The organism is Ningiella algicola (genome assembly GCF_028401415.2).
In the GTDB taxonomy this organism is placed as follows: domain Bacteria; phylum Pseudomonadota; class Gammaproteobacteria; order Enterobacterales; family Alteromonadaceae; genus Glaciecola.
Map to the genome: position 1 here is coordinate 4,355,515 of NZ_CP171821.2, position 57,671 is coordinate 4,413,185.

At 43.8% G+C, this 57,671-nt stretch carries 52 protein-coding genes (2 of these 52 only partly in view); 36 read left to right on the forward strand and 16 right to left on the reverse strand.

Annotated elements, in window-relative coordinates; translation table 11 throughout:
- Positions 1-1,672, reverse strand: partial view of a phosphoenolpyruvate carboxylase gene (gene ppc / locus PN836_RS19000; RefSeq protein ID WP_395341390.1) — the 5' portion only. The gene continues 977 nt to the left of window position 1, outside the view; only the first 1,672 of its 2,649 coding nucleotides appear in the window; its start codon is at positions 1,670-1,672; its stop codon lies off the left edge, out of view.
- Positions 1,673-2,000: 328 nt separating this feature from the next.
- Here ppc and PN836_RS19005 point away from each other — a divergent pair, with 328 nt between their 5' ends.
- From PN836_RS19005 to PN836_RS19075, 15 genes are all read left to right on the forward strand, one after another.
- Positions 2,001-2,624 (forward strand): FKBP-type peptidyl-prolyl cis-trans isomerase, encoded by a 624-nt coding sequence (locus PN836_RS19005; RefSeq protein WP_395341392.1) that lies wholly within the window; start codon positions 2,001-2,003, stop codon positions 2,622-2,624.
- A gap of 61 nt (positions 2,625-2,685) precedes the next feature.
- A complete protein-coding gene (locus PN836_RS19010) occupies positions 2,686-3,249 on the forward strand; it encodes a TRAP transporter small permease subunit (protein WP_395341394.1) in 564 nt (187 codons plus the stop codon).
- Between the two features lies 1 nt (position 3,250).
- On the forward strand, positions 3,251-4,618 hold the full coding sequence (locus PN836_RS19015; RefSeq protein WP_395341396.1) for a TRAP transporter large permease: 1,368 nt from the start codon (positions 3,251-3,253) through the stop codon (positions 4,616-4,618).
- A gap of 14 nt (positions 4,619-4,632) precedes the next feature.
- Positions 4,633-5,736: a TRAP transporter substrate-binding protein gene (locus PN836_RS19020; RefSeq protein WP_395341399.1), complete on the forward strand. Its 1,104-nt coding sequence runs from the start codon at positions 4,633-4,635 to the stop codon at positions 5,734-5,736.
- A gap of 139 nt (positions 5,737-5,875) precedes the next feature.
- Complete coding sequence (gene fabV / locus PN836_RS19025) at positions 5,876-7,057, forward strand: enoyl-ACP reductase FabV (RefSeq protein ID WP_395341401.1); 1,182 nt, start codon at positions 5,876-5,878, stop codon at positions 7,055-7,057.
- A gap of 527 nt (positions 7,058-7,584) precedes the next feature.
- Positions 7,585-8,925 (forward strand): Na(+)-translocating NADH-quinone reductase subunit A, encoded by a 1,341-nt coding sequence (locus PN836_RS19030; RefSeq protein ID WP_395341403.1) that lies wholly within the window; start codon positions 7,585-7,587, stop codon positions 8,923-8,925.
- Between the two features lie 3 nt (positions 8,926-8,928).
- Positions 8,929-10,140, forward strand: a complete 1,212-nt coding sequence (locus PN836_RS19035) for an NADH:ubiquinone reductase (Na(+)-transporting) subunit B (protein ID WP_395341405.1) — start codon at positions 8,929-8,931, stop codon at positions 10,138-10,140.
- Positions 10,130-10,894, forward strand: a complete 765-nt coding sequence (locus tag PN836_RS19040; RefSeq protein WP_395341408.1) for a Na(+)-translocating NADH-quinone reductase subunit C — start codon at positions 10,130-10,132, stop codon at positions 10,892-10,894. The genes PN836_RS19035 and PN836_RS19040 overlap by 11 nt, the downstream gene beginning before the upstream one ends.
- 9 nt (positions 10,895-10,903) lie before the next feature.
- Positions 10,904-11,536 carry an NADH:ubiquinone reductase (Na(+)-transporting) subunit D gene (locus PN836_RS19045; protein ID WP_395341410.1) on the forward strand — a complete coding sequence of 211 codons (633 nt, stop codon included), beginning with the start codon at positions 10,904-10,906 and terminating at the stop codon, positions 11,534-11,536.
- A gap of 4 nt (positions 11,537-11,540) precedes the next feature.
- Positions 11,541-12,149, forward strand: a complete 609-nt coding sequence (nqrE, locus tag PN836_RS19050) for an NADH:ubiquinone reductase (Na(+)-transporting) subunit E (RefSeq protein WP_395341412.1) — start codon at positions 11,541-11,543, stop codon at positions 12,147-12,149.
- 18 nt (positions 12,150-12,167) lie between these two features.
- The gene (gene nqrF, locus PN836_RS19055) at positions 12,168-13,400 is read left to right on the forward strand and encodes an NADH:ubiquinone reductase (Na(+)-transporting) subunit F (RefSeq protein ID WP_395341414.1); all 1,233 of its coding nucleotides are present in this window, start codon (positions 12,168-12,170) and stop codon (positions 13,398-13,400) included.
- 88 nt (positions 13,401-13,488) lie between these two features.
- Positions 13,489-14,457, forward strand: coding sequence for an FAD:protein FMN transferase (locus PN836_RS19060; RefSeq protein WP_395341417.1), 969 nt, complete (start codon positions 13,489-13,491; stop codon positions 14,455-14,457).
- A gap of 28 nt (positions 14,458-14,485) precedes the next feature.
- On the forward strand, positions 14,486-14,719 hold the full coding sequence (gene nqrM / locus PN836_RS19065; RefSeq protein ID WP_395341421.1) for a (Na+)-NQR maturation NqrM: 234 nt from the start codon (positions 14,486-14,488) through the stop codon (positions 14,717-14,719).
- A gap of 166 nt (positions 14,720-14,885) precedes the next feature.
- Complete coding sequence (gene dinB, locus PN836_RS19070; protein WP_395341423.1) at positions 14,886-15,965, forward strand: DNA polymerase IV; 1,080 nt, start codon at positions 14,886-14,888, stop codon at positions 15,963-15,965.
- Between the two features lie 545 nt (positions 15,966-16,510).
- Positions 16,511-18,715 carry a hypothetical protein gene (locus PN836_RS19075; RefSeq protein WP_395341425.1) on the forward strand — a complete coding sequence of 735 codons (2,205 nt, stop codon included), beginning with the start codon at positions 16,511-16,513 and terminating at the stop codon, positions 18,713-18,715.
- Positions 18,716-19,667: 952 nt separating this feature from the next.
- On the opposite strand, the gene PN836_RS19080 is transcribed toward PN836_RS19075, so the two are convergent.
- Entirely contained in the window at positions 19,668-20,366 is a 699-nt protein-coding gene (locus PN836_RS19080) for an aspartate/glutamate racemase family protein (RefSeq protein WP_395341426.1), read from the reverse strand.
- Between the two features lie 308 nt (positions 20,367-20,674).
- On the opposite strand from PN836_RS19080, the gene PN836_RS19085 reads away from it, so the two are divergent.
- The 5 genes from PN836_RS19085 (at position 20,675) to PN836_RS19105 (ending at position 25,678) form a co-directional block, all read left to right on the forward strand.
- Positions 20,675-21,139 carry a hypothetical protein gene (locus PN836_RS19085; protein ID WP_395341429.1) on the forward strand — a complete coding sequence of 155 codons (465 nt, stop codon included), beginning with the start codon at positions 20,675-20,677 and terminating at the stop codon, positions 21,137-21,139.
- A 146-nt stretch (positions 21,140-21,285) separates the two neighbouring features.
- The gene (locus PN836_RS19090; protein ID WP_395341431.1) at positions 21,286-22,695 is read left to right on the forward strand and encodes a sulfatase; all 1,410 of its coding nucleotides are present in this window, start codon (positions 21,286-21,288) and stop codon (positions 22,693-22,695) included.
- Between the two features lie 84 nt (positions 22,696-22,779).
- A complete protein-coding gene (locus PN836_RS19095) occupies positions 22,780-24,345 on the forward strand; it encodes a M17 family metallopeptidase (RefSeq protein WP_395341433.1) in 1,566 nt (521 codons plus the stop codon).
- 46 nt (positions 24,346-24,391) lie between these two features.
- Positions 24,392-24,676, forward strand: coding sequence for a DUF1653 domain-containing protein (locus PN836_RS19100; RefSeq protein WP_395341436.1), 285 nt, complete (start codon positions 24,392-24,394; stop codon positions 24,674-24,676).
- Between the two features lie 153 nt (positions 24,677-24,829).
- The gene (locus tag PN836_RS19105; protein WP_395341438.1) at positions 24,830-25,678 is read left to right on the forward strand and encodes an MBL fold metallo-hydrolase; all 849 of its coding nucleotides are present in this window, start codon (positions 24,830-24,832) and stop codon (positions 25,676-25,678) included.
- Between the two features lie 38 nt (positions 25,679-25,716).
- Here the strand turns inward: PN836_RS19105 and PN836_RS19110 are convergent, their stop codons facing one another.
- Together PN836_RS19110 and PN836_RS19115 are read right to left on the reverse strand one after the other, a co-directional pair.
- Complete coding sequence (locus PN836_RS19110) at positions 25,717-27,471, reverse strand: amidohydrolase (protein WP_395341441.1); 1,755 nt, start codon at positions 27,469-27,471, stop codon at positions 25,717-25,719.
- 59 nt (positions 27,472-27,530) lie between these two features.
- Complete coding sequence (locus PN836_RS19115) at positions 27,531-28,547, reverse strand: serine/threonine dehydratase (RefSeq protein WP_395341443.1); 1,017 nt, start codon at positions 28,545-28,547, stop codon at positions 27,531-27,533.
- Positions 28,548-28,682: 135 nt separating this feature from the next.
- On the opposite strand from PN836_RS19115, the gene PN836_RS19120 reads away from it, so the two are divergent.
- The 3 genes from PN836_RS19120 (at position 28,683) to PN836_RS19130 (ending at position 30,397) form a co-directional block, all read left to right on the forward strand.
- Entirely contained in the window at positions 28,683-29,312 is a 630-nt protein-coding gene (locus tag PN836_RS19120; protein WP_395341444.1) for an NAD-dependent epimerase/dehydratase family protein, read from the forward strand.
- A 136-nt stretch (positions 29,313-29,448) separates the two neighbouring features.
- The gene (locus PN836_RS19125; protein WP_395341446.1) at positions 29,449-29,820 is read left to right on the forward strand and encodes a hypothetical protein; all 372 of its coding nucleotides are present in this window, start codon (positions 29,449-29,451) and stop codon (positions 29,818-29,820) included.
- 58 nt (positions 29,821-29,878) lie between these two features.
- The gene (locus PN836_RS19130) at positions 29,879-30,397 is read left to right on the forward strand and encodes a YgjV family protein (protein WP_395341448.1); all 519 of its coding nucleotides are present in this window, start codon (positions 29,879-29,881) and stop codon (positions 30,395-30,397) included.
- Between the two features lie 133 nt (positions 30,398-30,530).
- On the opposite strand, the gene PN836_RS19135 is transcribed toward PN836_RS19130, so the two are convergent.
- The 3 genes from PN836_RS19135 to PN836_RS19145 all read right to left on the reverse strand — a co-directional run bounded on the left by PN836_RS19135 (position 30,531) and on the right by PN836_RS19145 (position 33,690).
- The gene (locus PN836_RS19135) at positions 30,531-30,935 is read right to left on the reverse strand and encodes an ExbD/TolR family protein (protein WP_395341451.1); all 405 of its coding nucleotides are present in this window, start codon (positions 30,933-30,935) and stop codon (positions 30,531-30,533) included.
- A gap of 202 nt (positions 30,936-31,137) precedes the next feature.
- Entirely contained in the window at positions 31,138-31,677 is a 540-nt protein-coding gene (gene fldB / locus PN836_RS19140) for a flavodoxin FldB (protein ID WP_395341453.1), read from the reverse strand.
- A gap of 75 nt (positions 31,678-31,752) precedes the next feature.
- Positions 31,753-33,690 carry an alkaline phosphatase D family protein gene (locus PN836_RS19145; RefSeq protein WP_395341456.1) on the reverse strand — a complete coding sequence of 646 codons (1,938 nt, stop codon included), beginning with the start codon at positions 33,688-33,690 and terminating at the stop codon, positions 31,753-31,755.
- A 231-nt stretch (positions 33,691-33,921) separates the two neighbouring features.
- Between PN836_RS19145 and PN836_RS19150 the strand changes: the two genes are divergently transcribed.
- Positions 33,922-35,181, forward strand: a complete 1,260-nt coding sequence (locus PN836_RS19150) for a hypothetical protein (protein ID WP_395341459.1) — start codon at positions 33,922-33,924, stop codon at positions 35,179-35,181.
- A 6-nt stretch (positions 35,182-35,187) separates the two neighbouring features.
- Here the strand turns inward: PN836_RS19150 and msrA are convergent, their stop codons facing one another.
- Positions 35,188-35,724 (reverse strand): peptide-methionine (S)-S-oxide reductase MsrA, encoded by a 537-nt coding sequence (gene msrA, locus PN836_RS19155; RefSeq protein ID WP_395341461.1) that lies wholly within the window; start codon positions 35,722-35,724, stop codon positions 35,188-35,190.
- A 132-nt stretch (positions 35,725-35,856) separates the two neighbouring features.
- Between msrA and PN836_RS19160 the strand changes: the two genes are divergently transcribed.
- From PN836_RS19160 to PN836_RS19170, 3 genes are all read left to right on the forward strand, one after another.
- Positions 35,857-36,246, forward strand: coding sequence for a thiol-disulfide oxidoreductase DCC family protein (locus PN836_RS19160; RefSeq protein WP_395341464.1), 390 nt, complete (start codon positions 35,857-35,859; stop codon positions 36,244-36,246).
- Between the two features lie 277 nt (positions 36,247-36,523).
- Complete coding sequence (locus tag PN836_RS19165; RefSeq protein WP_395341466.1) at positions 36,524-37,249, forward strand: SDR family NAD(P)-dependent oxidoreductase; 726 nt, start codon at positions 36,524-36,526, stop codon at positions 37,247-37,249.
- A gap of 146 nt (positions 37,250-37,395) precedes the next feature.
- A complete protein-coding gene (locus PN836_RS19170; RefSeq protein ID WP_395341468.1) occupies positions 37,396-38,820 on the forward strand; it encodes a sodium-dependent transporter in 1,425 nt (474 codons plus the stop codon).
- Positions 38,821-38,829: 9 nt separating this feature from the next.
- Here PN836_RS19170 and PN836_RS19175 read toward each other — a convergent pair whose 3' ends face one another.
- On the reverse strand, positions 38,830-39,717 hold the full coding sequence (locus PN836_RS19175) for an NAD-dependent epimerase/dehydratase family protein (protein ID WP_395341471.1): 888 nt from the start codon (positions 39,715-39,717) through the stop codon (positions 38,830-38,832).
- Positions 39,718-39,752: 35 nt separating this feature from the next.
- The gene (locus PN836_RS19180) at positions 39,753-40,595 is read right to left on the reverse strand and encodes a DUF2884 family protein (RefSeq protein ID WP_395341474.1); all 843 of its coding nucleotides are present in this window, start codon (positions 40,593-40,595) and stop codon (positions 39,753-39,755) included.
- 344 nt (positions 40,596-40,939) lie between these two features.
- Here PN836_RS19180 and PN836_RS19185 point away from each other — a divergent pair, with 344 nt between their 5' ends.
- The gene (locus PN836_RS19185; RefSeq protein ID WP_395341476.1) at positions 40,940-41,131 is read left to right on the forward strand and encodes a hypothetical protein; all 192 of its coding nucleotides are present in this window, start codon (positions 40,940-40,942) and stop codon (positions 41,129-41,131) included.
- A 68-nt stretch (positions 41,132-41,199) separates the two neighbouring features.
- Here the strand turns inward: PN836_RS19185 and PN836_RS19190 are convergent, their stop codons facing one another.
- The 5 genes from PN836_RS19190 to PN836_RS19210 all read right to left on the reverse strand — a co-directional run bounded on the left by PN836_RS19190 (position 41,200) and on the right by PN836_RS19210 (position 48,393).
- Positions 41,200-42,504 carry a mechanosensitive ion channel family protein gene (locus tag PN836_RS19190; RefSeq protein ID WP_395341479.1) on the reverse strand — a complete coding sequence of 435 codons (1,305 nt, stop codon included), beginning with the start codon at positions 42,502-42,504 and terminating at the stop codon, positions 41,200-41,202.
- Position 42,505: 1 nt separating this feature from the next.
- Positions 42,506-43,390 carry an acyltransferase gene (locus PN836_RS19195; RefSeq protein WP_395341481.1) on the reverse strand — a complete coding sequence of 295 codons (885 nt, stop codon included), beginning with the start codon at positions 43,388-43,390 and terminating at the stop codon, positions 42,506-42,508.
- A complete protein-coding gene (locus PN836_RS19200) occupies positions 43,390-44,295 on the reverse strand; it encodes an acyltransferase (RefSeq protein WP_395341483.1) in 906 nt (301 codons plus the stop codon). Before PN836_RS19200 ends, PN836_RS19195 begins: the two co-directional genes overlap by 1 nt.
- Before the next feature lie 9 nt (positions 44,296-44,304).
- Positions 44,305-46,470, reverse strand: coding sequence for a diguanylate cyclase (locus tag PN836_RS19205; protein WP_395341486.1), 2,166 nt, complete (start codon positions 46,468-46,470; stop codon positions 44,305-44,307).
- 99 nt (positions 46,471-46,569) lie between these two features.
- Complete coding sequence (locus PN836_RS19210; RefSeq protein WP_395341489.1) at positions 46,570-48,393, reverse strand: GGDEF domain-containing protein; 1,824 nt, start codon at positions 48,391-48,393, stop codon at positions 46,570-46,572.
- A 202-nt stretch (positions 48,394-48,595) separates the two neighbouring features.
- Between PN836_RS19210 and dusA the strand changes: the two genes are divergently transcribed.
- The 8 genes from dusA (at position 48,596) to PN836_RS19250 (ending at position 57,190) form a co-directional block, all read left to right on the forward strand.
- Positions 48,596-49,561, forward strand: coding sequence for a tRNA dihydrouridine(20/20a) synthase DusA (gene dusA, locus PN836_RS19215; protein WP_395345750.1), 966 nt, complete (start codon positions 48,596-48,598; stop codon positions 49,559-49,561).
- Positions 49,562-50,233: 672 nt separating this feature from the next.
- On the forward strand, positions 50,234-50,434 hold the full coding sequence (locus tag PN836_RS19220; RefSeq protein ID WP_395341490.1) for a PspC domain-containing protein: 201 nt from the start codon (positions 50,234-50,236) through the stop codon (positions 50,432-50,434).
- Positions 50,435-50,489: 55 nt separating this feature from the next.
- Entirely contained in the window at positions 50,490-51,476 is a 987-nt protein-coding gene (locus PN836_RS19225) for a DUF2333 family protein (protein WP_395341494.1), read from the forward strand.
- 3 nt (positions 51,477-51,479) lie between these two features.
- Complete coding sequence (locus PN836_RS19230) at positions 51,480-52,232, forward strand: TIGR04219 family outer membrane beta-barrel protein (RefSeq protein WP_395341496.1); 753 nt, start codon at positions 51,480-51,482, stop codon at positions 52,230-52,232.
- A 115-nt stretch (positions 52,233-52,347) separates the two neighbouring features.
- Positions 52,348-54,165, forward strand: a complete 1,818-nt coding sequence (locus tag PN836_RS19235; protein WP_395341497.1) for an assimilatory sulfite reductase (NADPH) flavoprotein subunit — start codon at positions 52,348-52,350, stop codon at positions 54,163-54,165.
- The gene (cysI, locus tag PN836_RS19240; protein WP_395341499.1) at positions 54,165-55,886 is read left to right on the forward strand and encodes an assimilatory sulfite reductase (NADPH) hemoprotein subunit; all 1,722 of its coding nucleotides are present in this window, start codon (positions 54,165-54,167) and stop codon (positions 55,884-55,886) included. The genes PN836_RS19235 and cysI overlap by 1 nt, the downstream gene beginning before the upstream one ends.
- Positions 55,870-56,610 carry a phosphoadenylyl-sulfate reductase gene (locus PN836_RS19245; protein ID WP_395341502.1) on the forward strand — a complete coding sequence of 247 codons (741 nt, stop codon included), beginning with the start codon at positions 55,870-55,872 and terminating at the stop codon, positions 56,608-56,610. The genes cysI and PN836_RS19245 overlap by 17 nt, the downstream gene beginning before the upstream one ends.
- 280 nt (positions 56,611-56,890) lie before the next feature.
- Positions 56,891-57,190 (forward strand): hypothetical protein, encoded by a 300-nt coding sequence (locus PN836_RS19250; RefSeq protein WP_395341505.1) that lies wholly within the window; start codon positions 56,891-56,893, stop codon positions 57,188-57,190.
- 75 nt (positions 57,191-57,265) lie between these two features.
- Here PN836_RS19250 and PN836_RS19255 read toward each other — a convergent pair whose 3' ends face one another.
- Positions 57,266-57,671 carry the final stretch of an acyl-CoA desaturase gene (locus PN836_RS19255; protein WP_395341506.1) on the reverse strand. The gene runs 731 nt beyond the window's last position, so the window shows 406 of its 1,137 coding nt (coding positions 732-1,137); the start codon falls outside the window, past its right edge; the stop codon is at positions 57,266-57,268.

The window sequence follows — 57,671 nt, forward strand, 5'->3', positions numbered from 1 at the left end:
CTTGCGAGCTGTACTGCGCCCATCCTGCCGCGAGTGAGCCTGCATCTTTGGCTGAGTCGGAGTAGCCAATCATCACGTATTGCTGACCGCTTATATATCCGCGATACCAGTCAATGTTTAACAAAGACTGCATTACCGCAGGTGAATGATTAAGGTCGTCCAAGGTTTCAAACAGGGGGGCAACGGGCATCGGCCAGTCAACACCGCTTTCTTTCAGTAGAAGCTGCACAGCCAAAACGTCTGAGGGCTCACTCGCCATTGATATAATGTAGATGCCGAAGCCTTCTTTGCCGTGATTTGAAATCACTTTGCAAGTATCTAGGACTTCTTGTACTTCCTCACTTGGTTGCCACTGCATCGGTATTAGCGGGCGCCGCGATGCTAACTCTCGAAGTAAAAAGGCTTGCTTATCTTTTTCTGACCATTGATTGTAATCACCTAAGCCTAAATAGCGAGTCAACTCACTAAACACATCCGCGTGTCTGCCTGAATCTTGCCTGATATCTAATTTGAGCAGGTGCATGCCAAAGACATGTGCGCGCCGGATAGTGTCAAGCAGAGCGCCATTTGCAATGACTTTCATACCGCACTCTATCAGCGACTCGTAACACAAAATAAGTGGACTGAGTAACTCATCATTCGTCTGCATCCACTGTTCTAGCGGTGCTCTGCCTTCGCGGGTGATTTCTAGTTTTTTAACCAGCGGCTTAAGCAGTTCGCGATAGGGTTCTTTGACATCTCCCACAGCCTCTCGCATAGGCCCATTGCAGTCATTCATCGACAGTTCGACGTATAGGTCATTCATATCGTTTAAAAAAAGCTTTGCGGCGCGGCGGCGGGCTCTGAGCAACACTTCTTCAGTGACGCTTGAAGTAACGAAAGGGTTGCCATCTCGATCACCGCCCATCCAAGAACTAAACTGCACAGGTTTCGCGTCGAGGGGTAGCTGGGTGTCGAACTTTGCATCTAGCAGGTCGTCAAGATCGCGTAAAAAGTCAGGCACAGCTTCCCATAATGAGCTTTCAATTACAGAGTATCCCCACCGGGCTTCATCTACTGGCGTAGGGCGCACAGAGCGAATTTCTTCTGTATGCCAGGCTTGGGCAATCAGGTCGGCAATTCTTGCTTTAGTCTTGCGTTGTTCAACTTCGGATATACCGGGGTTGTGTAACTTTTGAAGTTGAGAGGCTAGCGCGCGGTGTTTATGAATAAGCGTGCGTCTGGTCACTTCAGTCGGATGCGCAGTTAGCACTAAGTCAATATTTAGCTTGTTAATGGCCTGCAGAATTTGAGTTTTCTTTTCTGCATCCTTTGTCACTCCGTTGCTATCAAGCAGTTCGGAAAAGTAGCTTAATAAAGATTCGCCCTCAAGCGCTTTGCTATTGAACTCTTGCTCGGCAATATTGGCCAAATTGAGAAATTGCGCAAAGGCGCGACCCACCGTAAGCAATGATTGATTGTCCATTTGGGCAATTGTCTTAGCAAGGCGCTCGCTACTTTGCACCTCTCCTTGCGAGGAATGACGACCGTCGTGTCGTACTTGCTCGATGCGAGCCAGCCATTCGCTCCCCAGTTCGGCTTCAATGGTCTCACCAAGGGTTGCGCCTAAGTACTTGATTGTCTCTTTTAATTGCGAAGCAAGAGTTTCTTTAGCGTCATGCACGTTGCTCATGTAGGCATATTCCTCAATATATATCCATTATTATCTCGAACCACAACATACGCAGATGCACATGCGAAGTCTATGGTGCAAATTGAATTTGCTATTATAAATAATTATGAATCTCTTGTGGAAATTTATGCACCCACATGCATGCAGCATAGGATTAATGGCTCATGAAGCGACACTGACATGTATTAATTCGCACATTACTGTGATAGTTTTAGCGCCTCATTTTATTCATAAGCGAAGCAGTCGCTTAAGCGCCTTTTTATCCCAGTTTTGAATTCACATTCAAATGCTAATGTTGATTGAAAGGCTTCATTATTTTGGAGATGTTGTGTCAGATAAGATTACAGGTGTAGAACAGCAAGCAAGTTATGGTATTGGGTATCAGATGGGTGAGCAATTAGCGAGCAATCCTTTCGATGGACTATCGCTTGATATTGTTGCGCAGGGCATTAAAGATGGTTTTGATAAATCGGAACCGGCAGTGAGTAACGATGAACTTCGCGTCGCGTTTAACGAAATCCACCAGCGTCTGCAAGCGGCAAAGCAAGATAAGTTTGCAGAAGTGGTGGAGCAAGGAGAAGCGTTTTTAGCCGATAACGCCAAGCGTGATGAAGTAATAGTAACTGCATCGGGCTTGCAATATGAGGTGGTTAATAAAGGTGAATCTGATGTAACGCCAGATGCTTCATCTACTGTAAAAACCCATTATCACGGAACCTTGATTGACGGAACCGTATTCGACAGCAGCTATGAGCGCGGTCAACCGGCTGAGTTTCCAGTGGGCGGCGTAATAAAAGGTTGGACAGAAGCGCTTCAACTCATGAATGTTGGTGATAAATGGCGTTTGTTTATTCCACACGATTTAGCCTACGGTGAGCAAGGTGCAGGTGGTGCGATTGGCCCATTCTCAACCTTAGTATTTGATATAGAGCTGTTAGAAGTCGTCTCGTAAAGTCTGCTTTTAAAAACGTTTTTTATTAATAGCCTAATCAGCTCTTAGAATTCGAGTCGAAATGCAAAACGTACTAGCAACAGTAGCGAATATCATTAATCGAATCAATGCCGCGTTGGGTAAAGTAGTGAGTTACGCTACCATTGCAATGGCAATCGTAATGTTTGGGATCGTGGTACTTCGATACGGATTCAGTCTTGGGTGGATTGCCATGCAGGAATCGGTCATGTATTTGCATGCTGCCGTATTTTTGCTTGGCAGTGCTTTTACGTATCAACAAAACGCGCACGTGCGCGTTGATGTATTTTATAGGCAATATTCAAAGCGTAAACAAGCCATGGTCAATTTGCTTGGCAGCCTTGTATTCATGCTCCCGGTTTCTTTGTATATTGGAATAATTTGCTTTGACTATGTAATTGATTCTTGGTCATTGTTAGAGGGTAGCAGGGAGCCCGGGGGCTTACCGTTTGTCTATGTTTTAAAATCATTTTTGCTGATTTTTGCCATTTCCATGGTGTTGCAAGCCATCTCCGAAATCATTACAAATACCTTGAGACTCCTAGGGCACATTAGCTTCTCAGAAGATGAAAACGCTTTGAATGCCAAGCAGCAGGAGCATATTTAGCATGGAATGGCTTTCACTCGTTCTTTTTGCCGCAGTGTGCGGTGCCCTTTTATTTGGTTACCCTGTGGCGCTTACCCTAGCAGGTGTTTCTCTAATTTTTGCGGGTGTCGGCGCGCTCTTTGGTGTGTTTGATGCTAACTATTTACTCACCGCACCGTCTCGTTTATTCGGCATAATCAGCAACACGACCTTAATCGCAGTACCGCTGTTTGTATTTATGGGCGTTGTGCTAGAGCGTTCTAAAATCGCGGAAGATCTATTGGTTGCTATGTCGGCGGTGCTTGGCCGGTTTAAAAGCGGCTTGGGTGTATCGGTCATTTTAGTGGGTATGCTGCTTGCCGCCAGCACTGGCATTGTCGGTGCTACGGTAGTTACTATGGGACTGTTGAGCTTGCCGACCATGCTCAAACGTGGATATTCGCCTGCACTCGCAACGGGCACCATTTGCGCCACCGGTACCTTAGGGCAGATTATTCCTCCCTCCATCGCGTTAGTCTTATTGGGCGATGTATTATCGAGCGCCTACCAAAAGGCACAGCTCGACATGGGGATTTTCTCACCTGAAAGTGTATCAGTAGGTGATTTGTTTGTTGGTGCTCTGGTACCGGGTTTGTTATTAGTGGCGTGTTATCTTCTGTATATGTGGGGTGTGAGTCGATTCTCGCCATCGCAGGTGCCCGCAAAGGGGCAAGAAAATGAGCACGCTTCAGTAAGTGCGCTACTCGGCGCGTTACTGCCCCCTCTTATTTTGATTGTCGCTGTGTTGGGTTCAATATTATTTGGCTTTGCAACGCCTACCGAAGCTGCAGGTGTTGGCGCAGTTGGGGCGTTAATACTTGCAGCAATTAAGCGTCAACTGACTAAGCCTAACGTTACATACGTGGTCCAAGAAACCACCAAAGTCACCTGCATGGTTTTCCTTATTTTAATCGGCGCATCTATATTTTCCCTCGTGTTTAGAGGCTTTGGTGGTGAGATTTTGTTGAAAGAGTTTTTCACCAGTTTACCCGGTGGTGTATTCACTGCGATGCTGCTGGTGATGGTGGTTGTATTTTTACTTGGCTTTATTCTCGACTTTATTGAAATTACCTTTGTTGTGGTGCCCATTGTGGCGCCGATACTGATTATTATGGGCGTTGACCCGATATGGTTAGGGATAATGTTGGCGGTGAATCTTCAAACCTCATTTCTAACCCCGCCTTTCGGGTTTGCGCTGTTTTACCTTAGAGGGGTAGCAAGTGACCTGGTGCAGACTACCCAGATTTACAAAGGCGTGATACCTTTTATTGCAATACAAATATTGGTGTTGGTGATGATGTCGATTTGGCCTGAAATCGTCACTTGGCTCCCCGATACCGTTTATCAATAAGGATGATTACCGACATGCACATTCAAAAGCGCTTTATGACTTTGTTGATTGCTTTTGCCCTCACCCTGATTTTATTTGCTTGTGGCGAAGATACCGCGTCAAGCAATAAAGATGCTGTGAGCAGTTCTAGTGAAACGTTTAAATGGAAGTTAGTCACATCGTGGCCGAAGAACTTTCCCGGATTGGGCAAGGGTCCAGAAACCTTTGCGACATACGTTAATCAAATGTCTGGTGGCCGCCTAGAAGTTGCAGTGTACGGAGCGGGTGAGTTAGTGCCGGGGTTTGAGGTATTCAATGCAGTATCAGCTGGTAGCGCTCAAATGGGTCATTCAGGAGCGTATTATTGGAAGGGTAAAATTCCTGCAGCCCCCATTTTTTCAGCAATGCCCTTTGGTATGAATGCTGCTGAAACAAGCGCATGGTTGCACTACGGAGAGGGTATGAAGTTGTGGCGCGAGCTGTATGAGCCCTTTGGTGTAATTCCTTTTGCTGGCGGTAGCTCTGGCGTGCAGATGGCTGGCTGGTTTAAGAAAGAAATAAACTCCGTGGATGATTTACAAGGCTTGAAAATGCGTATTCCCGGCATTGGTGGAGAAGTGTTTAAAGAGGTTGGTGGCTTGCCCGTGACCTTAACAGGTGGTGAAATTTTTACCTCTCTACAAAGCGGTGCTATTGACGCTACTGAGTGGGTTGGGCCTTATAACGACCTAGCCTTTGGACTGCATAAAGCAGCTGATTATTATTATCATAGCGGCTGGCACGAACCAGGGACTACTCTTGAGTTTATTGTAAATGCAGAAGCCTTCAATGCCCTGCCTGCTGATTTACAGAAAATTGTCGAAGCTGCGACACGCTTAGTTCACTCCGACATGCTCGATGAATATACCGCACGCAATCATACCGCAATGGAGCAGCTCATAAACGAACACAATATTGATGTTCGCCCTCTTCCTGATGACGTTATCCAAGCATTAAAAATGGCCAACGCAAAAGTGGTGGCTCAAAAACGTGCCGAGAATGAAGATTTTGACAGAATCTATGCTTCTTACGAGCGCTTTTTTCAAAGTGCAAAACGCTATCATGCGCTATCTGAACAAGCTTATTACAACAATCGCTAGGGCGTGTTGATCTGGACTGATATGTTAGCGGCGCACTTCGTTTTAGAATGCGCGCCGAGTTAAATATCGCCGCCGCTCATCTTTAGACAATGCAGCATATTGCGGCAAACAGCCTTACCGAGCTTTTAAAGGAGCCCCCATGGTTATCAAACCAAAAGTTAGAGGATTTATTTGCACAAACGCTCACCCTGTTGGTTGCGCCAAGAGTGTTGAAAATCAAATTGCATATGTTGAGTCTCAATCGCTTGAGCAGACTGGCCCTAAAAATGTGTTGGTAATTGGTTGCTCAACAGGCTACGGGTTAGCGTCGCGAATTACTTCTGCTTTTGGCTATGGTGCAAATACCTTGGGTATATGCTTTGAAAAAGCGCCAAATGAGCGTAAAACTGGCACGGCTGGCTTTTATAATACCGCAGCATTTCATGAACAAGCGCAGGCAAAAGGCTTGTATGCAAAAAGCATAAATGGTGACGCGTTTTCTGATGAAATCAAGCAGCAAACCATAGACTTAATTAAGCAAGATCTCGGTCAAATAGATTTAGTTATTTACTCGCTCGCTTCGCCACGGCGCACCGATCCAGAGACTGGCGAAGTATACAAGTCAACGCTGAAGCCTGTTGGCAGCGCTTACACAACAAAAACCTACGATACCGACAAAGACATGGTACATGAGGTTAATCTGGAACCGGCAAATGAAGATGAGATAGCACAAACGGTCAAGGTAATGGGCGGAGAAGATTGGGAGCGCTGGATGTCGCAATTAGGTGCAGCAGGCGTTTTATCTGAAAATTGTAAAACAACTGCATATACCTATATTGGCAAAGAACTCACTTGGCCAATTTATGGGCAAGCTACCATAGGTAAAGCGAAAGAAGACTTAGACCGAGCTGCAAAGGCGATTATGTCAGAACTGTCTTCGCTCGCTGTGCAAGCAAATGTTTCTTCATTAAAGGCTTTGGTGACGCAAGCCAGCTCAGCTATTCCTGTGATGCCGCTATATATCTCGTTGATTTACAAAGTGATGAAACAAGAGGGAACTCATCAAGGTTGTATTGAGCAAATTGTGGGTTTGTTCGACCAGCGACTTTATGCAGCGTCCCCGCCAACCGACGATATGAATCGATATAGAATGGACGGCATTGAGACAAATGAAGCGACACAGGCAAAAATTAAAGTCTTGTGGGATAAGGTGTCGCAAGATAACTTCCATGAATTGTCAGACTACGCCGGATATCATTCAGACTTCCTAAATCTGTTTGGTTTTGCGTTTGAAGGTGTTGATTATGAAGTGGATGTAGACCCTATCGTCCATTGGTCGTAGTCAGTCTCTCGTCTATACTGAGCCCTGTATGTTTAATAAAACGTTAATCCTTTGTAAATAAAGGCTTGTGCGAGCGAGTGCGTGGAATTATTTGTTCACGATAGCTTTGGAATAAATACGCTTTTGGTATAATTCCGATGGCGTTTACAGGGCAGATAATGCTAAAATCGCGCCCATTCAGCATGGGCATGTCGCTAAATCGTCACATAGCTTGGCTGAATGAAGAAACTTTTTCTAAAAATCATAATAAAAACAATTGTATATTAGAGTTCGAGATAGCTAAATGTCGTTTGTGCTCAATAATACCTATGTATAGAAAAAGATACCCTAATCATTAGGAATCAATTGAAACAAGCTTGTTTCTTGCATAAAGCAGTCAAATTCCGAATGCAAGGCACAGAGGCACAGGGATTAAGTCTTTGTCAAAAAGGCCGATGTTCACTATGCGAATGCGTAAAGCGAACCATGGGCCTTGAAGAACTAGGCGGGTTTGAATTGGTTTTTAAATTAAGAGTAGTCAATAGCATATGATTAAGATTAAGAAAGGTCTAGACCTTCCCATACAGGGCGAACCTGAGCAGGCAATCGTTGACACGATTAAGCCGACTAAGGTTGCTGTGTTGGGAGAGGAATATATCGGTATGCGTCCTACTATGCATGTACAGGTAGGGGATACCGTTAAAAAGGGGCAACTGCTTTTTGAAGACAAGAAAAACCCAGGTGTGAAATTTGTTGCGCCAGCTGCGGGCGAAATTGTCGAAATTAATCGCGGAGCTAAGCGCGTACTGCAGTCAGTTGTTATTGGTGTTAGCGGTGATGAATCAGAAACTTTTACAAGCTTTGATGACTCAAGCTTAGCATCATCTGAAAGACAGTCAGTGGTTGATGTGCTGGTAGAAACTTCACTGTGGACGGGTTTACGAACCAGACCTTACAGTAAAGTTCCGGCCATTGACTCTACGCCCAATTCTATTTTTGTTACTGCGATTGACAGTAATCCACTTTCAGTTGACCCTCAAATTGTGATTGCTGAGCGCGAAGCAGACTTTGCTTTCGGCCTTAAAGTGTTAGCGAAACTCACTGAAGGCAAGATTTTCGTAAATAAGGCGCCGGGCGCAAATATTCCAGCATCGGGCGAGAGAGTAGAAGTCAATGAATTTGCAGGTCCCCATCCTGCGGGCTTGCCCGGTACTCACATTCATTATCTTGATCCAGTGGGTCCCACCAAGAAAGTTTGGTACATCAATTACCAAGACGTTATTGCGATTGGTGCATCATTGAAGGCAGGTCAATTAGACTTGAGCAAGGTTGTCTCCATTGCAGGTCCTATGGCCGCTTCGCCAAAAATTGTGCGCACACAAGTGGGTGCAAATGTGAACGAACTCATTGAAGGGCAAACTGGCGATGAGCCGATTCGCGTTGTGTCTGGTTCTGTATTAAACGGCACAAACGCGTCGGGTCCGCATGCTTATTTAGGTCGATATCACAACCAAGTGTCTCTTATAAAAGAAGATAAAGAGAAGAAATTGTTTGGTTGGATTACACCAGGTTCGGACAAACACTCTGTCACGCGCGCATACCTTGGGCATCTGGCGGGTAAAAAGAAATTTGCAATGACATCTACCACCAATGGCTCCGACCGCTCAATGGTGCCAATTGGCAACTACGAAAGAATTATGCCGCTCGATGTTATTCCAACGCTGCTATTGCGCGATATCATTTCAGGTGATACCGACGGTGCACAATCGCTTGGTGCATTGGAGTTGGATGAAGAAGATTTATCATTGTGTACGTACGTCTGTCCCGGCAAATATGACTACGGTCCTATTTTGCGCGACTGTCTAACCAAAATCGAAGCTGAGGGTTAAGTCATGGGTTTAAAAGCATATTTAGAGAAGATCGAACCTGATTTTGAAGCGGGTGGAAGATATGAAAAGTTCTACGCTTTGTATGAGGCGGCGGCGACTATTTTCTACACACCCGGAAAAGTCAACAAATCCAATACCCACGTAAAAGACAGCATCGACCTAAAACGCATTATGATCATGGTATGGATGGCAACGTTTCCAGCCATGTTTTATGGCATGTACAACGTTGGTCTGCAGGCTTCCTACGCTATTGAAGCTGGCGGAGCACTATACGATGGATGGCAGGCTGGCTTATTTACAGCCATAGGCGGAACGTTAACGGCCGACTCAGGTTGGTTTATGATGATGCTGTACGGCGCGTGTTTCTTTGTGCCTATTTACGCTACCACCTTTATTGTCGGCGGGTTTTGGGAAGTCTTGTTTGCTTCAGTGCGCAAACATGAGGTGAACGAAGGCTTCTTCGTTACCTCCGTCTTATTCTCGCTTACCTTACCGGCTACCATTCCACTTTGGCAGGTTGCACTTGGGATTACTTTCGGTGTGGTTATTGCCAAAGAAATATTTGGTGGAACGGGTCGAAATTTCTTGAATCCTGCGCTATCTGGCCGTGCATTCTTATATTTTGCATATCCTGCGCAAATCTCAGGTGACCAACCTTGGGTTGCAGCGTCAATGCCTGACGGCTACTCAGGTGCCACTTGGCTAAGTAATGCTGCTAATGGTCAAATGGACTATTCTGACATGACTTTGTTCATGAATTCGTTCTTGGGAAATATTCCAGGCTCAGTAGGTGAAGTATCTACCCTGATGATTATGTTAGGTGGTTTGTTTATCATTTATCTGGGGATTGCGAGTTGGCGAATTGTCGCCGGCGTTGCCTTAGGCGTTGCCTTTTTCGCTACTTTGCTAAATTTGTTTGCTAGCGATCCTACGTCAATCATGGCAATGCCCGCATACTGGCACTTCGTCATCGGCGGCATGGCGTTTGGTATGTTCTTCATGGCGACCGACCCGGTATCGGCTTCTTTTACCAATCAAGGTAAATGGATGTACGGTTTTTTTATTGGCCTGATGACAGTATTAATACGCGTCCTCAACCCAGCGTTCCCTGAAGGCATTATGCTAGCCATCTTGTTTGCAAACTTATGGGCGCCACTGTTTGATTACTTCGTTGCTCAAAGCAACATAAAGCGGAGGCTAGCTCGTGTCGGCTAAAAAAGAAACATTAGGTAAAACAATATTTATCGTTGTTGCAGTGTGCTTGGCATGTTCGGTTGTTGTGTCCGGTTCGGCGGTTGGCTTGCGTTCTTTGCAAGAAACAAATGCTGCACTCGATAAAAAATCCAATATCTTAAACGCTGCGGGACTACTAGACGGTGTTGGCACGAAGCAAGAAATTGCACAAGTGTACGAAAACCGTGTGGAAGAGAAGTTTGTCGACTTATCAAGTGGTGAGTATGTAGAAAAACCGTCTGAAGACTTCGATATGTATAAAGCGGCAAAGAAACCCGAGTTTAGCGTGCGAGTAGAAGGCTCAAACGTAGGCTTTCAACAGCGCTCAAGCGTAGCCAGTGTGTATCACATAAAAGATGAAACGGGTACGGTAAGCCGCATAATACTGCCGGTTCACGGCTCGGGCCTTTGGGATCTAATGTACGGCTTCCTTGCCCTTGATAACGATGGCGAGACCATTCGTGAACTTATTTATTATCAGCACAAAGAGACCCCTGGGCTTGGCGCCGAGATTCAAAATCCCTCGTGGCAAGAGAAATGGGATGGTAAGAAATTGTTCAAAGGGGATGAAGTTGCTATCAGTGTTGACAAAAACGTTGGCGATGGCAATCAATACGCGGTAGATGCATTATCAGGTGCAACGCTAACCAGTAACGGCGTCGAGAATACTCTTCAATACTGGGCGGGCGAAAACGGCTACGGCAAATACCTTCAACGTCAATCTTGGAAATCTTAGGGCACGAAAATGGCTGATACTAAAGAAATGAAACAAGCCCTGTTCGGGCCAATTATCGGAAGTAACCCGATAGCCTTGCATGTACTTGGTATATGTTCAGCGCTAGCGATTACAACCAAATTAGAAACTGCATTGGTAATGTCGTTGGCATTGACCTCAGTACTTGCGTTTTCGAATCTGTTTATTTCACTGATTCGAAACCAAATTCCTTCAAGCGTTCGAATCATTATTCAAATGACGATTATTGCTTCATTGGTGATTGTTGTTGACCAAATTTTGAAAGCATATTCTTATGAGATTTCTAAGCAGCTCTCAGTATTCGTTGGCTTAATTATTACCAACTGTATTGTAATGGGGCGCGCTGAAGCCTACGCAATGAAGTCCCCACCATTTATGAGCCTGCTTGACGGTATCGGTAATGGTTTGGGTTACTCGTTTGTGCTTATTGTTATCGGTGTCGTAAAAGAGCTATTCGGTTTCGGTACATTATTAGGGTATGAAATACTTCCGCTTGTGCAAAATGGTGGCTGGTATCAGGGCAATGGTTTATTAATTTTACCGTTTAGCTCTTTTATTCTGATTGGTTTATTAATTTGGGCGATTCGCACAATCCGTCCAGAGCAAGTTGAGCCGAAGGAATAAGACCATGGAACACTATTTATCACTTGCTATAAAAGCCATATTTGTTGAAAACATGGCGCTGTCTTTGTTCTTAGGTATGTGTACCTTTTTAGCGGTATCAAAAAAGGTTAAGACATCTATGGGGCTTGGTGTCGCGGTAATCGTGGTGTTAGGTATTTCGGTGCCGGTAAATCAGATTATTTATATGAATATTCTCGCGCCTGGCGCACTTGCTTGGGCGGGCTTTCCCAATGCTGACTTAAGCTTCCTTAACTTTTTGACCTTCATTGGCGTTATTGCTGCTTTGGTTCAAATATTGGAAATGACGCTGGATAAGTTCTTTCCCGCACTTTATAACGCCTTGGGCATATTCCTACCGTTAATTACTGTGAACTGCGCAATATTCGGCGGTGTGGCTTTTGCCGTTCAGCGCGAATACACCGTGACAGAGGGCATAGTGTACGGCGTAGGTTCCGGTTTGGGATGGGCAATTGCTATTGTGCTATTGGCAGCGGTTCGTGAAAAGTTAAAATATGCTGACATGCCAGATGGTATTCGTGGCTTAGGCTCTGTGTTTATGATCGCAGGCTTGATGGCCTTAGGTTTCCAATCGTTTGTCGGTATTTCGCTGTAAAGCGGATAGGAGCATAAAATGAATCAAATAGAAATTTATCTCGGCGTAGGGATGTTCATTGCGATTGTTCTTGTACTCGTATTGATTATCACTTTCGCAAAATCGAAACTTGTGCCCAGCGGCGACGTCAAAATCATGATTAATGATGACCCGGATAAGGTCATTACCGCTGCGCCTGGCGGAAAATTACTTGGTGCACTTGCTGAGTCTGGTATTTTTGTATCTTCTGCATGTGGTGGCGGTGGCTCTTGTGGTCAGTGTCGCGTAGACATAAAAGAGGGCGGCGGTGAAATCTTGCCAACCGAGCTCGACCACGTAACCAAACGCGAAGCTAAGCAAGGCTGCAGATTGTCATGTCAGGTAGCAATCAAACAAGACATGAAAATTGAATTGCCTGAAGAAGTATTCGGCATCAAAAAATGGGATTGCGAAGTTATTTCTAACAACAACGAAGCAACCTTCATCAAAGAGCTTAAACTTCGCATTCCAGATGGTGAAAGCGTGCCGTTTAGAGCCGGTGGTTATATCCAAATCGAGGCGCCACCTCATCATGTGAAGTACAAAGACTTTGAAATCCCAGAAGAGTACCGCCCAGATTGGGAGCGTTTCGGCTTCTTCGATGTTGAATCTAAAGTAGACGAAGAAACGATTCGTGCATATTCAATGGCAAACTATCCAGAGGAAGAGGGCATTATTATGCTCAACGTACGTATTGCTACGCCTCCGCCTAATAATTTGAGTTTGCCAGCGGGTAAAATGTCTTCCTTTATCTGGTCGCTAACCGAAGGTGATAAGGTGACCATTTCAGGTCCATTTGGTGAGTTCTATGCCAAAGACACTGACGCTGAAATGGTATTCGTGGGTGGTGGAGCAGGGATGGCGCCAATGCGCTCGCATATTTTTGACCAACTTCGTCGCATCAAAACGGATAGAAAAATTACGTTCTGGTACGGGGCTCGTTCATTGCGCGAAATGTTCTATGTAGAAGATTTCGACATGCTGCAAAAAGAAAACGAAAACTTCGATTGGTATGTGGCGCTTTCAGACCCTCAGCCCGAAGATAACTGGGAAGGCGATACAGGCTTTATACACAATGTATTGCTAGAGAATTACTTGAAAGATCACCCCGCACCAGAAGACTGTGAGTTTTATATGTGTGGTCCACCGATGATGAACGCTGCGGTTATCAACATGCTTAAAGACTTAGGTGTTGAGGACGAGAACATCATGCTGGATGACTTTGGTGGTTAAGCATTCAAATCAGTGCAAAAAAGGGGCCTTGAGCCCCTTTTTTCTCATTGCTTGCCTCATTGCAGTTTGCTCGTTATTAAGCGCTTGTGTGCCCAGCCAAGAGCAGTCAGAGGCTTTTAGCGGCAAGACGATGGGCACAACGTACAATATCAAGTACGTGCGAAGCACTGAGTCGGCGGATATAGATAGCCATCTTCTTCAGCGGGAAGTGGATAAGCGCCTTATTCAAATTAACCAGTTAATGTCGACTTATATCGATGACTCGGAACTGTCTTTATTAAATCAAGCACCGGCAAACGCCCCTTTCGCCATAAGCCAAGACACTGCTGTGGTGATCAATAAGGCCTTGGCGCTAGCTGAATTAAGTCAAGGTGCTTTGGATATTACAATTGGGCCAATTGTCAATATGTGGGGTTTTGGCCCGACTAAGCGTCCAGAGCGTGCTCCAAGTGCCGAGCAACTGAGTCGGGCGCAAGACTATGTTGGCCTGGATAAGGTGTCTATTAACAATAATTTGGTCACCAAGCACCATCCAAATGTGTATATTGATTTGTCGACCATTGCTAAAGGCTACGCAGTAGACGAGCTAGCCCAGATTCTTGAATCTTATCAGATTACCAATTACCTAGTGGAGATTGGCGGCGAGATGCGCCTGTCTGGTCAAAAACAAGGTAATCAAGACTGGTTAGTAGCTATAGAAAAACCGATTACCACTGAGCGCGTAGCTCAGCGTATCATTAGTATTGGGAACAATGCGATTGCGACCTCCGGAGATTACAGAAATTATTTTGAAGAAGATGGGGTGCGTTTCTCTCATCTTATTGACCCAAGCACCGGCGCGCCAATTCAGCATAACTTGGTCGCCGTGAGCGTGATCGCGCCAACATGCATCGAAGCAGACGGTCTTGCTACTGCCTTGATTGTGATGGGGGCAGAAGCAGGTACTGTTTTGGCAGAGCAAGAAAACATCGCTGCAATATTTATCACAAAAGAAGAAGATAGATTTGTAGAATACCGGTCTACTGCATTTGAAAGACAAGTCAAAATAGTCGAATAGAAAGTAGTCCAATAGAGCAGAGGTTAATTTGAGTACATTTATTCTAGCGTTTTGTTTTTTCTTATTGATGGTTCTAGCCATGGGCGTTGGCTATATCTTTCAGAAAAAATCCATATCTGGTTCATGCGGAGGGCTTGGCGCACTGGGTGTTGAGAAGGCATGCGATTGTCCAGAACCTTGTGACAGAAAGAAAGCGCGAATGGAAAGGGAAGCCGCACGCGAAGAAAAGCTGAAAGAGTGGAAAAACAACCAGATTATATAATGCACTTTTCAGTAGTATGCTTAATCAAAACAGAAGCTCGTTTTTTAGCGGGCTTTTTTATGCTTGGAATGGCTTGCATCATCAAGCAAAGTGCATGCTTGGCAAAAAAGGCAAAAAGCGTCATACTCCTGTGTAAATATACAGTCTTACAATAAGCACTCTTGGCATGCGCAAAATCATTCACGTAGACATGGATGCCTTTTATGTATCTGTGGAAATTCGTGATAACCCCGATTTAGCAGGGCATCCTGTCGCTGTTGGCGGAAAATCTAAAAACCGTGGTGTTCTGACGACCTGCAACTACATTGCTAGAGAGTATGGTGTGCGCTCAGCCATGCCAGCCGCCCTTGCGCTTCGAAAATGCCCGCACTTAATTATTGTGCCAGGGCGAATGCAGGTCTACCAAGAAATAAGCCAAAAAATCCGAGCCATATTTGAACGCTATACCTCAATTATTGAGCCACTCTCCTTAGATGAAGCTTTTTTGGATGTGAGTGATTGTGGCTTGTTCAAAGGTTCAGCTACGTTAATTGCGAAAGACATTCGAAAAAGCATTGAAAGCGAGCTCAAACTAACCGCATCTGCGGGTATCGCCCCGATTAAGTTTGTTGCGAAGGTGGCTTCAGACCTCAACAAACCTAATGGCCAATACGTTGTGACGCCGGCTCAATTAGATGCGTTCATTGAACAACTGCCATTAGAAAAAATACCGGGCGTAGGAAAAGTCACCTTTGAAAAACTTCAACAGCTTGGATTGCTAAGAGGTGCTGATATTAGAGCCTTACCCGAAAGCGAACTAGTTGAAAAGTTTGGCAAGTTTGGACGGTCTCTATGGCAAAAATGCCAAGGTCAAGATAATCGAGCGGTGGAAACCTCGCGGGTCAGAAAATCGGTAGGGGTGGAACGGACTTTCAGTGAAGATAAGGTGTCTGAGGCTGAGCTTGCAGAGTATATGACTGAACGCTTGGTACCTGAGGTAAAAAAACGTGCCGAGAAATACATAGAAAAACGCGGAATTGATAAGATCGGCGTGAAAGTTAAATTTCACGACTTTCAACAAACCACTAAAGAAGCAAAGCACGATACCATCGATGAACCGCTATTGTTGAATCTCTTGCATGAGGCGCTTGCCAGAGGGGGAGATAAACATGTTCGTTTGCTCGGTGTTCAGATTGGCCTAAAGGATGAGAGAGATGAGGATCACATGCAGTTGAGTTTTGATTGGGATGATTCCAAGAGGTTTTAATATGAGTAGTGTAATATGAGTTAGTCTGGAATCAAACACACGCTGTGAATGTGCAGAACTTGACCAAATCCACAGGTGGTGTTTCACCAAAGCCGCAACATGTTATGATCCCGATGTAGCGCGCATTAGAATTCTAACAGCCCTTTTGATAGTTATTGCCTAAAACAACCATATCGCCTTTATTCGATACTATGGAACTCAACTGCTTTTGGGGAGGTTTACACCACCACTTGATGCTTTACAGCATACGACCATGTTAAAAGACTTCACCATCCAAAGAGATTTTGACTTTGGTGTATGACACAACAGAGATATCGTGATACTTGAACATTCTATAGTTTTAGGCAAGTCATTTGGCATCTATCAATCAAGATTTGGGTACCAATGGCCAGCTTACTTGTTCATCTCAGGGACAAAGATTTTTCTAATCTTTTCAAGCCAACAAATAATTGAGTACTAAACTGTCCTAAAATGCAGCCGCCACAGAGGCTGGTCGATAGCTCTAGTTTGTTTTATACTCTGATGAGTAAAGCAAGGAAGCAATTATGGATAGACGACATTTTCTTAAATCAACTTCGATTGGTTTATCTTCACTTATACTAGCAAATCCTTTAAGTGTAAAAGCAAACACAAATGATCACCCTGATGTGATTACTGTCAATACTACAAATCAAAATATATCTGAAGCGCTGCAAGTCGCTTTTGAGCAAGCTTACAATTTATGGGTAGATGACCCGCTTTCAAGACGACCGGTTATCAAAATACCTGCTGGTCAATATGATGTGGCTGATATAGTTGGAAACAATCGTGGAAACTATCCATTCCATTTGCCTCCTACCTTTAAGTTAATGGGAGCCGGGCGCGACTTAACGCACATTACAAGTGCCCAACCCAGAAGTGATCAATATCGATTTTTGATGATAATGCCAAGTACAAGGTTAGATGTAATCAATACTTGTCCAACTTATGATAGTGCTTGTCTTGATTCGGCATTAAACCAGCTCGGTCCATCGTTTAATATCGAAATTACAGGGATCAGATTTCATGAATTCGACAATGCAATCAGTTTTAAAGATTCGCGTGATTGTTTAGTACACAATTGCGCCTTTAATAGTAGCCTTGTCGCTGTTCAATTAGAGCTCAACAGTGTGTTCGGCAATTCAAATCACCGATTTGAGCATTGTCACTTTGACGCTAGATCGCAAAGTGGTGATGCAGACAACTTCTGTTTACGTTTTGAAGCGCCTTTTGCGACTGTAATGACTCGCCTGGAAACAGGTATACAAAGTGTTCAAGAATGTGAGTCTCTAGGTGGTAATGCCAATGACTACGATTTTGGCAACCAGTCTTGTGTTGTACCAGACGATGCCAAAATTGGCGAATACCTTGCTAATCTATTTGGCTCGGATCAATCGACCGACAAAGCGAATAGAAATTGTTCGATCTCAGACTGCGATTTTTATCATTCGAAATACAGTGCCATTGAATTTGCAGGAAAGCTAAATATATTTAATCGAGTCTCTTATTGTGGATTTAATAAATGTGAAGGAACGGGTGTTGAGTTTGATAAAGGTGCGAGCTTTAATATCGTAGAAAATTGTGTTTTTGCAGGATTGAAACCAACTACTGTATTTGCTCCATCACAACCTTATATTTTTCAAGCTGCGGTGCAAGAGCAAGAAGGAAGTCGTTCGCTTGATGCGCGCATAAAGTCCTATATTGACGAAATGGGATTAGCTGAACCCACAAATCCCAAATACCTTGGGAGCGATATTTTTCTGCGCTCTGCATCACTTCCCCAGAACAACATCATCCAGTTTAATCAGTTTGATGTAAGCCGCAGCTATTGGTTAACAGATTACGAGCCCATTGTGAGCAAGCATGCCCAGCTGCCAGACGTCTACCCGAGTATTAAATTGAGTGCATCACTTAATACGCGAGTCATCGGTAATCAGGAATTCGTTAGTAATAGTGCGTTGAAAGTTGATGATACTGACGTGATGGGGCAATCAATCGTGCTATACCAGAATGATAGTTTGAGGGATATCCGTGGTGGTGTTCAAATACTGCAAAATCAATTCTTTGGGGCATGGTTCGTTGTTGGCACTGAAAATGGATTAGTTGATACTTTGCCCTTGTATGTAGAAGACAACTACTTTGGGCAGAATGACGGGGTTTCACGAGGTGGTATTTCAGCAAACCATCTCTATTCACAGCAAGCTATAGTAAGAAATAATATGTTTTATTGTGCGAGCAATAGTAGCTCCGCAATATTTAGATTGTTTGATATTGCTGATTGTCGGTTTCAAGGCAATACGTTCAAGTTACCTAGTGTTATCAGTATGTATATTGTAAGCCGTGCAGGAAATGCAACACGTAGTCACGCGACTCGCTTTGACTTAAATGTAATAGATGGCGGTCACGCTATGTATATTTATGATTATTCGGGTGTTTCCAATCCAAATTCAGTCAATGATACGCTTACGTTTAATCAAAACACGATATCGAACATGTCAGGTTCTGGACGTGTTATTGCAGTGACTCTGTGGTTTCGAAATATTGAGGCTAACAGTAATGCGTTCACCAACAATCAGGATAAGACTTTTCAAGTTTATAGCCTTTCCGATAACTTTTCCCAAGATGGTCAAAACACTCTGTCGCTAGGCGCAAACTCTCAGAATAATGTTTATAGCAGAAATTATGCGAATACGAGTGGCGTATATATAAGCAATGATTTTTGGGCTGATTAGCGCGAACCGCCACATTAGACAAATTCAGCACCCGAAGAGATTTTGACTTTGACGCATGATACAAAAGAAATATCGTATGCTTGAATATTCTGTATTTTGAGGTAAGTCACATAGCATCTATCCACCAAGATTACAGTACCAGCCGCCAGTTTACTTGTTCATCTCAAGGGCGAAAAATTTCGCTAATCTCTTCAAGTCAGCAAATAATCAAGCATAAAACTGTCCAAAAATGCAGCTTTCACGACGGTTGGTCGATAGCTTTAAATTGTCTTGTACTCAGCACTAATCTATTGAAAAGAGTGTCATACAAATCATCCGTCGCGCTATTACCAAGAATACTGTGCATCAAGCCTATGAGCTGATAGTCAACTGTCCGCTGGGGACACTTAAGTGTCCGCGGACACTTACAAAAAATAAAATAGCTATAAATATCAAAGGGTTAAAATTGGATTGTTTTTTGCTTAAAATCAAGTGAAAAATTAACAATAGCAAATATGTCCGTTGAGCCAATAAGGATTTATCATGAAATTTATATCAATTGCAAAACAAACGCTGGTGACTGTTTCTTTATTCGGGATGATATTAGGGCGTGTTGATCTTTGCTGTATGATTTTGCAGCAGTTTGTGCGCTATTTAGACAAAGAAACGCAATTGAAGTGTAGTCATCTACATAAAATTGCGATGATGCAGTATAAATGGTGCACAAGCGCTCACTGCTGTGGGAGCCACAAAGGGTACGCTCTGTGTGTCCACCGCTCTTTGTTACATGCTCTTGATGCAGATATACTGCACCTGCGAGCATGTGCCGCGATCGATGAACACACAGAGCGTACAAAATTCATACAGCAAAGATCAACATGCCCTAGTGAGTCAAGCGGCCTTCAGCCTTTTATTTTTGTCATGAGAGCATTTTCCAACGTGGCGTGCATTTAGCTACCGGAACGATGGTTACCTACGCTGTTAATATCGCCCGTTCGACCGCTTTATTTGCGTGAATAAGGGTGGTGTCCAAAAGTTTAATGCTAGTATCTCCTGGCTGGACTAACAGGCCAATTTCGGTACAACCCAGGATGACCGCTTCAGCGCCTTGGTCTGCTAAAGACTGAATAATGCGCAAATATTCTCGTTTGGAGCTTGCTAGTAATTTCCCTAGGCAAAGTTCATTGTAAATCACATCATGGATAATCTTTCGATCGTCATCACTAGGAATCAACACTTCTAAGCCGAAGTGCTCAGTTAATCTGCTTTTGTAAAAGTCTTCCTCCATGGTAAAAGCAGTGCCGAGCAAGCCCACTGTGCGCATCGAGTTTTCAAGAATAGTCTCGGCGGTAGCATCAGCAATGTGTAAAAGGGGAATGTTAATTTCGTTTTCTATATGTGGAGCAACTTTATGCATGGTGTTGGTGCAAATAAGCAGGAAATCCGCGCCTGCTCGTTCCACCTTTTTAGCCGCTTCACATAGGATAGTTGATGTTTCTTCCCACTGGTCATTGTGTTGTAGCTTTTCAATAGGGTCGAAATCAACGCTGTACATTACAATTTTTGCAGAATGCAATCCGCCAAGGGCTTGCTTAATCCCCACATTGATGGTGCGATAATATTCAAGCGAGCTTTCCCAGCTCATTCCACCTAACAAACCGATTGTTTTCACTTGTTTCCCCTTTAGGCGTTGCGGTAGTGAGCGCCGTTTCTTAAACAGGATTCAGAATATTTAGCACAACGGGTTCAAGACCGTTTTTTGTAGGTTACTGCCATTATTGTAGATTTGGCAAGTTGTTAGAAAGAAACGCTCACAGCAAATGTGAAAGTTGATTCTCCATAGTGCTTTACTGGTGCTTTAAGTTGTCATCTAGGACTAGAGCCTGTTAAATCGATTAAGGTGGTGTATTATTCGTCTTACATCTCGCAAGTTGTTTGCATTTTAAACACTGCCAAATTGCCATCAGCGGGAGCTTTGCAGTGAAAATATGGATTGAGTATCACAAAGGTATTGTCGCATTCGCGGTTATCGTTATCGCGGTTATCGCTTATATACACGCAAATAATACAAATGATGCCTCTATTTTACAGTTAACCATTCCACTGGGTATGCTTGGCGCCGTGTTAAGAGAATACGCCGCGTTCGTCAAACAGGACAGCCCATCTGAAAAAGCGCCCAGCGTATTTGTGTTTTCCGTGATTATTGGCGGCATATTATCTTTAATTCTTACGCTACTGTTTGCTTCAGGTTTGCTCGCCGGGCAGATATTTCCAAATTTAACCGGTGGTGATGACACGGTAAGTAGCATTCAGAGTGCGCTTAGAGGCGGTGCAGGAGTTGCCACGAATGCTGACTTATACAAACTGTTGCTTTGGGCGCTTATTGCGGGGTTTGCTGATAATTTTGTGCTTAATAAGCTGAGTAATCTAACCACGGTGAGATAAATCAGGGCAATTTGCACGCCTCACAATACCCAGCCTTTTCACTATAATATTTTGATTCTGAGTTTAAGTGCGTAATACTCAAGCCTATTTACTCGATTTGCGCTGAGAAGCACACCCTAATACCGCCCCATATAAGGATACACCCCATGCATCTACCGCCATCAAGGTATATTCGCTTCATCATAGCCATATATTTACTTTTTTGTGCCATGCTGCACGTACATGCGAGTGAAGGAAGTCAATCTCAGCAATTGCCTAATGTTATTTTAGTGTTCATCGACGATTTAGGCTATGGCGATCTCGGGGTGTATGGGCATCCCACTATTCATACACCTAACTTAGATCAATTAGCGCATGAGGGCATTAAAATGACCTCATTTTATGCCGCGGCCTCAGTATGTACGCCCTCCAGAGCCGCATTAATGACTGGAAGATACCCACTCAATGCCGGTATGCCAGGAAACTTAGGTCCTGATTCGCCGGGTGGTTTGTCGCTTGAGGAGCGAACCCTAGCCGAAGCACTTAAAACAAAAGGCTATCAAACGGCAGCCTATGGCAAATGGCACCTTGGTGCAGTAAAGGGTTATATGCCTACCGACCGAGGGTTTGATGAATATCTAGGTCTGTTGTATAGCAACGACATGATACCGCCTTGGGTAAACACTCAGCGTCCCTTGTACCTTTACACCAATGACAAGCCGATTGAAGAAGCTCTCGATCAAAGCCTACTGACGCAACGCTATACGCAAGCGGCGAAAGCATTTATTCAAAAAAATAAAGAAGAGCCGTTTTTTATCTACTTAGCTCACTCAATGCCGCACCTGCCCATTTATGCATCTGAAAAATTCGAAGGACGCTCAGCAGGTGGTGACTACGGGGATGTGATTGAAGAAATTGACAGCACTATGGGCGAGATTATCGCATTAGTGGATGAGCAAGGTTTAGCAGAAAATACGCTAATTATTTTTACCAGCGATAACGGTCCGTGGCGCAATCTGCCGACCCGCATGTTCAATACAGATGCTGTGGAGAAATGGCATGGTGGCAGTACTGGGCCCTTAGCCGGGGCGAAAGGCACGAGCTATGAGGGCGGGCAACGCGTGCCAGCGATATTTAGGTGGACGAACACCATTGGCGCTAAACAAGTGTCTTCTGAGTTAACTAGTACCATGGACATTCATGCGACCATTCTCAAGCTTGCTGGTGTAGAAGAAGCATCGGAAACACCACTAGATGGTCGTGACATATTGGCTGTGCTGACTGAAAAGGCGCCATCTCCGCATGACTATTTCTATTATTTTTCTGGCAATAGTCTAGAGGCTGTTAGGGATAAGCGATGGAAGTTGCGTATTGGCTTAGAGGCCGATGACTGGACATCACCAGAGTATACGAACAGTGATACTCCTGTTTATTTAGAATTGTTTGATTTGAAAAACGATCCTTTCGAGCAGTTTAATTTGGCGCAGCAACATCCGCAACACGTGCAGCGTCTCAAACAGCAAATGCAAGACTACGCAAAATCTATCGGCGCAAATGTGCGTGCGTTGCGAAATTGACGGTTTGCGAAAACAAAATTGTGTATTGCACGTATAACGATACTAAACGATAACAAAACGCGTTTGCGAACCTAAAGGATTTTAATGGCTTACCCAATTCCTAAATCACTACTTGGCGCCGATTCACTCAGTATATGTAGCTGCGACCTTACGGTAATTATCGGTTCTATCGATACACAGGGCCCTTTCAGCTCATTAATTGAAAGCTTCAATATCGCTAAAAATAGTGACCCCAGGGTAGGGCTTAAGCCTTCTCTGATTGCCTATGATAGCGTGCCGGGTAAACGATTTTTGCATGTTCCAGTAGGTAACTTGAATCGAGATTATGATGATGTCAGGCGGTTTTTCGATTTAGGCAAAAACATATCTAGTATTTTGCTTGAAATAGAAGCATTCAATCCACTGCTGACGCTGGGGAAGATTGACTTAACACCAGCGCGTGAAGATGACTATCAGCATGCATTGGAGAACGTGTATTTGGGTATATGCCAGGGGCTTTGGCAACCGCTTGAGGCAAGAGAAGCACGTGATGAAAAAGCGATTGAGCCGGTTGAATCTATCTCGCTATTTGGTATTAACGAAAGGCAGGTGAAGTATCTCAACGCTTTAGAAGCAGGAAAACGCCTCGCGAGAGACCTTTGTGGCACCGAACCAGAACGAATGTCACCCATTAAATTTGCTGAATATTGCCAGGCCGCATTTTCCGATAGTGTCGTTTCGGTAGATGTTATTGAGAATGAGCATCAAATGCTTAAATCCTATCCCTGTTTGCATGCGGTTGCCAGGGCATCGCTGGAGACTCCGCGACAGCATCCTAGAATTATACAGCTTACTTACGAGGGCGAAAATCCACAGCGTACGCTTTTCCTAGCCGGTAAAGGCATCACCTACGATACTGGCGGTGCAGATTTAAAAGTTAATGGTCATATGGCAGGCATGAGCCGCGACAAAGGCGGCGCAGCTGGCGTGGCTGGTATTATGCAGACATTAGCCCTACTTAAACCCACAGGAATTAAAGTGGTTGCCTCCATTGCAGCCGTTCGAAATTCAATTGGGGCGGACGCGTATGTGCCCGATGAAATCATTACTTCTCATGCAGGCGTGCGCGTCAGAGTGGGTAATACTGACGCTGAAGGTAGGATGGTATTGACAGACGTTTTATCCCACCTGCGCGAGCAAGCCGTATTGGCCGTGAATCCACAAATATTCTCAGTCGCAACCTTAACCGGACATGCTGCAATTGCCTTTGGCCCATATACTGCCTTACTTGAAAATCAACAAGCGATTGAGCAAGGCGTAAGCGACACATTGATTGCTGCTGGTCATCAGTGGTCAGACCCTTGTGAACAATCAAGAGTCAGGCGCGAAGACTACGATTTTATTAAGCCGCGCTCTAAGGCGGATGATGTTTTATCGTCTAACAATGCGGCGTCGGTTGGCACAGTAAGGGGACACCAGTTTCCGATGGCATTTTTGAGCATTGCCTCAGGCATAGAGAGTCACAATGCAAGCAGTGAAAGTGCAATAGCCTATACCCATGTTGATATTGCAGGCTCCGGCATTGAAGGCTTAGATTGGCAGCATGGCAAGCCTACAGCGGCGCCGGTCGCAGCGTTTGTCGCAAGCTACGTAAAGCCTTTGCTTGACTAAGATTTTCAGTTTATCAACGGAGTATGACCAACAGGCGTTAATCAGAATGCAAAATAAGCAACTAAAGGTGGAAGGAAAATCGCTGAATACCGGTCTTTATCGGCACTACAAAGGCGGCATGTATCGAGTCATTGATTTGGTGAGACATTCTGAGACGGAAGAAACATTGGTGTTGTATAAACCTTTGTACGACCCTCAAACCCACCAAGCCTGCGATAATCAGTCCTTATGGGTTCGCCCGGCTTATATGTTCTTTGAAAGCGTTACAGTAGATGGCAATAATCGGATGAGGTTTGAATATTTAGCTGAACAAAGTTTAATTGCTGAATGAGAAGTAGGCACAACAAAAGTCGGCATAACAAAAGTCGGCAAGTATGTGCGTGTGTACTATACTGAGCTCAAATCTAACTCGCTGAATAATCGCATATATGCGACGACATTAATTTTGCGCCCTGCGCTTTAAACACTACCACTAGGAAATTGTATGAAACGAGTATTAATCGCAGTTCTGCTAGCAAGCACGTCGATAGCCACTATCGCCCAAGACCGCTTTGCAGACGTAGAAGTGACTGCCGAGCATATCGGCGGTTCGGTGCACATGTTAATTGGAGCAGGCGGGAATATTGGCGTATCCGCAGGGGACGATGGTGTATTGATGATAGATGATCAATACGCGCCGCTTGCGGAAAAAATCAGTGCAGCCATTAGCGGCTTAAGCGATGCGCCAAAGCGCTTTGTGATCAACACCCATTATCATGGCGATCACACCGGCTCCAATGCTTTTTTTGCTGAAAACAAAGGCGTTACAATATTTGCACATGAAAACGTGCGCATGCGCCTTGCGTCGGGAGAAGATGTGAGTCCCGCGATGCTGCCAGTGGTGACTTACCAAGATGGCGTTAAGTTTCATATGAATGGCGAAACCGTGCACGTTTTTCATTTACCTGATGGCCATACTGACGGCGACAGTGCGATTTGGTTTGAACAGCCAGATGTGTTGCACACAGGTGACTTATTCTTTAAAGACATGTTTCCCTATATTGACTTAGGAGCCGGCGGAAGCGTCAATGGCTATATTCAGTCTGTTGAAGTGTTGCTCAGCAAAATTGACGATGACACTCAGGTGATCCCAGGGCACGGTACCTTGGCAAACAAGGCTGACTTGCAGCGCTTTGTTGATATGATCAAAGAAACAAACGCGTTCGTGCAGTCGAAAAAAGTCGAAGGCCTCAGCGAGCAAGCCGTAATTGATGCAGGTTTACCCGAAAAATGGGACAGTTGGGCATGGCGTTTTATCACCGAAGAACGCTGGATAAAGACGCTGTATCAATAAGCGTTTTATGTCAAAGCAGACCAAACAAAAACCCCGCATTATTGTGGGGTTTTTGCATATTTTTGTTGTCCGTTCACCCACGTTTCAATTACCTGTGTGTCCCGAATAAGGGATGCATCGACTTCAAAAATATCCCTGTCGATGATGACAAAATCCGCTTTTTTCCCCGGTGCTAAGCTACCAATCATATCTTCTTGAAAGGCCGCGTATGCCGCATCTATGGTAAAGCCTTTAAATGCTTGTGCACGCGTCACAGATTCTTCTTTTATCCAACCTTCTGCAGGCTGCTGGTTCGCGTCTTGCCTTGTAACCGCCGCATGCAAACCATGAAAAGGATTGGCTAGTTCTACGGGAAAATCACTTCCAAAGGCAATAATTGAGCCCTGTTTCAAGAATGTCTGCCAGGCATAAGCACCTCTGAGCCTTGCAATGCCAAGCCTAGCTTCTGCCATATTCATATCGCTGGTGGCATGAGTTGGCTGCATGGATGGTATGACGCCGTATTCTTTGAACAGTGGTATATCTTCAACGGCCACCACTTGTGCGTGCTCAATACGGTGACGCCCCGGGTTTTCCTGAAAGTTCTTAAAGCTACGATTGAATTGCTCCAAGGCTAAGCGATTGGCTCTATCGCCAATGGCATGGAAATTTAGTTGAAAGCCAGCACCAATCACGCTATTAAATAACATTGGTAGGCGTTCCTCTGCGGTCACTAATAATCCCACGTTATCTGGGTCATCTGAATAAGGTGCAAGTAATGCTGCGCCCCTGCTGCCCAGTGCGCCATCGCCGTAAGCTTTTACGCTGCGAATGGATAAAAATCCAGCTTCGTCTTGGAAGTGTCCTTGCGCAAGCATGTCGGTGATATTTGGGTCGGTAGCAGAAAGCATGGCGTAAATTCTAAAATCAAGGTCTTCGTTTTTAGCTTGCTTGATATATAAGGCTCTTACTGCTTCACTTATCCCTGCGTCATGGGCGCTAGTAATGCCGAGGCTCAGTAAATGTTGGCTGGCAAGTTGCAATTGATAAGTCTTATCTTCAATGGTCGGAAGTGGGCGCTTTTCAAACACCAGATAGCTTGCATTATCAATGAGTAAGCCTGTTGGTTCGCCGTTTTCATCCTTGACAATTTCACCACCGCTCGGTGAGGGAGTATTGTTATCAATACCGGCTAAGCTTAAGGCCTTTGAGTTAACCCAGTCTGCGTGACCGTCTACTCGGCTAAGCATAACCGGCCGGTCAGGGAAGGCCTCATCCAAACTGGCTTTGCTTGGAAATTGTTGATTCGGCCATAAGACCTGATTCCAGCCTCTACCGATTATCCACTCACCATTGCTATCTCTGCTTGAGATATGCGCTTTAATTCGCTCGACCGCCTCTTGCTCACTCTGTGTGCCGCGTAAATCGACCTGCACCAAGTTTTCACCAAGACCTAGAATATGACCGTGAGCATCGATTAAACCAGGGATCATAGTCGCTTGCTTCATATCGCGAGGAATTGTGTGTTGTACGCTCTGAACCTTGTTTAATTCCTCACCAATTGCCATCACTTTGTCATTTTCAATGTAGATTTCAGAAAACCGAATCAGCTCACCGTCACCATTTAAGGTGTAGCCATTTACATTGGTAAGATAATGCGCGTTTGGCTTATTTGGTGCTGCTTCTGTGTTCATGGCCAAAGCGGCACTTGCGCTGTTAGAAAACATCGTGAAATACGTGAATACACTCAAGCTAAGCAGTGTTGCCAAATTAAATTGATGCCCCCAAAAAAGCGGGTAGGCTCTCTTAATCATTTTTGTATTCCCTGATGGTTAGTATATGCGCATGTATGGCTATTTAATGTCATAAAAGCTTATCGATCAAGACTAGGACGAATGGCAAGCGCATCAGTGCTATACACTTTTTGCATGCTTTGTTGGCTAATGTTGCCGCCAGATATTATCACCATAATACGTTTTCTGGATGGTGTCTTTTTTAATTCTTTGGCTTGTATATGATTTATGTGCTCAACTACCGCCTGCATGGTCATTGCGCAAGTGGGCTCAATGTGCAGTTTTAAAATGTGCTGTAGCCATTGCGTCCAATACACAATATCGTGCTCACTGATTTCATAAAAAGCATCGACCTTTTTCAGAATTTTAAAGGTGTGCTCGCCAACACTGGGCGTGGCTGCGCCATCGGCTAATGTTTTGGGTGGCTCACTGAGTGAAATAATTCGGTTTTCGCGCAAAGATTGGGCCGCATCATTCGCTTCAAGAGGCTCTGCTCCAATCACTTCAATATTCGGGTTCATTGCCTTGGCACAAACAATCGTGCCGCTAAGCAAGCCCCCACCGCCGCAAGGGGTGGCAATGACATCAATATTATCTACCTGTTTGAGTGCTTCAAATGAGGCAGTGCCTTGACCGGCGATAATATAGGGATGATTAAACGGGGGTATCCATACCGTGTTGTTATCGTCGCTCGCTGATTTAACCGCTGCATCTGCTTCAATTCTAGTATCAAAAGTATGGAGCTTAGCGCCGTATGAGCGTGTGGCTGCTGCCTTAATTTGGGAGATATTAGCTGCGCTGTAAATGCTTACCGGCACATTAAATTTTGCGCCTGCGTATGCCACTGCTTGCGCATGATTGCCTGAGGAGTTTGCCACAATGTGTTTAGGTAGGCGGCCTTGAGCTTTCAATTGAGATAAGAAATGCATCGCCCCGCGCAGTTTAAATGCACCGGTCGTTTGTAAACATTCTGCCTTAAAAAATATCTCATGGCCTAACCAAGTGTTGAGTAAAGATGAACTAAAAACGGGGGTGTTGACGATATGTGGCGAAATCAGTTCGTTAGCTCGTTCGATATCTGCAAAAGTAATGCTCATTGATCTGCGGCGCCCATATAGTTTAAACATGCATTCTTAAAACAAGTTAATGTGTAATTGCTTGAAATCTTGTGCATATTAAATGATTTATTGTTATGTTGCCTTACATGAAAAGCTAACACATACGACGCTTGAATGACTAGGAAATATACAGCATGTGTAGTAGGCGCTTCTGGATTGGTTGGCAAAGCATTGGTCAATCAGCTATGCCAAGATGAACGATACGAGTCCATCACCTGTTTGGTGCGTTCTGTGCTGCCAGCTAGGCATTATTATGACCCGATTGGGAAAATTAAACCCCTAGTCATCGATTTTGATCAGTTCCAAGATTATCAGGGATATTTTACGGTAGACCATGTTTACTGCTGTCTGGGAACCACAATCAAAGATGCTGGCAGTAAAAGCGCATTTCGTCGCGTTGATTTTGAATTCGTTCATGTTGCTGCGCAATTGGCAAGAGCTCAGCGAGCGACGAGTTTTGTATGGATTTCGTCATTGCATGCTAACGCAAAAAGCAAAAGCTTTTATTTAAAAGTAAAAGGCGAGCTGGAGAACGCAATTTTAACGATGCCGCAGCTCAACAATGCCGCAGCGGTGCGGCCGCCATTATTGGACGGCCACAGAGATAAACCCAGAGCAGGTGAGCGCTTTGCGCTTAAGGTACTAAAGTGCCTTTCGCCCATTATGAAAGGACCGCTAGAGAAATATCGTCCTGTGGATGCAAATCAAGTGGCCTCGCAAATGATAAGCTTACAGGTGTTTTAGAGCCTGTAAGCCATTCGTAAGCGTTTAGTGTCATTAGGTACATAACTCAAGCAAAATTAATTAAAGTATTTGGCAAATATTGTGGATATAGAAGTATAGATACATCCCTTATCACTTAAATAATGAGGTTACGTTAATGAACAGTTGCATCCCGCATGACACTAAAGCCTTGTTTAACCAAGTAAAAGTAGAAAAATTCTGGTGGGACGGCGTGCAGGTCAATATTCCTTTTCATTGTATCTATGCCGTTATCCCCAACCCTGTCGCGGACCATCACAGTAAAATTAATGGTTTTGACGTACCGGTTTTAGTGTTGGGCGATTATCATGTGCCGATTTGGGATCCAATGCATAAGGAGCTAAAAGGTATGCCAAAGTATGCCGTGGTGCTGACTCATCAAGAAGGCGATAAATTTGGCTTGTATGCCTATCCCGCAGACTGCATGGATGAAAGCTATTGCATCACTTACGATGAATGGTTTGCCAGACAAAAGACAAACACGCCCTAGCTTATTCTTAGAATATCCGCATAATACCCAGCCTTAAATCTAGGCTTGAGAGTGTCATTTGGAAGCACATATTATTGTCGCCGAGTTGTTTGGCGCAATTGCTGTGGTATTCAATTTTATTGGATATCGCCAGCAAGACATTAACCGGTATCGCTTAATTTCTGCTATTGCGCTTGCGGCGGTAAGCACGCATTTTTTTATGCTCGGGGCATTGGCTGCGGGTATCGGTACTGCTCTGGCAAGCGTGCGTAACGTCATTGCGATGTATTATCGAGGGAATGCGATTTTGGCGTTGTTTGTCGTGCTTAATATCGCTTTTTTTGCATTCGAGTGGGGATACTTAGATAGCCCTTGGATCATCATTATTGCTTATAGCTCATCTTTAATATTTACCGTAGGCACGATTGTATTTACTGAAGCTGCGCAGGTAAGGCGGTGGTTTATTCTTGCAGAAGCGCTGGGTCTAATTTACGCGGTCTTGGTAGGCAGCATATTTGGCACCATCTTCAATATCACTAATCTCTCAAGCATATTTTATGTTCTTTATAAAGAAAGGCGTGGTAAATCCAAAGACTAGGGCGTGGTGTTATTTGCTGCAAAATCATATAGCAAAGATCAACGCGTCCTAAAACGCCAATCCTTGAAGGCCAGATACAAAAAAGCCAGCCGGTTGTTTCAAGGGCTGGCTCTTGGATGTTTTCGCTATGACTTTAGTCTTTTTTCACCAACACCGACACATTTCGAATGCCAGCTAGTTTGACTTGATCCATGACTTCTACAACGATGCCGTGCTCGGTGTTCTCATGTGCCTGTATAGCTGCGGTCTCAGTGGCATTTTCCGCAAGAAATGTTTGTGTGTTTGCCACAACGCGGCGTATATCTACGATACGACCCGCCATCATAATCTGACCTGTGTCATCAATACGAATAGATAAGGCTTTACTTGGTTGATTTGTTGGGGTGTTGTCTTTTGGCCGATTGGCACTTAAGCCCTTTTCTGATGAGAAGGTGGTTGTCACAATAAAAAAGATTAACATGATGAACACGATGTCGAGCATCGGGGTCATATCAATTTGAGCATCTTCATCTGCGGACGTGTGCTTTTTTCTCTTCATTTTTTACAGCTCTCTTTATAAACACAGAATGGCATATTTCTCTATAGTATATCGATTCAGACAAAAATGCATAGTAGCTTGGATAAATTTCATTAACAATTTTGCAAATATTGCGCTTTTATTCAATCATTCTGGAACGAGCATTGACCAAAATCGCTAGGCTTCGCGTTGCTATACGCTACACCGACGCAGTATTTCAGCATTAAGACCACTCTTCCACAATTTGCTGGCACCACTGACTAATACGCTCATCGCTTTGATCAAATTGATTCTCATCATCTAAGCTCAGCCCAACAAAAAACGCATTATCCTCAGTAAGTGCTTTAGATGCGATATATTCATACCCGTCCGTAGGCCAATAGCCAACGATATTGCAATCCAGCGCGAGGACTTCGTCATGTAACATGCCCAATGCATCTTGAAACCAATCTGCATAGCCTAATTGGTCGCCAAGGCCAAACAATGCCACCGTCTTATTGGCAAGTGACATCGTTTTGATGTCATCCCATGTAGATTCCCAATCTTCTTGCAGCTCGCCGAAATCCCATGTGGAAATGCCAAATATGATTGTGTCGTAGTCTTCTGTTTTACTTAAATTAGTATCTTTAATGTCGTGCAAATCAATATTAGATCCAGTTAGGGCTTGAAGCGCGCTTTGAATTTTTTCTGCCGCCATTTCCGTATAACAGGTGGTTGAGCCGTAAAAGATAGCGATTTTCTGATTGCTTGTATTACTTGTCATAGCTTCACTTGTTTTGGCTTCGGTTCATTTGAATATTGCATTTCATAATTATGATCTTCAGGCTTGCTCGTTTAACTACTGGTGGGTAAACTTTACTTCGCTGCCGTCAGCGCAGATCACTTTGCACGCTTTCTCTCTGCCATCGCGATCCAGTTCAAGCAAGCCCACACTGCATGCGTTTACCACATTTGCGTCATGTTTATCGGATTCACGCTGCCTTACTGACATATTACGGCGCTTTGTAAAAATGTTCAGAGGTGAGCGATGACCATAAAACCAGCGGTTTAGCCTTTCAAACCAGCTTAGTAGTTTGTCAGGAAAGCGATTGTGAAATCCTGAGCAAGTGAATTGGACAATTTTTGGACTGTTTCGTCTAAATCGAAGCTTTACGTCGTAGACGAAGGAATAGTGCACATCACCCGATAAGATAATAAAGTTTGGCGGTGTTTTGACATGTCGAAAGATGTTAAGCATAACGCTGGCGGTGCCTCGATGCGCCATCCAGTTCTCAGCATCAACGATAAGCGCTCCACCAAAGACGGTAAATACTTTTTGTACCGCTTCAATAAACTTAAGACCGTACACAGGGGCGGCCGACACCATAATGACTGAGTCATGTCCAAGCATATTGTGCTGTAGCTCACACAAGGCCTCCCAATCCATCAATCCTGATGGTTTATTTTTATTCGACTCACTGCGCCAGCGCTGTGTGCGAGTATCAAGGACATGCACAGGGGGTGACGTGTCAAGCTGATAATGCCATTGGTCAAAGTCGAACAAGGTGTCAATAAAGGCATTTTGATGCTGATAACCGTCAGGTGTAAATACCTTGCTTGCTTGATCACACAAGGGGCGTAATTTGTCGATTGGATTGCCTAAGCCTTGGCATAAAAAATAGGCCGTAAGTGCATTACCCACCATTTTTTTAGAAAAGGCATTACCGTAAACTTGCTCTTCCCACGCGCGGGTTAAATTCCAATCATCGGTCACGTCGTGATCATCAAAAATCATATAGGTTGGAATGCGGCTAAATGCATATTCCACATCCTTAAGTGCGCCAACAAAATTGTCCACAAAGGCCTGTTCTTTCTGGTATTGCTGTGCGTGCTTTTCACTAAGCATGTTCGCGATTTCATTCTCGGGCATTTGCTTGATGAATGGCCATAGCCTTGATGACCACGACAGTAGGTAAAGCGCAATCATTTCGTTCAGTGCGATTAGATGATTGTGTGCGTGAACCGAGGTAAAGACAGGTTTTCGTTTGCCCTTAAAAAAGGCTGTTTCCAAGGCCTCATTTTGCGCTATTTCAGGAAACAGGCGCTCTCGTTGATAATAGCTAAATTCATGATCAAATAAGTCTTCAGAGCCCTCTAGCACGCTATCTGTAAATGTTTCGTGATGCAGTCCAAGTAGCTTTATGCTTTGATGAATTGCGTTGAGCATTGGACCGGCCACGTCATCTACGTATACCTGATCGCCGGTAAGGAGTAGCATATCGGCCCGTTTATCGTTTTTCGCCTCTAAGCTGCATTGAGTAAACTCTTTAACACGAGCAAGGGCATCGTCACCATCAAAATGCGCCTTTCTGCAACTGCCATGCAGGACATTGGTGAGCTTGTGTGCACAGGAAAAAGGAAGGTGGGTTTGATTATCATGAAATAGTTCAGGGCATAAGTCTTTTAATGAATTTTGCTTGCCATTGTTATGACACGTTTCATTGGCACTGCATATAAGCGATAAATCATACGCATACTGCTTATCTTCAAGCAGCTGTTTGGCAGGGTAGGCTTTCACTAAATTGATATAGCATCGCTTGCCTAAGCAGTACCGAATATGCTCATTTTCTTCGTCATTGAGGGGAATTGAGGCGCCGGTGTGGTCAATCAGGTTCAGCGTAATATCATCAGGCTCACGAGTCACAAGCCATACGGTAACGACATCTTTGTTAACATGGCGGAGCATGGGGCCTGCAATAATTCTTGGGATATCTTCAGGCAGTTGACTAATCGACATAATCCTCACTTCAAATTACTTTTTCATCAGCAAAAGTGACATAAAGCGCAACTTCATGCTGATTTCATTGCTCAGTTCTACTATGATTACGCTCTATACAATAGCGGTTGCGGCTTACATTGCAAACAAGCACAAAATGCCTGTGAGAGTGTATTACGCAAGCAACAATACCATGTTCTTGTTACTTTACTCTCGTTGACAACTATGAATCTCGCAAATCAAATTATACACATGGCTTTACGTCTACAGCAGCGCTTATTTCTTTCTTCGATGAGCTGCTTGATACTCTTTGTTTCACTCGCTACGGTAAGTAATAGCATCGACGCTAAGCCAGCGCTCAAAGCGGATAGCGGTGCCACTATCTTACCCGTACTCACATTAGAAGGTAAGTGGATTCGTGAACATGATGGCAGTACTATGCTCAATCCACAGACCTCAGGGCTTGTCGCTGCTGAGAATGGGATTTGGACCATATCAGACGCCAGTGCCGATACTTCCCAGATCCAACGCTTGCATCTGCTTGACACAAGTCTTACTGAGTCAAGCGTAGACATTTTGAGCAGGCTCGGGCCGTTTGAATTAAGCGAAGGCATTCAGCAATCTTGTTTTGCGCAATATCTTGCCACTGCGCCTGATTATGAAGCAATGGTTGCACACCCATTTAAACCTCAAGCGTGGATATTAGTCACGGAAGATGCCACAAGAAGTGGGGCGATGACGGAACAATGCCAGGCACGTTTTGCTGCAAGTGGATCAACTGACTTTCCAACGCTGTTAGTGGAAGTTCAAAAACAAGATACTAAAATGATTGTCACAGGGCTGAGACCTGTCCAATTTGATGTAAACGATCAGATTGGCAATTTTCCGAATGACGGCATTGAAGGGTTGGCAATTCTCCCTCCCTCTAGTCTTCCTGAATTAAATGGCTTTAGTCGTTTATATTTAGGTCTAGAAAAAGACGCGACAAGTTCCGCTCGCGTATTTATGGTGGATATATCTGCGTCGACCTTTGAAAATGATGCAGAATTTTTGCCCGTTAAAGATGCGAAATTAAAACTTCCGACTTTCGAGCAAGGCAATCACCCTATTAACGGAATGGACATATATACCGATGCCAGCGGGCAAGCATGGCTCATCGCTGCAGCTCGAAACGATAATCAACTGTGGTTAATCGATTTATCTGGTGAGCGCAAAAGCAAAATTATTCCGCTTCGCTATACGGCGCCTTCGTCAGTCTCATCGCAAGCGTGCATCTTGAGCGAGAATGCGAGGGTTGAAGCCTTAGATACTGCATATATAAACGGCGGGTATTACATGCATAATGCCTCACTTGAGGGCGTTGCAGTAAAAGGTGATAGTGTGTTTCTGGTTAATGACCCCTGGCGGAGAAATTACCTTAGGAACGTGGTATGCGAGCAGGATAGGGTGTTTTATGAGCGAATGTCACCGCTGCTGTTTAAAACACCCATTGACCCAAGTTGGTTTAAATAACCTGCGCTACTGTTTTAACCTTGCGGCAAAGGTTTTCTTAAATTTGGCTAATTTAGGCGCAACGACCATGTTGCAATAGACGTTTTGGGGGTTGTTGCTAAAATAATCCTGATGATAATCCTCGGCTTGCGTATATTTCGCTAAGGCCTCAACTTCTGTAACAACCGGATTTGGCCATATTTCGGCCGACTCGATTTCTTTTATAATGTCGTGAGCGGCTTTTGCCTGTTGTTCGTTGTGGTAATAAATTCCACTTCGATACTGTGTTCCTACATCATTACCTTGACGGTTGAGCTGGGTTGGGTCGTGCAACGCAAAGAAAATCTCAAGTATTTCTCGAAGTGAGATAATCTCGGTATCAAAACATACTTGCACTACTTCGTTATAGCCCGTATTGCCTGAGCACACGGCTTCATAATTTGGGTTTTCGCTATTCCCGTTGGCATATCCGGAATACGCACTTACAATCCCTTCTACACTGTTGAAAGCCGATTCGATGCACCAAAAGCATCCACCGCCCAAAGTAATTGTTTCATTTGCCATTTGTCTCGCTCCATTTACACCGATGTGCTAGTTATCTGTGCATAGACATGGCTTTTCAAGTCAACCATTCGATATTTAATTGCGTACTCATATATAGCTTACATCAAAGATATAGCAAATTCGGAGTCAGGATTGGCCTTTACCATTTTTTATGACGGACAATGTCCTTTATGTGAGATTGAAATGTCGCACTTAAAAAAGCGCAACACTCAGGGGCAGATTGCTTTTGTCGATATTACAGCCGAGGATTTCCAGCAGCGTTATCCCGAACTCGATTGGCAGGCTCTGTATGACCGTATTCACGGCATGAACGAAGATGGCAGTTTTTTAATTGGCTTAGATGTTACACATAAAGCGTGGAGTTTAGTCGGCTACGGATGGTTGTACGCGCCCACCCGCTGGCCGGTGATCCGCTTTTTTGCGGACAAAATTTACTTGGTCTTTGCTAAACACCGCAACAAAATCTCATATTGGTTAACAGGAAAAAAGCCCTGCGAAACCAATTGTCGAATTAAATATTAGAGTGTGTTTGTCTTTGTTCATTATTTGTGCTGTAGGTCATTTAATCGCTAGACAATCGCAAATTTGCGCAGTTTGGTGGTTCCAAATAAGCAAGTTTGTGGGCAGTATAGCGATTAAATGGCCACAGCCCTTCGGGTTGGGCCTAAAATTGGCGATAACTGTGTTCTTACTTATTCGTTTGGAACCACCAAACTTCATAAGTAAGAACACAGTTATCGCCAATTTTAGACGCCAACACAAAAAATGAACAAAGACAAACACGCTCTAAGGATTTCATATGCAAACGAATGTGCTCATTATTGGCGCAAGTGGTGGTATTGCCACAGCATTGACAGAACAATTGCTTAATGATGAGTCCATTGCTCATTTGGTTACGGTATCAAGAAGTGCTGTTCCCTCACAAGCTGCCAAACATCGTCATGTCATCATAAATTCTCAAAATGAAGATGAGATAAAGGCCTTTGTACAGGAACAAAAAGGACAATATAAATTTCACAGAGTGATTTGCTGTACCGGAATTTTACACGCGCAGGCGGAGCCTGTGCTGAAGCCTGAAAAGCGGCTTGAGGATATGCGCCCAGAACAATTTATCGAGTATTTCAAGGTGAATACCGTGGTGCCAGCACTTTGGATAAAGCACGCGATTCACCTCGTTGACAAAGCCCATTCGAGTATTGTCGTTTTTAGTGCGCGAGTAGGCAGCATCAGCGAAAATGCGCTTGGCGGTTGGTATGGATATCGTAGCTCAAAGGCCGCATTGAACATGATTGTGAAAACGGCTGCGGTTGAGTACGCCCGGCGCTCTGCAAATACGGTTTTGATTTGCTACCATCCAGGTACGGTAGATACAGACTTGTCCAAGCCATTTCAGGCTAACGTAAAACCTGAGAAACTTTTTACACCCGCTTTTACGGCTTCACAGCTGCTTAAACATACGGCCAATCTTAGTCCTGAAGCGTCGCCCTATTACCTTGATTGGGATGGTAAAACGATTAATTGGTAGACTTATTATGTTTTCAACCCCAGTTCGATGTGCAGAACGAGATTTATTGATTGTTGCAAATCAAATAGCCAGCGCAGAAGACATTTATGTTAATGACTGTTAACATTTAGCCTTTAGATAATAAGAAAAATAAAAAGGAATTCGCCATGGCAGGTTCACGCGAACAATTTGGCTCTAAACTCGGATTTATTTTGGCGGCAGCGGGTTCAGCAGTGGGTATTGGTAATTTAGTTGGCTTTCCAGTCGGCGCTGCTAAAAATGGCGGCGGCGCTTTCTTGCTGATGTACGCTATTTTTGTTTTCTTTATTTGCCTCCCAGTCATGATTGCAGAAATGTCCGTGGGGCGAGCTTCGCAAAAAGACCCGCTAGGTGCATTAACTAAGCTCTCTAATAACAATGCAGGATGGCGCTTTGCTGGCTGGCTATCTATAGTTACGCCTTTCATGATTGCAGTCTTTTATTTGGTCATCACAGTTTGGATTTTTGGTTATTTGTATGAATCAGTAATAGGCAATTTAGACTTACTTGCCCAACCAGAAACGTTCGGCACCTTCATCAACAGCCCAAGTTTATTTATCTACATGGCGGGTGTCATTGCCGTGGTATATCTCATCTTGCAAGGCGGTGTGAAGCAGGGCATTGAGAAAGCTGCAAAGATATTGATGCCCGCGTTGTTTTTTATGCTGCTGGCGCTGGTTGTATTCGTTCTAACTCGCGACAATGCGTTTGCAGGGGTAGAATATTATTTAGTACCCGATGTCAGTAAAATTAATGCAAGCGTTGTAAACGGCGCGCTTTCACAAGCCTTTTTCTCTCTTTCGCTTGGCATGGGGATTATGATCACCTATGGAAGCTACATTGATCGTCGCGCAGATCTTCCTGGCTCGGCAAAGCTTGTAGCTTTAACCGACACTGCGGTTGCCTTTACAGCCGGGCTGATGATTTTGCCCGCTATTTTCTCATTTAATCCAAACGTGAATCCTGATGAATTGAGTGAATCCTCAATTTCGATGATTTTTTCATATCTGCCGCAAATATTTTTAGAGATGCAGGCTTCTTTCGGATATTTTGGCGCCAGCGTAATCGCAAGTATCTTTTTCTTGCTTGTGTTTTTTGCAGCTATCACTTCTCTGGTATCTATTTTTGAAGTGCCGGTGGCAGCACTCATGGATGAAAAAGGCGTTAGTCGTAAAAGCTCATTAATGATTTGCGGTGCACTACTGGTGGTCTTTTCAGTATTTTGCGCACTGTCTTTTGGCTTCGTGGGCTTCTTCAGTGAGTTTGTATCCTATGCCGGTACAAACAAGTCCTTTTTCGATGTGGTGTACGATGTCTTCTACGACACGATTTTACCCTTAAACGGTCTGCTGATTTGCTTGTTTGTGATTTATCGTTGGAAGAAATCAAAGTTTAATGAAGAAATTGAGCAAGGTGCCCCTTCATTTAAGGGCAGTATCCTTGAGCGTTACGTCAGCTTTTCCTTAGGCACTTTTATTCCTTTATTTTTATTGCTCATTTTTGCAAATACCGTTGCGCTTAAATACTTTGGCGTGGCGCTAATCGGCGGCTAGCATGAGCTGCTAGTCGAAAGGAGAGCGCAGCATGTCGTATGGGCTTGGGTAAGCCAGGCTCAGCGACAGTGAATTTAAACTTTTTTGTCCGTCAATTACTTTGCCACACAGTGTTCCTGATTTGTCAGTGAACTTAGGGCGTGGCAACTTCAGTACGTCGGCAGCATGCGTGTAACAGTCGATTCGAGACGGATGCTCAGTTGCACATGCATGAAACACTCTTCCAGTTGCCTGTTGGTTGATAATGGCTTTGATAAAACTGAGCGCGTCGGCTTGATGAACCAGATTAACTGCCTCATTCCCGCCATTTATCTGCTCGCGTTGTGATAAAACGTATATGGGATGGCGAAAGCTTGCTCCCCCTGCGCTTGAGGGCCCAATAAGACCAGCCAGGCGTAATATCGCGCTTTTATCTGCGTACCTATGGAGTAAATACCTTTCTATGCTTGCATGCGCTTTGCCAGAGTTTGAAGCAGGGTCAGTGGGGCTATCTTCATCGAGTTGAATCGGATAAATGTGTGATGTTTGCGAAAATACGGATGTGGTGCTGACAAAAATAAGTTGCTCAGCGTTACGTTCAAAGGCCAAATCAATAAGATTTGTTATGCGTTTGATGTACTGCTCAGCATCAATATCTCGCCTGCCAATGGCAATGTTGATAACCAAAGTGCTTTGCTCAAAAAATGAACGGGGTAACTGTTGTTTTAGATGTGCGTTATATATATCAAACTGATAAGCTTCAAGCCCTCTTTTTTGTAAGGTAGCACATTTATCGCGGCTTCGCGTTGTGCCTAAAACACGATAGCCACTTAACAAATAGTGCTCAGCGAGCGGCAAGCCCAACCATCCCAAACCGATAATGCTCACTTTTCGATTTGTCCTTGCTTGACTTGCCATGCTCTCAGGGCCGTCCAAAATGATACTGAGTTCGTCTATGCTCGATTTGCAGATACATTTAAAAGATTTAAGTCCTTTAGTTCAGTAATGCTTTGTAGTTTGTCTTCCGTTTCGTCGATGGCGATTAAGTCCTCGCATAGGGCAGTTGCGTCTTGCTCAAGTGCTTCAGATTGGGTGCTAACTGCTGCATCAATGTTATCGCCCATGGTTTGCATGCGCGTTTCAAAGTCCTGCATGGCGCCGTCTCCACTGAGCATGCTCTTGCCAATAAGTACCAGCATTTCAGCCATTGCGCTGCTGGTTATTTCCTCTATCGCTTGATCTAGATCTCGCTCAAATTCAGTCTGAGTTTCTTGTTTGTCGTTATAGATATTACTTCCAAATGTTCGGCTATCGAATACTAAGGTACCGGGACTTGGATAAACCGTTGATTCCAGTTTTTGCTGAAGTTCATTTAGACGTTTGTTCAGAAGTTTTGGAAGCTCACTACCTTCACCAAGTAGCCCTGTAAAGACTTCTGTGAGTGCTTCATTGGTGAGTTCGATCGCTTTGGCAGCTAAAGCCATTGCTTTCGGTACAGTCGCTTCGAAGCCATCCACATAGGCTATTACGTCTTGTCGTTGTGCACGGGTTAGGTCAATCGATTGACCATTTATGACAGCGTTTCCCGATTCGCTTAGCTCGATTTGGTCATTATCTGTGGTCGTGATAGTCAGCATGGTATTGGTCAATAAAATATCGCCGTCAAGCTGAACATTACAAGTCTCGTTGTTGAAATTATATGCACTTGCATTTGAATGAAATAGCATTGCACTTAATGCCACAGCGCCAAGCGCTAAAATACGAGAGTGCCTGAAAGACATATGCCTGTTAGTCATGTTTGGTCCTTATATTAAGCTTGCAAGTTATCATACGGATACTTAGATGCAAACATCTAGTACCTTTTACCTGATTGCGTGTATATATGTTCGCTAAAAGTGATTTAGCAATTTGTGAGCCATCATTTTAACGCAATAAAATCAATGAGTTAAACAGAAGGTTTAATGTTTAAATAGCTAAAAGCAGGCGCAAACATGCGATGGTTAGCGGTTTTGACCATATTGCTTATCGCAGCAGCAGTAACTTACATTGATGCAAAAAAGACTGAAGTAGCATAGTGCTCAGGCAAACTTTCGGGCATAATACGCCCGATTTTTAGACGTATAGCGAAAATAGGAACGTGATGAACGAAATTCTTGACTTGTTGAAATTTGGGGTCTTGCTGGTGGCACTCGTGCTTGGTTTAAGCTGTATCGTAATGGCTGTTATTTCAACAAAGTCAGGGAAAGAAGCCATGCAAGAGCGAATTGAGTATGGTTTTATGGGTGTTGCAGGGTTAGTAGTTGTGCTATTGATGGCTTACGCCTTAAGCTAACGACAGTTCCTGATAAGCGAATTGCGACGACGGACGTTTTTATCCCGAACGAAGGTGATATTCAGCGCTTATTGACCTACCATGCCAGACCGTTGATTTGGGTCATCACCATTAGCATTGGTAATACGCTGATAGGTCTTTAAGCCAAAGTAGGGCATTATCGACAGAATATGGTCAAATAAATCGGCCTGTACACCTTCATATCTTACCCAATCCTGAATTCGACTAAAACAATACACTTCGATGGGTAAGCCTTTTTCTGAAGGGGGTAATTGCCTAACCATGCATGTAAGTCCTTTATGAATATCTGGATGCTGAGCAATGTAGGCTTGTATGTACGCTCGAAAGGTCCCGACATTGGTGAGTTTCCTGCTATTGACGATATCTAGTCTTCGAGCGTCCAAGTCTTTACAGTGCTGCTCTATATCTATTTTTTTGGAGGCAAGATAGGGTTGTAATATCGCAAGCTTTTCCCATTTTTCTAAGTCGTCGCGACTAGCAAAGCGCAAACTGCGCATATCGATTTGAATTGCTCGTTTGATTCGTCTACCGCCTGAGTCTGACATGCCGCGCCAGTTTTTCACCGCCTCAGTAATCAAGCTGTAAGAGGGCAAAGTCGAGATAGTTTTATCCCAATTTTGCACTTTTACCACCGTTAAACCTATTTCCAGTATTTCGCCGTCAACCTCGTATCGGGGCATTTGTATCCAGTCGCCATTGTTGAACATACGGTTGGCGGCGATTTGAATTCCAGCAACAAAACCCAAAATTGTATCTTTGAATACAAGCAGCAATACCGCGGCAATAGCCGTTAACCCCGACAGTAAGTAAATAGGGCTTTTACCCACAATTAACGAGACAATTAAGAAAATAAGCCCTAAGGTAAACAAGAGTCTAGCAACCTGAATAAAGCCGGTTATGGGTGCTTTTCTCGCAAATCGGGTGGTCTTGTAGATTTGGTCGGTGGCGGTTAATGCACCCTGAAGCGCACTGTAGATAACAATCATGATGTAAACAGCGCTAAGGTTGCCAACGGCAATAAACATCTTGCTATCTGGCACTAGCAGCACGTCTTTACCGAAATAGAGCACAACGCCGGGTACCACTAACGCAAGCCGTCTGAATACTCCTGCCTCTTGCAGATTATCATCCCAATTTGTTTTAGAGAATCTGACTAAGCGAGTGACTTTAAAACGTAATAAGAAAAGGGCGACTAACCAAGCTAAAATCGCGGCAATAATAAGCACCGACAAACCTACCCATTGGTGAAGCAAATCCCCGGTTTGGGATTCTAGCCCTAAAAAACTCGCAACTTCGGATATCATTTCGCTCAACTGAGCTTTGGCAAATTCGGTGTTGGGAAGCTTGGTCATATCAACTCATCCATGCGCGCATGCGGTCGTTTTTTCGTTGCCATAGTTGATTTAGCCAAGTTTGAAAACCCTGTCTAAATGACTCATCGTTAAAATAATCTCCCACCAACTCATTGGTCACTGGCAGAGTGGTTACATCAATAATAATTTTCGTCATTCTCCCGCAGAGCATATCCATCATCGGATGCTGAGAATCTGGATAGGCAATGGTGATGTCTAGTACATTGCTAAACAAGTCTCCCATAGCAGATAGCGTAAATGCAATACCGCCTGCCTTTGGTCGCATTAAGTGTGAAAATGGGCTTTTTCGCTTTGCATGTTTGTCTTTGGTAAAGCGCGTGCCTTCAACAAAATTAATGACCGTAGTAGGTTTGTTTACATAGCGCTGGCAATAGTGCTTTGTCGTTTCAATGTCCTTGCCTTTTAACTCAGGGTGCTGAGTTAAAAATTGCTGGGAGTAACGACGCATAAACGGCATTTCCAGTGCCCATGCTGCAAGGCCAACAAAAGGCAGCCAAATCAGTTCTTTTTTCAAAAAGAATTTAGGTGGTGCAATGCGCGGCGCGCAAAAATCTATTAATAGGATGATGTCTAGGTAACTTACGTGATTGGCGGTAATTAAATACCATTTTTGTTTTGAGAGCGCCTCATCAATCTCAATTCTAATTTCAATACGATTGAAGGCCTTGATTAAAGCGACGCTGAATATTCCAAAGGAAAAATAGAGCCTGTGCATGATGGACAGCAGCGCTTTTTGAGCTGCGTCAAAGGGCAAGATCAGTTTAATTAGTCCAAAAAGAATGACTAAAATGCCCCAAAACGCAAGGTTGCTAAGCTGAAAAAACAAGTGAATTGGAAAAACTATTATACTCCTGGTATTGCTCATTAATGGAACTTCTCTTGTGATAGTTGCTCAATCTGTTGGTCTTTTTCTAACCAAAGTTGATTGACCCATTGCTGAAACACCTGTCTGTCTGACTCACTATCAAAATACTTTTCACTAAACAAGCCTTCTTCAAATAAGCGCTTTATTTCGATTGTGTCAATGTAAACAGCGATGCTGTTGACTCTCCCGCATACAAAATCCCAGTAGCTAGGGATCCCATTGGGATAATATATAGTGACGTTCACCAATTTCGTCAAACGTTCTCCCATGGCGTTTAGTACGAACGCGATCCCGCCTGAGCGCGGCGGAAGCAGGTGTTTAAATTCAGATGAGTCGTCTCTCTTTTCCTTGGAAAAGCGGGTGCCTTCAACAAAGTTCATAATGCTAACGGGTTTGCTTTCAAACTTCTCACAGGCTTTTTTTGTGGTTTCTAAATCCTTTCCTTTAAGATGCGGATGTTTCTCCAAAAAAGCTCTGCTGTATCGCTGCATAAAGGGGAAGTCTAAAGCCCACCAAGCCAAACCAAGAAAGGGCACGTAAATGAGATTTTTCTTTAAAAAGAATTTCAGAAAAGGGATTTCATAGTTGAACACGCGCTGTAACACTAGTATGTCTACCCACGACTGATGGTTAGAGATAACCAAGTACCATTGTTCGATAGACAATTTCGCCTTACCAGAAAGCACAAATTTTGTGCGTGAAAAAATGCGTTGATTAAGGTTATTTACTGCAATCCACAGCGAAGCAATGCCGTCCACCACCCATGACATCCATTTTCGCCATATACGAATAGGCAGTAGCTTTAGTAAGGAAAAAAACAGCAGTGGAATAACCCAAAATATCGTATTGATGACATAAATGACCGCTGAAATAGCCCCATTTAAGCTGGAAAGAAAAGCCTTCATAAGCCTCCGTTACAATTCGTCATCGGTGTATCCCACCGTTACCAAAGATATTTTGTTGCGCCCCCCTCTTTTTGACTTATACAGCTCTTCGTCCGCAAGTTTGACGATGTCCTTAAGAGATAGGTTTACATTGCCAAGCACACTGCAAATGCCGACGCTCACAGTAAATGATACCGTGTCTTCTGAGTCAGCAGGCCTTAGCTTTATACCCCGCGTTTGCTGATGGATATTCTGCACTAGCTGATGATGGGAGTGCACTTTATTACCCGCCATGAATATGATGAACTCTTCACCCCCATAGCGGCCTATAATATCGGTCTCACGCTTACAGTTTCGCTGCATTAAGGCAGAGAATGCTTGCAGGCATTTGTCGCCAAATAAGTGACCGTAGGTGTCGTTTATGCGTTTAAAATGATCAATGTCCAAAAGCGCTAAACTAAAGGGTTGTCCTAATCGATAGCTTGTTTTAACCGCATTAATAGCCATCTCGTCAAAGCCGCTGCGATTTAGCAAGTGTGTCATGCCATCTTCTCTGGCTTGAGCAGCAAGCTGTAAATTCAGTTGCTCTAGTTGTTCCGTTTTTTCTGTTACCTGTTGCTTGAGCCGATTTTCAAAGTTTCTCATCAGAAACTGAGAGCGTTTGAGCTTATTTGCTACATCTGAAAACTCTTTACTATTGTAATATTGACTATTAAGGTCGCCACCGTCTTCCGTTGCTTCAAGTAGGTTCATAAGTGGGGCGCTCAGCCTTTTCGATAACCTATCTGCAAATAATAAAAATACCGCAAGAATAACCATCAAGCTCAAACCCGCCATAACAAAGTGATGTCGTATACTGGTGGTAAGTGAACTCGACTCAGTCAATACATAGATTTGCCATCCGTAAGCACTTTGCTGCTTTTTATACGCGTAGTGTTTACCTTCGTATAACAAAACTGGCAGCTCACTAATTATATAGTTGTAGCTGGGCATAGGAATAAATACCGAAAGTGGCTCGGTCTCTATGACTGATGAAGCAAAAATAGTTAGGTTTGCCGAATCGGTGATGATAACTAAATCGCCGTCAAGTAGGCGTTCAATTCGATTTTTAAAATTTCGGATAACGTCTAAGTTTATTGCACCGAAAACCACGCCATCAAACTCTCCGTCTTTGAACACAGGCGCTGCAATAGATACCATGGGCGCCATAACTACGCCACGACTTAAAAGCGTATTGGAGATTTGTACTTCGCCGGTATTTCTTGCGTTGATAAAATAGTTCCGGTCAGCGACCGTTTTCATTTCGTCCGGAAGACGTGCAATTTCAGCATTAAACTTTTCTGGTGCAAAAAAGAGCAAGCGGCCGGTTTTGTCAGTGGTCGTAATATTAAAAAATGCAGGGTAGTCGCGTTGCGATTGCAACATCGATGCGTGTACGTGTTTCAGTGGTGTTGAGTCGCTGATGAGCCTGGCATGATGTTCAACAATCAGCCTGTGTTCGCTAATGAAAGCTTCCGTTAACTGCGTAACATAGTCACTGTTTGATTCAATCTTGTCGGCTAACAATGCTTCATTTTCATTGGAGCTTACACTGATGTAAATAAATGAAATCAGTAGTGTTGGAACCAAGATTAAAGATGCGCAAGTTACAAATATGTTTGAAGATAGTCGATGCTCTTTTGCTTTAAATTCATCCAACTTGTAACGTTTTGGAAGCACTGATAGGACAAGTGAAGCAACAGAGGCTGCCAATACACCATTTAAGCCTTCTTGCGTGGCAATGAGTAAAGCGGCCTCTTGGAAATGGGACATGCCAAAATAGGCAACTATCCAGAGGAAAGGCATCCCTAAAAACAACCAATACACAATTGAAGCAAACATTAAGAACAGATGACGGCGGATGGCAAAAGAAATGCACACAATTTCTAGCGTATGCACCACTAAATATGCCCATCCATGGCCAGCGTAAAAGTGGCTCACCAAGCTGGCGATCAACACTGCGGTTGCGTATTTTGAGGGAAGCGTAACCAATGCAACGAGTACAAAGATACTTGCTAAATGAATTTCTGCGTCGCCAACAAGCGGTATGCCAAGAAAAAGATTAAACGTAATTGTCAAAAGCGACAAAAATAAGCATCGCTGTAAATATTCGATACTTTTATGTTGATTCGCCTGGAGTGGCTGAATTTCTCTCATGTCACGCCTTGTTCACTGCAAAGGACTACTACGAAGGAGGCCTGTAAAGGACTAACTCCTTATTAAACAATTGTTTCCCCGTCAGAGTTTACTACGCAACTATAACTGAATCACACTTATTTTATTACGTCCATTGCGTTTACTTAAGTAAAGCTGTTCATCGGCACGCTTTATCATTGATTCGAAGCTAATCGAAAAGTCTTCACTGACACTCAATATGCCAGCACTCACTGTCATTGTCACTTCAGTTGAACCATGCTGGAGTGTTTCATCGCTCAACAGTTTTTTTACTGCTTTTACACGCTCAAAGTGCTCATTGACATGCTCACCATTGAGCAACAGAATAAATTCTTCACCTCCAAAGCGTCCAATGATATCAGTCTCTCGCTTAAATAGTTTCGTCAGAATATCCGAGAGCAAGCTGATGCAATGATCACCGAATGGATGGCCGTAACGGTCGTTAATCAATTTAAAATGGTCGATGTCAATCAACACCAAAGACATGGGAATGCGATTGCGCATACAATTGTGATAGGAGTGAAGTGCAAAACGATTAAAGCCGGTGCGATTGAGTAATTGCGTCAATCCATCTTTTTGGGCAAGCGAATACAGCTCACGATTAAGCTGCTTTAGTTCCCTCGTTTTCTCGTCCACTTGTTCTTCGAGTTTTCTCTCGAAGCTATTTTTAAGGGTACTGGCATCAGACACAAGCGCTTTAAGCTTCATTGACTCTTGGCTTTGAATTAAGGTCTGATTCTCATCAAGTTTTTGTAAGCCTAAAAAGCGCGTTTCTGCTAAGTAGGTGATCGGAAGGGTGACTCTTTTAATCAGCAAATTGACAAAGGCGCACATAACGCTGGCCAATAGAAAAGCGAAAGACAAGGCTTGCGCAACAAACACCGCTAGTTTTGTTATTTCTGGTTGCGCATCAAGCAGGCTAACAAGGGTCAGGTTGTCTATAGCATCACTGCTTTGATAAAAATAGGATGCGCCTTCCAGCGTGATAAATGCAATGTTTTCATAAAATGGGTGTGTTTTGACTTGTTGTTCACTGCTCAAGGCCGCGACAATAGAAAATGCGCTTTGACTATCCACTATTGAACTTGAGCCGCTCAATGACGATGATTGGGCGTTAATCAGTAGATAATGCTCATGCACCTCGCTGCTGTCATTAAGCTTGAGTGCATGTTGTTGTGCATCATTTGCGTTGTTTTCCTTTTTAAGGAGAGTCTCGTTCGCCGAACTCATTTTAGCAAGGCGATACTCTAATAATGATGTTTGGTACTGCGCGTATTGATTCACCAGTGCAAGGCTTAAAATGAGAGCGAGTATGACAACTGCCAAATAAAAGGTATTGCTAGTGAAAGCCAGAATTGAAGCAGGTTTGCGTTGATATTCTTTGCGTATAAGTGAGCGAGGAAGTATGTGCTGTATTACGCAAGTGCTCACAATACACAATGCACCATTAATAGCAGCGATTAAGGTGCTCATCAGGTTAGCTGTCGTGTCCATGTTGCTTGAAACGGATATAAAGCAAAAATAAAGCGGCGCACCTACCACGAACCAAAATACTGCATCAGCGCTAAGTAAAGACCTTGCGCTTTTAAGTGCTTTATTTAACACAAGCACTTCAAGCAAAAGAATGATCAACATGAATGGTGCCTGTGACGATAATGCAAGCACTAGGGCTGACACGACAGCGGCAATAATTGCACTGTTTATACCGCGAAGAAGCAAGCAAAGCAGAACAAAAATCTGACCAAAATAAAAGTTGAAATCACCGAAAAAATTCACATTGGAATACAGATTGATCACGCCACCTAGAAGACCAAAATGGATACCAAATAAGATATTGGTGAGTGAAAAAAAGCTGGATTCACCACGCGAAGTATTTTGCGTTGATGCTATCTCTTTGTGGCTCATTCGTTCCTTACTTTTATTATTATTGTTTTAAGGTTTGTTTGAACACCGGTTTGATTTGGTTAAGTATGCATACTTTCTTGTTTTATTCAATTTTGACAAGCGCTACAATTCGCACAAATCGGTTTAGCGGAGTGTTTTGGTGAGTTTTATTGGCAGTAAAGTTTGTGGCGATATCAACAAGCATACATTTTCAGTAGCGCCAATGCTGGATTGGACAGATAAACACTGCCGATATTTTCTACGATTGCTATCAAAACGAAGTGTTCTGTACACCGAAATGGTCACCACTGGCGCCATTATATATGGTAAGGGTGACTATTTGGGTTTTGACAATGCTGAACATCCGGTGGTGCTTCAGCTAGGTGGAAGCAAGCCTGATGACATGGCAAGGTGTGCAGCAATTGCTCAGGCAAAGGGCTACGACGAAATAAATATCAACGTGGGTTGTCCGTCCGATAGAGTGAAAAATGGAAGTTTTGGCGCATGTTTGATGGCTCAACCTCACACCGTGGCTGCTTGTGTTGAGGCAATGAATCAAGAGGTAGACATCCCGGTGACGGTTAAATGCCGCATAGGCATTGATGATATGGACGATGATGAAGGTTTAAGCACATTCATTGAGCCCTTGGTTCAATCTAAAGTTGAACATGTGATTGTGCATGCAAGAAAAGCATGGCTTCAAGGTCTGAGCCCGAAAGAAAATCGAGACATTCCGCCTCTAAACTATCCGCGTGTGTACCGACTAAAACAGCAGTATCCAGATTTGTCAGTGAGCATAAACGGAGGAATAAAAACCCTAAGCGATGCAAACGAACACCTTTGTCATGTCGATGGTGTCATGATGGGCAGAGAAGTTTATAGTAACCCATTTATTTTGAGTAAAGTTGATTCGACGTTTTATGAGGCTAACGCAAGCGACGCTGTAACACGAGAGCAGGTAATCCAAAAGATGACAGAATACGTTCATGCTCAACATCTACGGGGCACAAGAGTGTGGCATATTGCTCGGCATATGCTGGGGTTATTTCAAGGTCAAGCAGGCGGCAAGATTTGGAGAAGGTATTTGAGTCAGAACGGCACCGGCAAACACAATGATCCTGACCTATTATTAAGAGGCTATGATCAGGTTCTTGCCGCGCAGGAGCAAGCCAGGCGCTTTAGTGCGTAAATTCCATTGTAGAAATTACTTAACCTCAACTCGGGATAAGCGACAGCGCCAAGTAGCGCTAAAAACGCGAATTACTGCGTTGCAAAAGCGAGCAATAGAATGACTATTACGTCACTTTTGCGCCTTGCACTTCACGTTTTTATCACTACTTGGTAATAATTTAATAAATACATAGTTAAAACATGCATTTGCACTATCGCTTATCCCGAGTTGAGGTTACTTAGTTGGTCAAAAACACTAATTTAAGTGGTCAAACAAACTAATATTAGTATTCATACCTTTTTCACTCAGTAAATTCTTACGGTCAATATTTTAGACTAAATTATTGATTTAAAATGTCTTTACTTGCATTTATCTAAGATGGCATAGCTTTCGCAAAGCCTTTCACGTCGCAGGGCGAATTCTATTTTTAAGCTTCCAACACGAAGACTCCGCTCAGTGCACCGTTGCTAAATCAAAAAGATAAGGGAGTAGTCGAAAATGTTGATGCATATGAATTTATTAAGTGTGGCCCTATCACCTGTACTGTATTACTTGGGAAGTGCGATAGTATTGGTGCTTTTATCAAATACCAAAGTATTTAAGACGAATCGATAGGGCTTGTACACACAGCGAATCAAGATAGATAAAACAGATTTTGCTTTAAAAAGCCGAGAGTCAAAGAGGTAAACAATGAAAACAGTTCTAAACGATAAGCGGTTTTTCAGAGATGCACAACATGCGAAGATTTCTGGCGTATGTGCAGGGCTTGCAAAACAATTTGATGTGAACCCATGGTGGGTGAGAGGCGCGGCAGTGGCAAGCTTCGTGTTTCTTCCTTTTGTTACCGCGCTTGCTTACGTGCTTGCGATACTGCTATTGCGATATCGCTAGGCTCCCATGTACACTAGGAGCATAGACGCAAGCATGTCGCAATTTTAGGAAAATCATGAATATAAGCACAAAAAGTATTTCAGTGGTCATTGGCATTATTATTCTTATCATTGCTTTGTTAGGGTTTTGGTGGGGATTTGAGCCAAGCACTTACGATGTAGACGAACTTGCTGCTAAGCATGCTGAACAACATAGCGAACGTGTGGTAACGGGCTACACAACTTCTACGGCCCTCATTACTGTGCTTGAAACCTTGCTTAATAAACCGGGGGGATATTTGTCCAACGACGTCATGCCGCCAGGTGTTTTGATGGATAATATCCCAAGCTGGGAATTTGGGGCGCTTGAAATGAGTCGCGATTTGGCGCTGGCAATGCGCAAAGACCTGAGTCGCTCTCAATCTCAGTCATTAGAAAATCCGCAGCTTATCAAAGTTCAAACAAGCGTGAGTATTGACCATCAACGTTGGCTGCTACCCTCATCAGAAGGGGAATATGAAAAAGCGATTGAAGAGCTAAAAGCCTATCGCTCTGAACTTAGCAACATTAGCCAAAACAATAGCCAGTTTTATGCGCGAGCGGATAATTTACGCGATTACTTAAAACAAGTTGAAAAACGACTGGGTAGTCTGTCTCAGCAACTCAGCGCTAGCGTTGGCACAGAATCGCTTAATACTGACTTAGCTGGAGACAGCGCTGCTACCCAATCTACCCCTCAGTCAGGAAACGTAATCAATAAAACCAGCTGGTTTAAACTGGATAATAATTTTTATCAGGCTCGCGGAGCAAGCTGGGCTTTGCTACACTTCTTAAAGGCAATCGAGACTGATTTTGAAGATGTGTTACAAAAGAAGAACGCAACAGTCAGCCTACAGCAAATCATCAGAGAATTAGAAGCGACTCAAGATTCTGTCTATTCGCCCGTTATATTAAACGGCGACGGTTTTGGATTTTTGGCTAATCATTCCTTAGTGATGGCAAATTACATATCTCGCGCAAACGCAGCACTTATAGAACTATCTGAATTACTTAATCAGGGATAAATTATGAAAAAAACGCTAATGGCATGCGCGATTGCCACGGCTTGCATCATGCCTGCAAAAGCGGACACCCTTCTAGGCGTCTACGCAGGTGTTCAAGGTTGGAACATGGAAACAGAAGGCGGTTTCGCGCAAAACGAATCGCTTGCCAATTTTAATTTTGAAGATGAAACACACACAAACTTCTACGTCGCCCTAGAGCATCCGATTCCCCTCTTGCCTAACGTAAAAGTGGTGCGGACCACCTTAGATACTTCTGGTATCACTACGCTAGATGGAACTTTTACCTTCGGTGACGAGGTATATACGGTCAATTCAAGACTGGATACCACGGCAGATTTAACCACCACTGATTATATTCTTTATTATGAATTGTTAGATAACGATGTTGTCAGTTTGGACTTGGGTCTAAGCGGTAAGCAAATAGATGGAGATTTCGTGGTTGTTGACGAAGACACGCAGCAAACAAGCTTTGAATCTTTCAGCGGCATTGTGCCAATGGCCTACGCTAGAGCTCAGGTTGGCCTTCCCCTTACTGGTTTAGGTGCATTTGTTGAGGGCAGCTTTTTGTCTTTTGATGATAATACGCTTAGCGAATATCAAGCCGCGATTGTCTATAATTTCGTTGACACGCTTGCTATAGATATGGAAATTCAGGCAGGTTATCGCGCTACCAGTATTGAACTGGAAGATTTAGACGATATTTTTGCTGATCTAGAATTTAAAGGCCCATTTATCGGCCTACAGTTCCACTTCTAGGTATATGCACCTAAACTTTCAGCATAAAAGAATATAAAAAATTAGTTTTTATTCTTTCACGCTATTGCAGAAAACCGCTAATCTGTGCGCATAGTTTACAGTTAGCGGTTTTTTAATGTCCTCACAGCAAGACAAAGTTCCATTATCCCTTCTCAGCGAGGCGCAGTTGTCTCATATTAACTCGGCAGTGACGGGTTTAAATAAAGACCAGCTCGTATGGGCGAGCGGTTATTTAGCCGGTATTGCGCAGGCAGGTGTTGCCAGTGCTGGTGCGCCGCAAGTTCAGTCACAGACGCAGAGACAGCAACCAACCCTGATCATCATGTATGGTTCGCAAACGGGAAATGCAAAGCATTCGGCCATCGCCTACGCAGAATCTGCAAAAGCGAAAGGAATAAGCACTAATGTTGTTAGTATGGCCGACTACAAGCCACGTAAAGTTAAAGATGAAACCCATCTTGTGGTGTTCGTTAGTACACATGGCGAAGGCGATGCCCCTGATGATGCGGTTGAGTTTCATGAATTTTTAGCCTCTAAAAAAGTACCAAAACTCGCGAATCTTAAGTATGCAGTTGTAGCCCTGGGCGATACCAGCTACGAGTATTTTTGCCAAACCGGTAAAGACTTCGATGAGCGTTTGAAAAAGGCTGGCGCTCAACCTCTTATTGAGCGTTTGGACTGCGATGTGGAATTTGAGGCAGAACTAAGCGCTTGGTCGCAAAAGTTAAATGAGATTCTCGGTTGTGAAATGGCGAACGATCAAGGTGCAGCGGCGCAGAGCATCGGGGTAAGTGCAGTAGCGCAAGCGGTATCCACAGCAAAGTGGACTAAGCAAAACCCCTTTGTTGCCTCACTGAGTGAAAGTTTAAAAATAACGGGTCGAGATTCGATAAAAGATATCCGCCATGTTGAAATTTCGCTTGAGGATTCTGGGATTAACTATCAACCTGGCGATGCTTTAGGGGTGTATTTTATCAATTCGCCTAGCATCGTAGATTCAATGATAAAACACACTTCGAATCATCCTGAAGACGAAGTGAATATCAATGATGATAAAATGCCCTTATCCAAAGCACTATCAGAAAAGCTAGAGCTTACGCTAAGTTATCCAGGATTTGTGAAGGCCTATCAACAGGCTTCTCAAAGTAAAGAGCTTGCTTCAATTTTAAATGATAAAGCAGGGCTAAGGGCGTTTCTTGAAGAACGCCAAATTGTTGATGTGGTCGTGCAGTTCCCGGCGGATATATCGGCTCAAGCTCTAGTGGATGCATTGAGACCCCTGACACCGCGCCTGTACAGTATCGCTTCAAGTCAGGCAGAGGTAGACGATGAAGTGCATTTAACTGTTGCCCATGTTGATTACGAGGCCTTTGGTTTTCGACATCAAGGTGGTGCGTCTGGATTTCTATGTACGCATTTAGAGCAAGGCGGAGAAATTAAAGTCTACGCTGAAAGCAATGATAATTTCAGACTGCCGAGCGACAACAACACTCCTATCATTATGGTGGGGCCAGGTACGGGTATCGCTCCGTTTAGAGCCTTTATGCAAGAGCGTGAAGCACAAGAAGCACCGGGTAACAATTGGTTATTTTTTGGCAATCCGAGTTTTACTCAGGACTTTTTGTATCAAACTGAATGGCAGGGGTATTTGAAGTCTGGCCTGCTCAGTAAGATCAGTCTTGCCTTTTCGCGTGATCAAGCGAACAAAATTTATGTACAAGACCGCATGCTTGAAAACGGTGCCGAGTTGTTTGAATGGCTAGAGTCAGGTGCACACTTTTATGTGTGTGGAGATGCAATGCGCATGGCAAAAGACGTTGAGTCTGCCTTATTGCAAATTATAGAGAAGCACGGCAAAAAAGCGCCTGAAGATGCCAAAAAATATCTACTTGAGCTGCGTAAAGCAAAACGGTATCAGAAGGACGTATACTAATGAGTAACGAAAAGAATTTGGTGGTTGAAGGTAAGCTTTCTGATAACGAACGCCTTAAGAAAGAGAGTAATTTACTACGCGGTACTATCACGCAAGACCTAGCTGATGATGTAACAGGCGGTTTTACCGCGGATAACTTCCAGTTAATTCGCTTTCACGGTATGTATCAACAAGATGATAGAGATATCAGAGCAGAGCGGATAAAGCAAAAGCTTGAACCTTTGCATAATGTGATGCTTCGTGCCCGACTACCAGGCGGCGTGATCACCCCAGCGCAATGGCTTGAAATTGACAAATTCGCTGAAGACTACTCAATTTACGGCAGTATTCGCCTTACTACTCGTCAAACCTTTCAATTCCATGGTGTATTGAAACCCCATATTAAGTCGATGCACCAAACCCTAAATGCGACAGGTATCGATTCTATTGCCACAGCCGGCGATGTGAATCGAAACGTTTTGTGTACCTCCAACCCAATTGAGTCGCAAGTACACAAACAAGCGTGGAACTGGGCGGCTAAAATTAGCGAGCATTTATTACCCAAAACAAATGCGTATGCGGAAATCTGGCTGAATGGCGAAAAAGTTGATTCCACTCAAGAAGACGAACCCATTTTAGGTAAAAACTATTTACCACGTAAGTTTAAAACGACGGTTGTTATCCCGCCGCAAAATGATGTAGATGTCCATGCAAACGACCTCAACTTTGTTGCAATTAGCGAAAACAACCAGCTTATAGGCTTTAATGTTCTCGTTGGCGGTGGGCTTGCTATGACTCATGGTGATACCTCAACCTTCCCTCGCAAGGCTGATGATTTTGGCTTTATTGAGCTTGAGCATACGCTGGATGTTGCAGCTGCGGTGGTCTCAACTCAGCGCGATTGGGGAAACCGAGTCAATCGAAAAAATGCGAAGACCAAGTACACGCTAGAACGTGTTGGCGTGGATACCTTTAAAAAGGAAGTTGAGAAGCGTGCTGGTGTCACTTTTGCAGCAAGTAAACCTTACGAGTTTACATCACGAGGCGACCGCTTCGGTTGGGTTGAAGGAATTGATTCAAAACATCACCTCACCCTGTTCATTGAAAATGGTAGGATCCTAGATTTTCCTGATAAGCCCATAAAAACAGGGTGCAGGGAAATTGCGAAAATTCACAAAGGCGATTTTAGGCTTACCGCTAATCAAAATTTGATTGTCGCTGGCGTACCAAGTGATCAGAAAGAGCAGATTGAATCACTAGCGGTAAAATATGGATTAAAGCGACAAGACATCAGTAAGCAACGACAAGATTCTATGGCGTGCGTGTCGTTGCCCACCTGTCCGCTAGCGATGGCAGAAGCAGAAAGGTATCTTCCTGACGCGGTCAGCGAAATCGAAGCGATGCTCGAAAAACATGGTGTCGCAGACGAGAGCATTATTTATCGAATTACCGGTTGCCCTAATGGTTGTGGGAGAGCCATGCTGGCTGAAATTGGACTTGTTGGCAAAGGCCCGAACAAATATAACTTGCATCTAGGTGGCAATAGAAACGGAACAAGAATTCCTCGTATGTATCGCGAGAATATAAGCGATACAGAGATCATGGAGATTCTTGACGCGTTAATTGAACGCTGGGCAAAAGAGCGAGAAGTGACGGAATCCTTTGGCGATTTTGTCATTCGAGCTGAAATAGTGAAGCCTGTTGTTGATTCTGCGAGAGATTTTTATGCCGAGCTTAGCTGAATCTTCTACCTTATCTACTCAGTTTGTTGATTTGGAGTCCGCAAACCACATGCTGGCCGCGATGGACGCGCAAGCGCGAGTAGAATGGGCACTCACTAATCTACCGGGTTCTCATATCGTTTCGTCAAGCTTCGGTGCGCAGTCCTCCGTGATGCTTCATTTGCTTAATCAAGCCTCACCAGACATCCCAGTTGTGCTTACAGATACAGGATATTTGTTTGCTGAAACCTATCAGTTTATTGATGAGCTTACGGAAAAACTTAATCTCAACTTACACGTTTATCGAGCGCCTATCAGCGGGGCTTGGCAAGAAGCTCGCTATGGCAGAATGTGGGAGCAGGGTATTGAGGGTATTGAAAAGTACAATCAACTCAACAAAGTCGAGCCAATGCAAAGAGCGATAGAGGAACTTAACGCGCAGACTTGGTTTGCTGGATTGCGCCGCTCGCAGTCGGATTCCCGCCAAGATATTCCGTTTATTAAAAAGCAAGGGGGGCACTATAAAGTTCACCCCCTAGCGGATTATTCGAACAAACGGCTTCATACTTACATGCAGGCAAATCAGCTGCCTTATCATCCGCTTTGGGACAAAGGATTTGTATCTATCGGTGACTGGCATACTACGCGAGCGCTAGAAGATGGCATGTCTGAGCAAGACACACGCTTCTTTGGATTAAAAAGAGAATGTGGCCTGCATGAGTTCGGTGACGGTGACGGTATCTAGAGCGCGCCTGCAGGTAATTTCGCATAGATATCAGGTTTGTATTTAGATACTTATATTTCAGCTAAATCTGCATGAGATCCAACTCGTGCAGTGCTTTACTTTCAATTTATTCTTCATTTCCGATTTAAAATCTACCTCATTGTGCCGATAGCGAGATAGAAAGATATTTTGTCATCTATTTATCATTATATTGTCATACTACTGTAATATTTGTCTGATGCATCTTGATATTTTGGTTATTCCAACTTATACTTAACACTATCAATAAAAGGAGAAAGATATGAAGTCACCCATTGCCGTAATGCTGGTATTAGCATGTTTCGGTGCTTCAGCCTCTCAATCGAAGGCACCTGAAAGTTCAAGCTTTGCATGCGTAGACGCAAAGTCATTTGAGATAAATGCATCGTGTATGAGTAACAAAATAGAAATGAACGACGCTTTTGTTCAGTCTCAAAAAGACTTTTCACAGCAAATTGAAAGCGGTGATAACGCAATGGCGTCACTCACAATAGACCCTGAGACCTTAAATATTAAAGTGGTTGCTCACAAAGATGCTCAGCTAGCAAAAGTCGAACATTAGTAAAATGGCGACAAACTAATACGAAAAACCCGTGCAAAACACGGGTTTTTTAGTTTTCGGTATTTTGCTTTAACGCTACGCCGCAACTTGTGGCTCCAAATAAAGGGAATAAATGGAATGCCATTTTTCTTTTTGAAGCGCAAAAGCCTGCTTTAATTCTCTGTATTTGAAATCAAGTTCAAGACTTTCATATGAGGCCTTAATATTACTATGTTTTTCGCGCATCAATCGCTTCTTTGCGGTGTAATAGGCTGTCATTCTACTGACCAATAAATCATACTCGGCTTGTACAACAGCTGCAATTTCATCGGCATTAGGCAAATGGACCAGCTTGGTTTTTGCATTCTTTAACTGCATTTGAAGTTTTGCTTTTTCAATTCTTTCTTCTGGTGTGGTGCGCAAGTTCGACGTTAAACCCAACCAGGACAGTGCCTTTATCAACCACTTCGTTGGATCGTATTGCCACCAGTGGATCCCGTTT

What these genes read in the sequence shown, in the direction of transcription:
- PN836_RS19010 (WP_395341394.1), top strand. Translation starts at nt 2,686, where the DNA reads ATGCAAAACGTACTAGCAACAGTAGCGAATATCATTAATCGAATCAAT.
- PN836_RS19015 (WP_395341396.1), top strand. Translation starts at nt 3,251, where the DNA reads ATGGAATGGCTTTCACTCGTTCTTTTTGCCGCAGTGTGCGGTGCCCTT.
- PN836_RS19020 (WP_395341399.1), top strand. Translation starts at nt 4,633, where the DNA reads ATGCACATTCAAAAGCGCTTTATGACTTTGTTGATTGCTTTTGCCCTC.
- fabV (WP_395341401.1), top strand. Translation starts at nt 5,876, where the DNA reads ATGGTTATCAAACCAAAAGTTAGAGGATTTATTTGCACAAACGCTCAC.
- PN836_RS19030 (WP_395341403.1), top strand. Translation starts at nt 7,585, where the DNA reads ATGATTAAGATTAAGAAAGGTCTAGACCTTCCCATACAGGGCGAACCT.
- PN836_RS19035 (WP_395341405.1), top strand. Translation starts at nt 8,929, where the DNA reads ATGGGTTTAAAAGCATATTTAGAGAAGATCGAACCTGATTTTGAAGCG.
- PN836_RS19045 (WP_395341410.1), top strand. Translation starts at nt 10,904, where the DNA reads ATGGCTGATACTAAAGAAATGAAACAAGCCCTGTTCGGGCCAATTATC.
- nqrE (WP_395341412.1), top strand. Translation starts at nt 11,541, where the DNA reads ATGGAACACTATTTATCACTTGCTATAAAAGCCATATTTGTTGAAAAC.
- nqrF (WP_395341414.1), top strand. Translation starts at nt 12,168, where the DNA reads ATGAATCAAATAGAAATTTATCTCGGCGTAGGGATGTTCATTGCGATT.
- dinB (WP_395341423.1), top strand. Translation starts at nt 14,886, where the DNA reads ATGCGCAAAATCATTCACGTAGACATGGATGCCTTTTATGTATCTGTG.
- PN836_RS19075 (WP_395341425.1), top strand. Translation starts at nt 16,511, where the DNA reads ATGGATAGACGACATTTTCTTAAATCAACTTCGATTGGTTTATCTTCA.
- PN836_RS19090 (WP_395341431.1), top strand. Translation starts at nt 21,286, where the DNA reads ATGCATCTACCGCCATCAAGGTATATTCGCTTCATCATAGCCATATAT.
- PN836_RS19095 (WP_395341433.1), top strand. Translation starts at nt 22,780, where the DNA reads ATGGCTTACCCAATTCCTAAATCACTACTTGGCGCCGATTCACTCAGT.
- PN836_RS19100 (WP_395341436.1), top strand. Translation starts at nt 24,392, where the DNA reads ATGCAAAATAAGCAACTAAAGGTGGAAGGAAAATCGCTGAATACCGGT.
- PN836_RS19105 (WP_395341438.1), top strand. Translation starts at nt 24,830, where the DNA reads ATGAAACGAGTATTAATCGCAGTTCTGCTAGCAAGCACGTCGATAGCC.
- PN836_RS19110 (WP_395341441.1), bottom strand. Translation starts at nt 27,471, where the DNA reads ATGATTAAGAGAGCCTACCCGCTTTTTTGGGGGCATCAATTTAATTTG.
- PN836_RS19115 (WP_395341443.1), bottom strand. Translation starts at nt 28,547, where the DNA reads ATGAGCATTACTTTTGCAGATATCGAACGAGCTAACGAACTGATTTCG.
- PN836_RS19120 (WP_395341444.1), top strand. Translation starts at nt 28,683, where the DNA reads ATGACTAGGAAATATACAGCATGTGTAGTAGGCGCTTCTGGATTGGTT.
- PN836_RS19125 (WP_395341446.1), top strand. Translation starts at nt 29,449, where the DNA reads ATGAACAGTTGCATCCCGCATGACACTAAAGCCTTGTTTAACCAAGTA.
- PN836_RS19135 (WP_395341451.1), bottom strand. Translation starts at nt 30,935, where the DNA reads ATGAAGAGAAAAAAGCACACGTCCGCAGATGAAGATGCTCAAATTGAT.
- fldB (WP_395341453.1), bottom strand. Translation starts at nt 31,677, where the DNA reads ATGACAAGTAATACAAGCAATCAGAAAATCGCTATCTTTTACGGCTCA.
- PN836_RS19145 (WP_395341456.1), bottom strand. Translation starts at nt 33,690, where the DNA reads ATGTCGATTAGTCAACTGCCTGAAGATATCCCAAGAATTATTGCAGGC.
- PN836_RS19150 (WP_395341459.1), top strand. Translation starts at nt 33,922, where the DNA reads ATGGCTTTACGTCTACAGCAGCGCTTATTTCTTTCTTCGATGAGCTGC.
- msrA (WP_395341461.1), bottom strand. Translation starts at nt 35,724, where the DNA reads ATGGCAAATGAAACAATTACTTTGGGCGGTGGATGCTTTTGGTGCATC.
- PN836_RS19165 (WP_395341466.1), top strand. Translation starts at nt 36,524, where the DNA reads ATGCAAACGAATGTGCTCATTATTGGCGCAAGTGGTGGTATTGCCACA.
- PN836_RS19170 (WP_395341468.1), top strand. Translation starts at nt 37,396, where the DNA reads ATGGCAGGTTCACGCGAACAATTTGGCTCTAAACTCGGATTTATTTTG.
- PN836_RS19175 (WP_395341471.1), bottom strand. Translation starts at nt 39,717, where the DNA reads ATGGCAAGTCAAGCAAGGACAAATCGAAAAGTGAGCATTATCGGTTTG.
- PN836_RS19180 (WP_395341474.1), bottom strand. Translation starts at nt 40,595, where the DNA reads ATGACTAACAGGCATATGTCTTTCAGGCACTCTCGTATTTTAGCGCTT.
- PN836_RS19185 (WP_395341476.1), top strand. Translation starts at nt 40,940, where the DNA reads ATGAACGAAATTCTTGACTTGTTGAAATTTGGGGTCTTGCTGGTGGCA.
- PN836_RS19190 (WP_395341479.1), bottom strand. Translation starts at nt 42,504, where the DNA reads ATGACCAAGCTTCCCAACACCGAATTTGCCAAAGCTCAGTTGAGCGAA.
- PN836_RS19195 (WP_395341481.1), bottom strand. Translation starts at nt 43,390, where the DNA reads ATGAGCAATACCAGGAGTATAATAGTTTTTCCAATTCACTTGTTTTTT.
- PN836_RS19200 (WP_395341483.1), bottom strand. Translation starts at nt 44,295, where the DNA reads ATGAAGGCTTTTCTTTCCAGCTTAAATGGGGCTATTTCAGCGGTCATT.
- PN836_RS19205 (WP_395341486.1), bottom strand. Translation starts at nt 46,470, where the DNA reads ATGAGAGAAATTCAGCCACTCCAGGCGAATCAACATAAAAGTATCGAA.
- PN836_RS19210 (WP_395341489.1), bottom strand. Translation starts at nt 48,393, where the DNA reads ATGAGCCACAAAGAGATAGCATCAACGCAAAATACTTCGCGTGGTGAA.
- dusA (WP_395345750.1), top strand. Translation starts at nt 48,596, where the DNA reads ATGCTGGATTGGACAGATAAACACTGCCGATATTTTCTACGATTGCTA.
- PN836_RS19220 (WP_395341490.1), top strand. Translation starts at nt 50,234, where the DNA reads ATGAAAACAGTTCTAAACGATAAGCGGTTTTTCAGAGATGCACAACAT.
- PN836_RS19225 (WP_395341494.1), top strand. Translation starts at nt 50,490, where the DNA reads ATGAATATAAGCACAAAAAGTATTTCAGTGGTCATTGGCATTATTATT.
- PN836_RS19230 (WP_395341496.1), top strand. Translation starts at nt 51,480, where the DNA reads ATGAAAAAAACGCTAATGGCATGCGCGATTGCCACGGCTTGCATCATG.
- PN836_RS19235 (WP_395341497.1), top strand. Translation starts at nt 52,348, where the DNA reads ATGTCCTCACAGCAAGACAAAGTTCCATTATCCCTTCTCAGCGAGGCG.
- cysI (WP_395341499.1), top strand. Translation starts at nt 54,165, where the DNA reads ATGAGTAACGAAAAGAATTTGGTGGTTGAAGGTAAGCTTTCTGATAAC.
- PN836_RS19245 (WP_395341502.1), top strand. Translation starts at nt 55,870, where the DNA reads ATGCCGAGCTTAGCTGAATCTTCTACCTTATCTACTCAGTTTGTTGAT.
- PN836_RS19250 (WP_395341505.1), top strand. Translation starts at nt 56,891, where the DNA reads ATGAAGTCACCCATTGCCGTAATGCTGGTATTAGCATGTTTCGGTGCT.